Origin of the sequence: Stenotrophomonas panacihumi (assembly GCF_001431645.1) — a bacterium.
Classification (GTDB): Bacteria; Pseudomonadota; Gammaproteobacteria; order Xanthomonadales; family Xanthomonadaceae; genus Stenotrophomonas_A; species Stenotrophomonas_A panacihumi.
In genome coordinates this window covers 1-43,590 of record NZ_LLXU01000100.1, presented here as the reverse complement: position 1 = coordinate 43,590, position 43,590 = coordinate 1, and the positions used below count along the sequence as shown (strand labels likewise).

General features: G+C 69.4%; 36 protein-coding genes and 1 tRNA gene. 18 read left to right on the top strand and 19 right to left on the bottom strand.

Translation table 11 applies throughout. From position 1 onward, the window contains the following. The first annotated feature begins 113 nt into the window (after nucleotides 1-113). Genes ARC20_RS13395 through coaE form a run of 3 tightly spaced genes read left to right on the top strand, consistent with a single transcriptional unit; the run spans nucleotide 114 to nucleotide 2,868 of the window. On the top strand, nucleotides 114-1,370 hold the full coding sequence (locus ARC20_RS13395; RefSeq protein ID WP_057647939.1) for a type II secretion system F family protein: 1,257 nt from the start codon (nucleotides 114-116) through the stop codon (nucleotides 1,368-1,370). A 6-nt stretch (nucleotides 1,371-1,376) separates the two neighbouring features. Continuing rightward, complete coding sequence (locus ARC20_RS13390) at nucleotides 1,377-2,240, top strand: prepilin peptidase (RefSeq protein WP_057647937.1); 864 nt, start codon at nucleotides 1,377-1,379, stop codon at nucleotides 2,238-2,240. Between the two features lie 16 nt (nucleotides 2,241-2,256). Next, nucleotides 2,257-2,868 carry a dephospho-CoA kinase gene (gene coaE, locus ARC20_RS13385; protein WP_057647935.1) on the top strand — a complete coding sequence of 204 codons (612 nt, stop codon included), beginning with the start codon at nucleotides 2,257-2,259 and terminating at the stop codon, nucleotides 2,866-2,868. 4 nt (nucleotides 2,869-2,872) lie between these two features. Here coaE and ARC20_RS13380 read toward each other — a convergent pair whose 3' ends face one another. From ARC20_RS13380 to ARC20_RS13355, 6 genes are all read right to left on the bottom strand, one after another. Then, the gene (locus ARC20_RS13380; protein WP_057647933.1) at nucleotides 2,873-4,261 is read right to left on the bottom strand and encodes a sensor histidine kinase; all 1,389 of its coding nucleotides are present in this window, start codon (nucleotides 4,259-4,261) and stop codon (nucleotides 2,873-2,875) included. Then, nucleotides 4,254-4,931: a response regulator transcription factor gene (locus tag ARC20_RS13375; RefSeq protein WP_057647931.1), complete on the bottom strand. Its 678-nt coding sequence runs from the start codon at nucleotides 4,929-4,931 to the stop codon at nucleotides 4,254-4,256. The genes ARC20_RS13380 and ARC20_RS13375 overlap by 8 nt, the downstream gene beginning before the upstream one ends. A 213-nt stretch (nucleotides 4,932-5,144) precedes the next feature. Further along, on the bottom strand, nucleotides 5,145-5,642 hold the full coding sequence (locus ARC20_RS13370) for a hypothetical protein (RefSeq protein ID WP_057647930.1): 498 nt from the start codon (nucleotides 5,640-5,642) through the stop codon (nucleotides 5,145-5,147). Nucleotides 5,643-5,862: 220 nt separating this feature from the next. Next, complete coding sequence (rimK, locus tag ARC20_RS13365; protein ID WP_057647928.1) at nucleotides 5,863-6,783, bottom strand: 30S ribosomal protein S6--L-glutamate ligase; 921 nt, start codon at nucleotides 6,781-6,783, stop codon at nucleotides 5,863-5,865. An 83-nt stretch (nucleotides 6,784-6,866) separates the two neighbouring features. Continuing rightward, a tRNA-Gly gene (locus tag ARC20_RS13360) sits at nucleotides 6,867-6,940 on the bottom strand. A 113-nt stretch (nucleotides 6,941-7,053) separates the two neighbouring features. Continuing rightward, nucleotides 7,054-8,829 (bottom strand): autotransporter domain-containing esterase, encoded by a 1,776-nt coding sequence (locus tag ARC20_RS13355; RefSeq protein ID WP_057647944.1) that lies wholly within the window; start codon nucleotides 8,827-8,829, stop codon nucleotides 7,054-7,056. A gap of 204 nt (nucleotides 8,830-9,033) precedes the next feature. Between ARC20_RS13355 and thiS the strand changes: the two genes are divergently transcribed. The 4 genes from thiS to ARC20_RS13335 are packed head-to-tail and all read left to right on the top strand — an operon-like array spanning nucleotide 9,034 to nucleotide 12,721. Beyond that, on the top strand, nucleotides 9,034-9,234 hold the full coding sequence (gene thiS / locus ARC20_RS13350) for a sulfur carrier protein ThiS (protein WP_057647925.1): 201 nt from the start codon (nucleotides 9,034-9,036) through the stop codon (nucleotides 9,232-9,234). A gap of 59 nt (nucleotides 9,235-9,293) precedes the next feature. Continuing rightward, nucleotides 9,294-10,088, top strand: coding sequence for a thiazole synthase (locus ARC20_RS13345; protein ID WP_057647923.1), 795 nt, complete (start codon nucleotides 9,294-9,296; stop codon nucleotides 10,086-10,088). After that, nucleotides 10,088-10,822 (top strand): tRNA (guanosine(46)-N7)-methyltransferase TrmB, encoded by a 735-nt coding sequence (trmB, locus tag ARC20_RS13340; RefSeq protein WP_057647920.1) that lies wholly within the window; start codon nucleotides 10,088-10,090, stop codon nucleotides 10,820-10,822. Before ARC20_RS13345 ends, trmB begins: the two co-directional genes overlap by 1 nt. 36 nt (nucleotides 10,823-10,858) lie before the next feature. Further along, on the top strand, nucleotides 10,859-12,721 hold the full coding sequence (locus ARC20_RS13335) for an SLC13 family permease (protein ID WP_057647919.1): 1,863 nt from the start codon (nucleotides 10,859-10,861) through the stop codon (nucleotides 12,719-12,721). A 3-nt stretch (nucleotides 12,722-12,724) separates the two neighbouring features. On the opposite strand, the gene ARC20_RS13330 is transcribed toward ARC20_RS13335, so the two are convergent. Then, on the bottom strand, nucleotides 12,725-13,072 hold the full coding sequence (locus ARC20_RS13330) for a Rieske (2Fe-2S) protein (RefSeq protein WP_057647917.1): 348 nt from the start codon (nucleotides 13,070-13,072) through the stop codon (nucleotides 12,725-12,727). A 185-nt stretch (nucleotides 13,073-13,257) separates the two neighbouring features. Between ARC20_RS13330 and ARC20_RS13325 the strand changes: the two genes are divergently transcribed. The 5 genes from ARC20_RS13325 to ARC20_RS13305 all read left to right on the top strand — a co-directional run bounded on the left by ARC20_RS13325 (nucleotide 13,258) and on the right by ARC20_RS13305 (nucleotide 18,378). Beyond that, on the top strand, nucleotides 13,258-13,533 hold the full coding sequence (locus ARC20_RS13325; protein WP_057647914.1) for a hypothetical protein: 276 nt from the start codon (nucleotides 13,258-13,260) through the stop codon (nucleotides 13,531-13,533). Between the two features lie 89 nt (nucleotides 13,534-13,622). Next, nucleotides 13,623-14,336, top strand: a complete 714-nt coding sequence (locus ARC20_RS13320) for a fumarylacetoacetate hydrolase family protein (RefSeq protein ID WP_057647913.1) — start codon at nucleotides 13,623-13,625, stop codon at nucleotides 14,334-14,336. Nucleotides 14,337-14,400: 64 nt separating this feature from the next. After that, nucleotides 14,401-14,805, top strand: a complete 405-nt coding sequence (mscL, locus tag ARC20_RS13315) for a large-conductance mechanosensitive channel protein MscL (protein WP_057647910.1) — start codon at nucleotides 14,401-14,403, stop codon at nucleotides 14,803-14,805. Between the two features lie 87 nt (nucleotides 14,806-14,892). After that, a complete protein-coding gene (locus ARC20_RS13310; RefSeq protein WP_057647908.1) occupies nucleotides 14,893-16,311 on the top strand; it encodes a M28 family peptidase in 1,419 nt (472 codons plus the stop codon). A gap of 108 nt (nucleotides 16,312-16,419) precedes the next feature. Beyond that, nucleotides 16,420-18,378 (top strand): glycoside hydrolase family 97 protein, encoded by a 1,959-nt coding sequence (locus tag ARC20_RS13305; RefSeq protein WP_338062993.1) that lies wholly within the window; start codon nucleotides 16,420-16,422, stop codon nucleotides 18,376-18,378. A gap of 24 nt (nucleotides 18,379-18,402) precedes the next feature. Here the strand turns inward: ARC20_RS13305 and ARC20_RS13300 are convergent, their stop codons facing one another. The 7 genes from ARC20_RS13300 to cysD form a co-directional block, all read right to left on the bottom strand. Next, complete coding sequence (locus ARC20_RS13300; RefSeq protein ID WP_057647906.1) at nucleotides 18,403-19,266, bottom strand: TrmH family RNA methyltransferase; 864 nt, start codon at nucleotides 19,264-19,266, stop codon at nucleotides 18,403-18,405. A 96-nt stretch (nucleotides 19,267-19,362) separates the two neighbouring features. Next, nucleotides 19,363-20,802 carry an alanine/glycine:cation symporter family protein gene (locus ARC20_RS13295; RefSeq protein ID WP_425478488.1) on the bottom strand — a complete coding sequence of 480 codons (1,440 nt, stop codon included), beginning with the start codon at nucleotides 20,800-20,802 and terminating at the stop codon, nucleotides 19,363-19,365. Between the two features lie 81 nt (nucleotides 20,803-20,883). Beyond that, entirely contained in the window at nucleotides 20,884-21,432 is a 549-nt protein-coding gene (locus ARC20_RS13290; RefSeq protein ID WP_057647902.1) for a GNAT family N-acetyltransferase, read from the bottom strand. A 109-nt stretch (nucleotides 21,433-21,541) separates the two neighbouring features. Continuing rightward, the gene (locus ARC20_RS13285) at nucleotides 21,542-24,667 is read right to left on the bottom strand and encodes an efflux RND transporter permease subunit (RefSeq protein WP_057647899.1); all 3,126 of its coding nucleotides are present in this window, start codon (nucleotides 24,665-24,667) and stop codon (nucleotides 21,542-21,544) included. Beyond that, nucleotides 24,664-25,737, bottom strand: a complete 1,074-nt coding sequence (locus tag ARC20_RS13280) for an efflux RND transporter periplasmic adaptor subunit (protein WP_057647897.1) — start codon at nucleotides 25,735-25,737, stop codon at nucleotides 24,664-24,666. The genes ARC20_RS13285 and ARC20_RS13280 overlap by 4 nt, the downstream gene beginning before the upstream one ends. A gap of 139 nt (nucleotides 25,738-25,876) precedes the next feature. Then, nucleotides 25,877-27,808, bottom strand: coding sequence for a sulfate adenylyltransferase subunit CysN (gene cysN / locus ARC20_RS13275; protein ID WP_057647895.1), 1,932 nt, complete (start codon nucleotides 27,806-27,808; stop codon nucleotides 25,877-25,879). Next, complete coding sequence (cysD, locus tag ARC20_RS13270) at nucleotides 27,808-28,716, bottom strand: sulfate adenylyltransferase subunit CysD (protein WP_057647893.1); 909 nt, start codon at nucleotides 28,714-28,716, stop codon at nucleotides 27,808-27,810. The genes cysN and cysD overlap by 1 nt, the downstream gene beginning before the upstream one ends. 179 nt (nucleotides 28,717-28,895) lie before the next feature. On the opposite strand from cysD, the gene ARC20_RS18355 reads away from it, so the two are divergent. The 3 genes from ARC20_RS18355 to ARC20_RS13255 are packed head-to-tail and all read left to right on the top strand — an operon-like array spanning nucleotide 28,896 to nucleotide 33,217. Next, a complete protein-coding gene (locus ARC20_RS18355; RefSeq protein ID WP_057647891.1) occupies nucleotides 28,896-30,743 on the top strand; it encodes an assimilatory sulfite reductase (NADPH) flavoprotein subunit in 1,848 nt (615 codons plus the stop codon). Nucleotides 30,744-30,794: 51 nt separating this feature from the next. After that, complete coding sequence (cysI, locus tag ARC20_RS18350; RefSeq protein ID WP_057647889.1) at nucleotides 30,795-32,495, top strand: assimilatory sulfite reductase (NADPH) hemoprotein subunit; 1,701 nt, start codon at nucleotides 30,795-30,797, stop codon at nucleotides 32,493-32,495. After that, entirely contained in the window at nucleotides 32,492-33,217 is a 726-nt protein-coding gene (locus tag ARC20_RS13255; RefSeq protein ID WP_057647886.1) for a phosphoadenylyl-sulfate reductase, read from the top strand. The genes cysI and ARC20_RS13255 overlap by 4 nt, the downstream gene beginning before the upstream one ends. A gap of 359 nt (nucleotides 33,218-33,576) precedes the next feature. On the opposite strand, the gene ARC20_RS13250 is transcribed toward ARC20_RS13255, so the two are convergent. From ARC20_RS13250 to ARC20_RS13240, 3 genes are all read right to left on the bottom strand, one after another. After that, nucleotides 33,577-35,643: a TonB-dependent copper receptor gene (locus ARC20_RS13250; RefSeq protein WP_057647884.1), complete on the bottom strand. Its 2,067-nt coding sequence runs from the start codon at nucleotides 35,641-35,643 to the stop codon at nucleotides 33,577-33,579. A gap of 70 nt (nucleotides 35,644-35,713) precedes the next feature. Next, nucleotides 35,714-36,124, bottom strand: coding sequence for a DUF2946 family protein (locus ARC20_RS13245; protein WP_237642590.1), 411 nt, complete (start codon nucleotides 36,122-36,124; stop codon nucleotides 35,714-35,716). 132 nt (nucleotides 36,125-36,256) lie between these two features. Beyond that, nucleotides 36,257-37,240 carry a LysR family transcriptional regulator gene (locus ARC20_RS13240; RefSeq protein ID WP_057647880.1) on the bottom strand — a complete coding sequence of 328 codons (984 nt, stop codon included), beginning with the start codon at nucleotides 37,238-37,240 and terminating at the stop codon, nucleotides 36,257-36,259. A 162-nt stretch (nucleotides 37,241-37,402) separates the two neighbouring features. Here ARC20_RS13240 and cysG point away from each other — a divergent pair, with 162 nt between their 5' ends. The 3 genes from cysG to ARC20_RS13225 all read left to right on the top strand — a co-directional run bounded on the left by cysG (nucleotide 37,403) and on the right by ARC20_RS13225 (nucleotide 40,654). Then, entirely contained in the window at nucleotides 37,403-38,857 is a 1,455-nt protein-coding gene (cysG, locus tag ARC20_RS13235) for a siroheme synthase CysG (RefSeq protein WP_057647879.1), read from the top strand. Nucleotides 38,858-38,880: 23 nt separating this feature from the next. Then, on the top strand, nucleotides 38,881-39,840 hold the full coding sequence (gene cysK / locus ARC20_RS13230; RefSeq protein WP_057647877.1) for a cysteine synthase A: 960 nt from the start codon (nucleotides 38,881-38,883) through the stop codon (nucleotides 39,838-39,840). 274 nt (nucleotides 39,841-40,114) lie between these two features. Further along, the gene (locus ARC20_RS13225) at nucleotides 40,115-40,654 is read left to right on the top strand and encodes an O-acetyl-ADP-ribose deacetylase (RefSeq protein ID WP_057647874.1); all 540 of its coding nucleotides are present in this window, start codon (nucleotides 40,115-40,117) and stop codon (nucleotides 40,652-40,654) included. Between the two features lie 75 nt (nucleotides 40,655-40,729). Here the strand turns inward: ARC20_RS13225 and ARC20_RS13220 are convergent, their stop codons facing one another. Both ARC20_RS13220 and pyk read right to left on the bottom strand, forming a co-directional pair. Further along, the gene (locus tag ARC20_RS13220; RefSeq protein ID WP_057647873.1) at nucleotides 40,730-41,734 is read right to left on the bottom strand and encodes a class I fructose-bisphosphate aldolase; all 1,005 of its coding nucleotides are present in this window, start codon (nucleotides 41,732-41,734) and stop codon (nucleotides 40,730-40,732) included. 171 nt (nucleotides 41,735-41,905) lie between these two features. After that, nucleotides 41,906-43,372: a pyruvate kinase gene (gene pyk, locus ARC20_RS13215; protein WP_057647870.1), complete on the bottom strand. Its 1,467-nt coding sequence runs from the start codon at nucleotides 43,370-43,372 to the stop codon at nucleotides 41,906-41,908. Between the last annotated feature and the right edge of the window lie 218 nt (nucleotides 43,373-43,590).

The following is a 43,590-nucleotide window of genomic DNA, read 5'->3' as shown; positions in this document are numbered from 1 at the left end:
CGCCGATAGCGTGACCCCCGGCACGGTTGCCCGCTCCCCCGTGTCATCGCCCCACGGAACCCGTTACCATGCGGCGATACTCCGGCCTGGGGATGGTCGGTAGGGGAAACGACATGTCCGTAGCGCGTAGCGCCATCAAGAAAGCACCGGTCGACCGAAATACCAGTCAGATGCTGCCGTTCGTCTGGGAGGGAACAGACAAGCGCGGCGTGAAGATGAAGGGGGAGCAGGCGGCAAAGAACGCCAACTTCCTTCGTGCCGAACTCCGCAAGCAGGGGATCACGCCCAGCGTGGTCAAGCCCAAGCCCAAGCCGCTGTTCGGCAGTGCCGGCAAGACCATCAGCGCCAAGGACATCGCCTTCTTCAGCCGTCAGATGGCGACGATGATGAAGTCGGGCGTGCCGATCGTGGGCGCCCTGGAGATCATCGGCAGCGGGCACAAGAACCCGCGCATGAAGAAAATGGTCACCGATATCCGCACGGATATCGAGGGCGGCTCCTCGCTCTACGAGGCAATCAGCAAGCACCCCGTGCAGTTCGACGAGCTCTATCGCAACCTCGTCCGCGCGGGTGAAGGTGCCGGTGTGCTCGAGACGGTGCTCGATACCGTCGCCACTTATAAAGAGAACATCGAAGCGCTCAAGGGCAAGATCAAGAAGGCCCTGTTCTACCCGGCCATGGTCATCGCGGTGGCGATCATCGTCAGCGCAATCCTGCTCATCTTCGTGGTGCCGCAGTTCGAGTCGGTGTTCAAGAACTTCGGCGCCGAGCTGCCTGCCTTCACCCAGATCATCGTGAATCTTTCCAGATTCATGGTGTCCTGGTGGTGGCTGATGCTTCTCATCGTGGTCGGAAGTGGCTTCGGCATCCTGTATGCCTACAAGCGATCTCCCAGCATGCAGCATGGTCTGGACCGATTGATCCTCAAGGTGCCGGTCATCGGCCAGATCATGAACAACAGCTCGATCGCCCGCTTCTCGCGTACCACGGCCGTGACATTCCGCGCGGGCGTGCCACTCGTCGAAGCCCTGGGCATCGTGGCAGGCGCGACCGGCAACTCCGTGTACGAGAAAGCCGTCCTGCGCATGCGCGACGACGTGTCGGTCGGCTACCCGGTCAACATGGCGATGAAGCAGGTCAACCTGTTCCCGCACATGGTGGTCCAGATGACCGCCATCGGCGAAGAAGCCGGTGCACTCGATGCGATGCTGTTCAAGGTTGCGGAGTACTACGAGCAGGAGGTCAACAATGCGGTTGACGCCCTGAGCAGCCTGCTGGAGCCTATGATCATGATCTTCATCGGCACCATCGTGGGCAGCATGGTCATCGGCATGTACCTGCCCATCTTCAAACTGGCGGCAGTGGTCTAACAACACATGGCATTTCTCGACCAGCACCCCGGCCTCGGCTTCCCCGCCGCGGCCGGCCTGGGACTGCTGCTGGGCAGTTTCCTCAACGTAGTGATCCTGCGCCTGCCCAAGCGCATGGAGTGGCAGTGGAAGCGCGATGCGCGCGAGATCCTCGGCGAACCGGACATCTACGAGCCGCCACCGCCGGGCATCGTGGTCGAGCCCTCGCACTGCCCGCACTGCAAGCACAAGCTGTCCTGGTACGAGAACATCCCGGTGTTCAGCTGGCTGGCCCTGCGCGGCAAGTGCCGGCACTGCCATACGCCCATCTCCATCCAGTACCCGCTGGTCGAACTGCTGACCTCGCTGCTGGTCGTGGCCAGCGTGTGGCGCTTCGGCTTCGGCTGGCAGGGCTTCGGCGCGATCGTGCTGAGCTGCTTCCTGGTGGCGCTGTCCGGCATCGACCTGCGCACGCGCCTGCTGCCGGACCAGCTCACCCTGCCCCTCATGTGGCTGGGCCTGATCGGCTCGATGGACAATCTCTACATGCATGCCAAGCCCGCCCTGCTGGGCGCGGCGGTGGGCTATTTCTCGCTCTGGGCGGTGTGGTGGCTGTTCAAGCAGCTCACCGGCAAGGAGGGCATGGGCCATGGCGACTTCAAGCTGCTGGCCGCGCTCGGCGCCTGGTGCGGCCTCAATGGCATCCTGCCGATCATCCTGATCTCCTCGCTGGTCGGGGCGATCATCGGTTCGATCTGGCTGGCCGCCAAGGGCCGCGATCGGGCCACGCCCATTCCGTTCGGCCCCTACCTGGCCATCGCCGGCTGGATCGTGTTCTTCTGGGGCAATTCGATCATCACCGGCTACAAGCAGTACGCCGGCCTCGGCTGAACCGCCGGGCGAGGCCATGAGCGGTTACGTCATCGGGCTGACCGGGGGCATCGCCTCCGGCAAGAGCGCGCTCGGGCGCGAGTTCGAATCCCTGGGCGTCACCGTGGTGGACGCCGATGTCGTTGCCCGCGAAGTGGTCGCGCCCGGCCCGGTGCTGTCGCGCATCGCCGAGCGTTTCGGCCAGCACCTGCTGCAGCCCGACGGCACGCTCGACCGGCGCGCCCTGCGCGAGTTGGTCTTCGCCGACGAGGAACTGCGGCTGGCCCTGGAGGCCATCACCCACCCCGCCATCCGCGAGCGCCTGCGGGCGCAGTGCGATGCGGCCCCCGGCCCCTACGCCATCGCGGCCATCCCGCTGCTCACCGAAGCCGGCGGGCGCCGGGTCTATCCGTGGCTGGACCGCGTCCTGGTGGTCGACGCACCGGTATCCCTGCAGCGCGAACGCCTGATGGCCCGCGACGGCATCGACGCCGCCCTGGCCGACCGCATGATCGCCGCGCAGGCCCGCCGCGAGCAGCGGCTGGCGCTGGCCGACGATGTCGTCGTCAATGATGGCAACCCGGCCCACCTGCAGGCGCGGGCACGCGAACTGGCCGCGCAATACCTGGCATTGAGCCAGGCAGGCTGAGCCTTCAGGAGGCGGCCGGCGGTTCCTCGCGCGGCGGCTCCAGCGCGGGCACGCCCTCCCCGCTGAAATACAGGGTGGCGACCACGCCCCGCGTCTCGCCCGGGCGCACGCCCACCCGCCAGCCGTACAGGTCGCACAGCCGGCTCACGATCGAAAGGCCGATGCCGCCGCCCTGCGAATGGCCCGCATGCGTGCCGCGGTAGCCACGCTGGAACAGCTTGGCGGCGTCTTCCTGGCTGAGGCCCGGGCCAGTATCAGCCACTTCGACCGCGTCCTCGTGGACGATCACCCGCACCTGCCCTTCCTGCGTGTACTTCACCGCATTGCCGATCAGGTTGCCCAGCGCCACCGACAACGCCGACTCCGGCGCGTCGATCACCAGGTCGCTGACCCCTTCCAGCACGAGCTCCAGCGGCTTGCCACCCAGCTGCGCGCGATGCGCCTCGAGCAGCTGCTCGGCGACCTTGGCGACGTTGCTGCTGCCCTGCCCGCGCTCGTTGCGCGAAAGCAGCAACAGCGCGCCGATGAGATCGCTGCACTGCTGCTCGGCACGCTGGATGCGCTGCAGGCGCTGCAGCACCTTGTCATCGAGATTCGGGCGCGTCAGCAGCAATTCGGTCGCGCCGCGGATCACCGCCAGCGGCGTGCGCAGCTCGTGGCTGACGTCCGCATTGAACTCGCGGTCGCGCTGCACCACCTCGGTCAGCCGGTTGGAATAGTCGTCCAGCGCGCCGGCCAGCTGGCCGACCTCGTCGTCGGTGAAGTACGGCGCCAGCGGCTTGGGCTCGCTGGTGCCGCCGCGGTAGGCGCGCAGGCGCGCGGCCAGGTCGGACACCGGCCGCATCACCTTCGAGGCCGACCACCAACCCAGCACCAGCGAGAGCAGGCTGAACACCAGTACCGAGATCAGCAGCGTGCGGTTGAGCTGCACCTCGCCGCGCTGGGCCTGGGTCATGTCATAGGCCAGGAAGAACCAGGCCTCGTCGGTCTTGCGTACGGCCAGGCGGTAGGCGAACGGCCTGCCCTCCTCGTCCACGCCGCTGACGATGCGGTACACGCCCGGCTTGAGGTCCACCCAGTCCGGGTGTTCCTGGTAGAGCCGGTCCAGCCGGTCGCGCGAATACACCCAGCCACGGATCTGGTCGATCGGCACCGGCGGGTTGTGGCTGGGGTCTGCGTAGAAGCGGCGGACATACTCGTCGATGTTCCGCTCCATCACGTCTTCGACGAGCTGGTTCTCCACGCGCGCGCGCGTCCACTTGGTGGCGAACGCGAACAGGCTGGTCAGGCAGAAGCCCAACAGCACGAAGGACAGGATGATTCGACTCCGCAGCCGCCTGCGGTACAGCCCGCGCTTCTGCGCGGGCCGGGCGGCGCTACCGCGCTCAGGCATCGGGTGAGGCGATCCGGTAACCGATGCCATGGCGGGTCTGGATCAGCGGCACGTCGAACGGCTTGTCGACCACCGCGCGCAGGCCATGGATATGCACGCGCAGCGAATCCGAATCAGGCAGCTCCTCGCCCCAGACGCGGGTTTCCAGTTCCTGGCGGGTGACCACCGCCGGGGAAGCCTCCATCAGCGCCTGCAGGATCTTCAGCGCGGTCGGGTTGAGCTGCAGCAGCTTGCCGCGGCGGCGCACTTCGAGGGTGTCCAGGTTGTATTCCAGGTCGCCGGTTTCCAGCACGCGGGTATGCACGCCCTTGCCGCGGCGCGAGAGCGCGTTGAGGCGCACCTCCACTTCCTGCAGCGCGAACGGCTTGATCAGGTAGTCGTCGGCGCCGGAATCGAAACCGGCCAGCTTGTTGTCCAGCGAATCGCGCGCGGTGAGCATCAGCACCGGCGTCTGCTTGCGCGCTTCGTTGCGCAGCTTGCGGCAGACCTCGATGCCGTCCATGCCGGGCAGGTTGAGGTCGAGCACGATGGCGTCGAAGTCGTGGACCACCGCCAGGTGCAGGCCGGTGACGCCATCGGCGGCGAAATCCACGGTGTGGCCACGGTCTTCCAGGTAGTCACCCAGGTTGGCGGCGATGTCGCTGTTGTCTTCGATTACCAGAATTCGCACTTGGTGGTTCCTTTACGGTTCTTGCGGTTGCGTCGCACTGCGTGGCCGCGGAAGGCCCGCCGCGCCGGCGGATGAGACGGCTATCATCCCGGGCACTCGTCAAGATCCTGTTGACGGCACGCCGATCGTCGAGAGGTCAGACCCGACCGGCGACGAAAAGTTGCCTCTGATGCCTCGTGGCCGGCCGCCGTGGCGGACCGGCCTGATGCTTCCTTACCGGCCGCTGCCGCCGTTGCGCGGGTCGTACTGCAGCTGCCGCTGCGACAGGTCGCGCGTGGCGCGCTCACCCTGCTCGCGCAGGCGACGGCGCTCGGCCACGGTCATGCACTTGGAGGTGATGCGGTTGGAGCCCATCTGGCGCTCGCGCTCGCAGACCACGCGGCTGTCTTCCTTGGCGCCGGTCAGCAGCGTGTTGACGATTTCCTGGTCGTTGAAGGCCTGGGTCTCGGCTTCCGGCGTCAGCGGGCGGCCGCCGGAGGCTTCCAGCGCGCCAGTGATCCGGCCCAGCGCCTCGCGCACCTTGCTGCGGTTTTCGACCGAAATTTCCGCATAGGTCTCGCCATCGGCCATCTGCGTGTTGATTTTCTGCAGCTGCTTGGCGACGACGTCGGGGGAGTTGTGCAGGTTCAGCGGCGCCTCGGCCGGCGCGGCGAACGCGCTGGCGGCCAGGGCAAGGGAAGAGACCAACAACACGCTGACGAACCGTTTCATGAGGCAACCATCCATAGTGAGGAAAACCGACTGTAATCCATGGCCCTGACCGGGTAAATCGCGCCCTCCCGGGTAGCCCGCGCGGGCTTCGGGCAACAAAAAGGCCCAGGCGCTGGCCGCGCCTGGGCCGAAACATCCCGATTCACCGTTTCCTGCGAGGGCAGAGCTGCGGTCTGGTAGAGGCTAGCCCCCGACCAATTAAACAGCCGTTAAATTTTTATCAAGAAGTTGCCCGGCGACGCGATCGGGCCGGCTTGGCCCCGCCAGCGGCCACCGCCGCCTCGACCCGGGCCAGCACCGCCCCCGCCACGTCCACCCCGCAGACCGCCTCGACCCCCTCCAGGCCGGGGGTCGAATTGACCTCCAGCACCAGCGGGCCCCGTTTGGAACGGATCAGGTCCACGCCCGCCACTTCCAGCCCCAGCGCGCGGGCCGAACGCACCGCGACGTCGCGCTCCTGCTCGGTGGCCACGGCGGCGGCGGCGCTGCCGCCCAAGTGCAGGTTGGAGCGGAAGTCGCCCTCGGCCGCCTGTCGGCGCATGGCCGCCACGACCTGGTCACCGACCACGAAGCAGCGCAGGTCCGCGCCCTCGGCCTCGCCGATGAACTCCTGGACGAGGAAATTGGCATACAGCCCACGCAACGCCTCGACCACCCCGCGCGACGCGCTCGCCTTCTCGGTGAGGATCACGCCGGTGCCCTGGGCGCCCTCGTTGAGCTTCACCACGTGCGGCGGCGGGCCGAGCATGGAGAGCAGGTCCTGGGTGTCGTCGGGGTTGTCGCCGAACACGGTGATCGGCATGTCGATGCCCTGCGCCGCCAGCAGCTGGTGCGCGCGCAGCTTGTCGCGCCCGCGCAGGATCGCGTCGGAGGGGTTGGGCGTGTAGGTGCCCATCATCTCGAACTGGCGCAGCACGGCCGTGCCGTAACGGGTGACCGAGGCGCCGATGCGCGGGATCACCGCATCGAATCCGGTGATCGCCCGGCCCTTGTAGTGCATGGAAAACTGCCCGGCGGCGATGCGCATGTAGCAGCGCAGCGGGTCGAGGATGCGCACGGTGTGCCCGCGCTCGCGCGCGGCTTCCACCAGGCGTCGGGTGGAGTACAACTTGCTGTTGCGGGAAAGGATGGCGAGCTTCATCGCGGCCGGTCGCGGAGCAGGCCGGACGCATCTTGCCCGGCCCGGTGAAGTGAAGCCTCAGGCGCATCTCGCGGCCTGGAAGATGGAGCGGGCGATGGGAATCGAACCCACGTCAGTAGCTTGGGAAGCTACAGCTCTACCATTGAGCTACGCCCGCGCGGCGTTGGCGCAAGTCTAGGGGCCGCCGCGGGTGAACGCAATGCGCGGCGGGCAAACGAAAGGGGCCGGCAATGCCGGCCCCTCGCGTGTGTCGCACGGTGGTTCGATGGATCAGAACGCGCCGCTGAAGTTGACGAACACCGTCATGTCGCGCGCGCTCTTCTGCGCGGTGGTCGAGGTCACGCCGAAGTTGCTCTGCAGGCCCCACACGCCGGTCCGCGCGCCGAGCACGACGGTGGCGTAGTTGCGGTCGAAGTCGATGCCCGGCACGTAGTACGTGCCCACGTCCGGCATCGACTGCAGCCACGCGCTGGCTTCGGTGTTGTCCTTGAAATCGTGGTCGTAGGTCAGCTGCAGGTACGGCTTGATCGAACCGCCGTCCAGGCGGAACTGCCAGCCCACGCGGCCGACCAGCGACTCGACGTCCTGGTCGTCGTAGCCGAGCGCGGTGGCGCTCTCGTTGCCTTCGACGTAGCCGTCCATCTTCACCTTCTGCCAGGTCAGGCCGACCACCGGGCCGTGCTTGAAGCTGCCCTCGCCCAGCTCGTAGCCGGCGTTGACGGCGGCGGTCAGGTTGCTGCCGTCGGCCGAGCCCTTGTGCTCGCGGGTGGCCGGGCCGAGCTGGACCTTGCGGTTCACGTCATAGCTCAGCCAGCTGTAGCTCACCTGCGCGTTGACCCATACCGGGCCGGTGTACCAGCCGAAGAAGCCGCCGAGGGTGGTGTCGTCCTGGGTGAAGTCGCCACGGCTCTGGCCGAAGTCGGCGTCCATGCGGCCGTAGCCGGCGAAGCCGCCGAACACCAGGTCGCCGCGGTTCCAGTCCACGCCGAACAGGCCGGCCGGGGCCAGGCCGTCATACAGGTCGGCATGGTCGTAGCGCTGGTAGTCACCGCGCACGCTGCCCCACCAGCGGGTGCCGTCCGATTCCGGCTTGCCGTCCAGGTGCCAGGCGACCTGGTCGGCGCGCGCGCGGCCGGTGACCGCGGCCGAGTGCATCAGCACCTGCTGCAGGCGCGGCGCCTCCAGGATCGACAGCGCGTACTGGCCGAGGATCTGGTGGGTGGCGGTGGTCGGGTGCACGCCGTCGGCGAACAGCCAGGTGTTCTGCGCGTTCGGCGCGGCCAGGCTGGTCGGGTTGCAGGTCGGCAGCACCGCGGTGCAGGCCTGGCCGGTGACGTTGGTGAAGCCGTAGGTGCCCGGGTCGGCGACGATTTCCTGCAGGATGTGGAAGGTGTCGACCGGGATCACGCGCAGGCCGGCGGTCTGCAGGCCGGAGAACAGCGCGTTGTTGTAGGCGGTGGCCAGCGCGGTGCCCTGCGCCATGCCGGCCGCGCCCAGCGCGCGCGAGGACGGGGTCAGGCCGATGTCCGGGATGGTCGGGACCATCACGTACTTGGCGCCGGCCGCCTCGAGCTGGCCGACGATGCCGACCTGCGCGGTGACGGCCGCGCCGATGGTGGCCTGCGCCGGGGCGCCGGCGGCCACGGCGAACAGGTCGTTGGCGCCGCCCCACACGGTGTACAGCGCGTTCGGGTTGGCCTTGCCGCCGTTGGCGGTCAGGTAGTTGTTGACCTGGGTGACCAGCGAGGGCGCCGAGCCCAGCGCGCTCACCGAGGTGGCATTCACGCGCGCGCCGCCGGCGGCGTAGTTGTCGCCGGTCTGGCCGTTGCCGTTCGCCGCGGCGTTGGTGCCGTAGTAGTCGGCCACGTATTCGGCCCACACCCAGCCCGGGTTGGTGGTGAACTTGCCGGTCACCGGCTGCACGCTCGCCGGCAGCAGCGGACGGTAGTAGCCGCTGTCGGTAAGGCTGTCGCCGAAGAAGACGGTCTGGTTGTAGGCCGAATCGGCGAACGCCGGCGCGGAGGCCAGCGCGATGGCGACTGCCATCAGGGAACGGATCGGACGGAACGACGAAGACATCGGGGAACTCCCTGTTTTTTTGTTGACCCTGGGGGATCGTGGGTACCGCCTGCCTGCAAGCGTACGCAGGCGCATGGTGCATCTTTCCACCGCACCGGCGACCGCTCACGCTGCACTGCGGCATGAAACGAAAGCGCGCGCCGGTTTGGCGCGCGATGCGACAATGATGACATGGACATCCAGCTCAATGGCGAACCCCGCCACATCGCCCCCGATACCACCCTGGCCGCGCTGCTCGGCAGCGAAGGCCTGGCCGAGCGCCGGGTCGCGGTTGAGATCAACGGCGAGATCGTGCCGCGCGGCCGCCACGCCGAACACCGCCTGGCCGAGGGCGACCGCATCGAGATCGTGCACGCGCTCGGCGGCGGCTGACGCCCGCGCACCGGGCGCGCATGCAGCGGGCCGGGGGTGGGATGGGTGATAATTGCGCGATGAGCAACCCGACCTCCCCCGATTCGCTGGTCATCGCCGGCAAGACCTACCGTTCCCGACTGCTGACCGGCACGGGCAAGTTCAAGGATCTCGAAGAAACCCGCGTGGCCACCGAGGCCGCCGGCGCCGAGATCGTCACCGTGGCGATCCGCCGCGTGAATATCGGCCAGAACGCCAACGAGCCGAACCTGCTCGACGCCCTGCCGCCGGACCGCTACACGATCCTGCCCAACACCGCCGGCTGCTACACCGCCGAGGACGCGGTGCGCACCTGCCGGCTGGCGCGCGAGCTGCTCGACGGCCACAACCTCACCAAGCTGGAAGTGCTGGGCGACCAGAAGACCCTGTACCCGGACGTGGTGCAGACGCTCAAGGCCGCCGAACTGCTCGTGGCCGACGGCTTCGACGTGATGGTCTACACCAGCGACGACCCGATCCTGGCCAAGCGCCTGGAGGAGATCGGCTGCGCGGCGGTGATGCCGCTGGCCGCGCCGATCGGCTCGGGCCTGGGCATCCAGAACAAGTACAACCTGCTGCAGATCATCGAAGACGCCAAGGTGCCGATCATCGTCGACGCCGGCGTCGGCACCGCCTCGGACGCGGCCATCGCGATGGAGCTGGGCTGCGACGGCGTGCTGATGAACACCGCCATCGCCGGCGCGCGCCAGCCGGTGCTGATGGCCAGCGCGATGCGCAAGGCCGTGGAAGCCGGCCGCGAGGCGTTCCTGGCCGGGCGCATCCCGCGCAAGCGCTACGCCAGCGCATCCTCGCCGGTGGACGGACTGGTCGGCTGATGACCGATCCGTTCTCCAGCAGCGGCTCCAAGGCGCCGCCCAAGCCGTTCACGGTTACCGAAGGCCGCCGCGAGGTCCGCAGCTTCGTGCTGCGCCAGGGCCGCTTCACGCCGGCCCAGCAGCGCGCGTTCGACGAGGCCTGGCCGCGCTTCGGCCTGGACTTCACCGGCGCCCCGCGCGACTACGACGCCGTGTTCGGCCGCCCCGCACCCAAGGTGCTGGAGATCGGCTTCGGCAATGGCGCCGCGCTGCGCTTCGCCGCCCGGCAGGACCCGAGCCGCGACTACATCGGCATCGAGGTCCATGCCCCCGGCGTGGGCCGCCTGCTCAACGCGCTGGCCGAGGACGGCAGCGACAACGTGCGCCTCTACCACCACGACGCGGTCGAGGTGCTGGAGAAGGAAATCGCCGACGGCACGCTGGACGAGGTGCGCATCTACTTCCCCGACCCGTGGCACAAGAAGCGCCACAACAAGCGCCGCCTGGTGCAGCCGGCCTTCGCCGCGCTGCTGGTGCGCAAGCTGCGCCCGGGCGGCCGCCTGCATTGCGCCACGGATTGGGAAAACTACGCCGAGCAAATGTGGGACGTGCTCGACGCCACCGAAGGCCTCGCCAACCGCGCCGGCCCGCGTGGCCACGTGCCGCGCCCGGAATGGCGTCCGCAAACCCACTTCGAGACGCGTGGCCAGAAACTGGGCCATGGCGTCTGGGATCTGCTCTACGATCGAGCCTGAGCCCCGGCCCGCTCACCCAAGGAAACCCGCCGCGACATGGAAACCGCGCTGACGCTGACCAACGACATGAAGCTGGTGCTGGCGTTGGTCGGCTTCACGATGGCGATGTTCCTGTTCGAGCGCATCCGCGCCGATGTAGTGGCGCTGATCGTGCTGGTGGTGCTCGGCGTCACCGGCCTGATCGCCCCGGAGGAGATCTTCGGCGGCTTCTCCGGTAACGCGGTGATCAGCATCATCGCCACCACCATCCTCGGCGCCGGGCTCGAACGCACCGGCGCGCTGAACCGCCTCGCCTCCTGGCTGCTGCGCCGCTCGCACGGCAACGAGAAGCGGCTGATGACCATGACCCTGGCCATCTCCGGGCTCAACTCCTCCTTCATGCAGAACCCCTCGGTGATGGCGCTGTACCTGCCGGTCGCCTCGCGGCTGGCCGCGCGCACCGGCCTGACCCTGCAGCGCCTGCTGCTGCCGATCGCCGCGGCCATCGTGATGGGCGGCGCGCTGACCATGGTCGGCAACTCGCCGCTGATCCTGCTCAACGACCTGCTGATCTCCGCCAACAACAACCTGCCCTCCGGCATGGCCACCATCGAGCCGCTGCGCATGTTCGCGCCGCTACCGATCGGCGTGGGCCTGCTGGTCGCCGCGCTGCTGTACTTCCGCTACTACGGCGACCGCAAGCTGGTGGAAGAGGAATCGCTGGCCAACGACGGCGTCACCCCGGCCCGCACCGAAAGCTATTTCGCCAAGACCTACGGCATCGAGGGCGACGTGTTCGAGCTGGTGGTCAGCGCCGAGAGCCCGCTGGTCGGCATGACGCTGGGCGAGGCCGAGGGCCTGCACGACGCGCCGCTGATGCTCGCGCTGAAGACCGGCAACGACACCCGCCTGGCGCCGCCGGCGGACATGCGCATCTGGGTGGGCAGCGTGCTCGGCGTGATGGGCGCGCGCCAGCACGTGGCCGATTTCGCGCAGAACCAGTTCCTGCGCATGTCCTCGCGGCTGCGCCACCTGGGCGACCTGTTCAACCCCAGCCGCGCGGGCATCTCCGAGGCGCTGATCCCGCCGAACTCGCGCTTCATCGGCAAGAGCGCCGGCGAACTGCGCCTGCGCAAGCAGAGCGGCATCAGCCTGCTGGCGATCAACCGCGACAAGCAGGTCATCCGCGACGACGTGCGCCAGGAAAAGCTGCGCGCCGGCGACATGCTGGTGTTCCACAGCATCTGGCAGGACCTGGGCCAGGCGGCGGAAACGCGCGATTTCGTCGTCGTCACCGACTACCCCAAGGGCGAGCAGCGGCCGCACAAGTTCAAGATCGCCATGGCGATCTTCGCGGTGACGATCCTGATCGCGCTGACCTCCAAGCTGCCGGTCTCGCTCACCCTGATGACCGGCGTGGCCGGCATGCTGGTCACCGGCGTGCTGCGCATGGACGAGGCCTATGCCTCGATCAACTGGAAGACGGTGTTCCTGATGGCCGGGCTGATCCCGCTCGGCTGGGCGATGGACAGCAGCGGCACCGCGGCGTGGGTGGCGGGCCATACCATCGAGCGCCTGCCCGAGGGCATCCCGGTGTGGGTGCTGGAGATCGCGCTGGCCCTGCTGACCACCGCGTTCTCGCTGGTGATCAGCCACGTCGGGGCGACCATCGTGATGGTGCCCATCGCGGTGAACCTGGCGCTGGCGGCGGGCGGCAACCCGACCGCGTTCGCGTTGATCGTGGCGCTGTCGGCCTCCAACAACCTGATGACCGCTTCCAACCCGGTGATCTCCATGGTCACCGGCCCGGCCAACTACACCCCGCGCGAGCTGTGGCGGGTGGGCGCGCCGCTCTCGCTGATCTACGTGGCGGTGATGGTCGGGGTCATCCACCTGATGACCTGGTGGGGCGGCCTGTAAGGCTCAGGCCAGGCGGATTTCGCCTTCGGCCACGTTGACGCCGACCGCGCGCAGGCGGTCGCCCCGGCACGGGCCGGACACGCAATCGCCCTGCACCAGCTCGAAGGATGCCCCGTGCGCGGCGCAGACCAGATGGCCCTGCGCGCTCTTGAGGAACTGCCCCGGCGCCCAGTCCAGGCGACGCCCGGCATGCGGGCAGACGTTCAACCACGCCCGCACCTGCGCGCCCTCGCGGTACAGCACCAGCGATTCGGCGTCGCCATCCACGCGCGCCTCCACTTCCAGGAAACCGCCGTCGGGCAGTTGGTCGAGACGGGCGAGGAAGGACGGATCAGCTTCGGCGGCGGACATGACAAGCGTTTTGCGCGGACAGGTCGACATTGTGGCATGCGCCCTCCAGCGGCCCCTGCGACAAATTTTCGGCGCTCGTAACCCGCTGATATGCAAGCACTAAAACGCGCATTAACGGATTTTTCACTCACGCCGCCATCACGCCCCTGATACTGCCGCCTGGCTCGTTACGGCAACCCACCGCCATGCGTACTTCCTATTTCCAGTTCGGCAACGTCCGCACGCTGTTCGCCCCCCGCAAGCCGCGCCACCCGCTGGTGCGCCTGGCCGCGGGCCTGGCTGGCCTGGCGATCCTGGCCGTGCTGATCTTCTTCGGCGTGTTCGTCGGCGCGGCGATGATCCTGGTCGGCGTGACCTGGAAGCTGCTCAGCCGCAAGCGCGCGCCGGCCGCCGCCCGTGCCGATGTCGTCGACGCCGAATACCGCGTCGTCCGCAAGCCTGCCCTGCCGCTCTCGCGCTGAGGCCCCACCGCTGGCGCAGGACGCGCCGCGGCTGCCACCCGTCCAGCCCCGCGCTAGACTCGCACGTTCCCCCACGAAGGACGTGCCGAATGACTTCCGATGTAATCCCCGCCGCTGAAACCCCGCGCATTCCCGTCGTGGGCGGCGGTACGTTCCCGGTGCGCCGCATCTACTGCGTGGGCCGCAACTTCGCCGACCACGCCCGCGAGATGGGCGCCCAGGCCCCGGCCTCGAAGGCCGAGCGCGGCCAGCCGGTGTTCTTCATGAAGCCCGCCGACGCCATCGTCGTCGGCCACGGCGACGAGATTCCCTACCCCTCCGCGACCCACGACCTGCACCACGAGGTCGAGCTGGTCGTCGCGCTGGGGCAAGACGCGCCGGCCGGCGTGCTGCCGGTCGAGCAGGCCGAGGCGCTGGTATACGGCTACGGCGTCGGCCTGGACCTGACCCGTCGCGACCTGCAGGCCAACGCCAAGGCCAAGGGCCTGCCGTGGGACATCGCCAAAGGCTTCGACCATTCGGCCCCGGTGAGCGAGCTGGTGCATGCCGGTGAAGTGGGCGCGCTGGAAGCGCTCAACCTGTCGCTGGAGGTCAACGGCGAAGTGCGCCAGCAATCGCTGCTGGACCAGATGATCTGGAACGTGCCGGAAATCCTGCACGAACTCTCCAAGCTCTACGCGCTCAAGGCGGGCGATCTCGTCTTCATGGGCACGCCGGCCGGGGTAGCGGCGCTGCAGCCGGGCGACCGCTTCAGCGCGCGGCTGGAGAACGTCGCCGAACGCCATGGCGTCATTTCGCGCTGAACCGTGATCGCGCGCTTACGTCGCAGCCGCTAGGATCATCGTGTACCCAACAAGAGGAGACGCCATGGGCATGTTGAAGGAGTTCAAGGATTTCGCCATGCGCGGCAACGTGATCGACCTCGCCGTCGGCGTGGTGATCGGCGCGGCGTTCGGCAAGATCGTCACCGCGCTGGTGGAGAAGATCATCATGCCGCCGATCGGCCTGCTGATCGGCGGGGTCGATTTCTCCAAGATGGCCTGGGTGCTGGCGCCGGCGCGCGTGGGCGCGGACGGCAAGGACATCCCGGCGGTGGTCATCGGCTACGGCGATTTCCTCAACACCCTGGTGCAGTTCATCATCGTGGCCTTCGCCATCTTCCTGGTGGTCAAGGCGATCAACCGCCTGCACAAGCCCAAGGAAGCGGCCCCGGCCGCCCCCAGCGAGGAAGTCGTGCTGCTGCGCGAGATCCGCGATTCGCTGAAGAAGTGATCCATGTTGCGGGAGGGTGACCTCCCGCACAGGGCTCCCCGGCCGCGCGCTGCTAGGCTCGCGGTCTACCCTGCCATGGAGCCCTTCATGCGTCGCCTCGCTGTCGCCATTGCCGCGCTGCTCGCCACTTCCGGCGCCCTCGCCGCCGAACCCACCTCGATTCCCGCCAAGTCCCTGGCCGCCGCCGCGCAGCTGCGCGAGCAGGCCCTGGCCGACGACACCGCGTGGAAGGTCACCGAATCGCTGACCACCGAGGTCGGCCCGCGCATGGCCGGCAGCGAAGCCGATGCCCGCGCCGTCGCCTGGGCGAAGGCCAAGTTCAAGGCGCTGGGCTTCGACAAGGTGTACGTCGAGCCGGTGACCTTCCCGAAGTGGGAGCGTCGCGGCGAGCAGGCGCAGGTGGTCGGCGCCAACGCGCAGCCGCTGCACGTCACCGCGCTGGGCGGCAGCCCGGCCGGCACCGTCGAGGGCGAGATCGTGCGCTTCCCCGACCTGGCCGCGCTGAAGGCCGCGCCGGCAGGCTCGCTGGCCGGCAAGATTGCCTTCGTCGACTACCAGATGGGCAAGAAGCGCGACGGCGCCGATTACGGCATCGGCGGCGCGGTGCGTTCGCGCGCGCCCTCCGAGGCGATCCGCAAGGGCGCCGTCGGCTTCCTGATGCGCTCGGCCGGTACCGATTCGCATCGCGTGCCGCACACCGGCATCACCCGCTTCGATGAAGGCCTCACCCCGGTGCCGTCGGCCGCGCTGTCCTCGCCCGACGCCGACCAGCTCGCCCGCCTCGCCGCACTCGGCCCGGTGCGCGTGCGCGTCGCGCTGGACTGCGGCTGGGACGGCACCGCCACCTCGTACAACGTGATCGGCGAGATCACCGGGCGCGGCAAGCCGAAGGAGGTCGTGGTGATCGGCGGCCACCTCGATTCGTGGGACCTGGGCACCGGCGCGATCGACGATGGCGCGGGCGTGGGCATCACCATGGCGGCCGGCCACCTGATCGGCCAGCTCAAGCAGGCGCCCAAGCGCACCATCCGCGTGGTGGCCTTCGCCAACGAGGAGCAGGGCCTGTACGGCGGCAAGGCGTACGCCGAAGCGCGGGCGAAGGCCGGCGAGCTGCCGGTGCACCAGATCGGCGCGGAGAGCGACTTCGGCGCCGGCCGCATCTACGGCTTCAACACCGGCTCGGGCAATGCGGAAGGCTCGCGCGAGGCGACCCGGCAGATCGCCGAAGTGCTCGCGCCGCTGGGCATCGAATACATGCCGGCCAAGGGGGGCCCGGGCCCGGACATCGGCCCGATCGCGGCCAAGGGCGGCGCGTGGGGCTGGCTGGCCCAGGACGGCACCGACTACTTCGACCTGCACCACACCGCCGACGACACGCTCGACAAGATCGACCCGAAGGCGCTGGCGCAGAACGTGGCCGCCTACGCGGTGTTCGCCTATCTCGCCGCGGAGGCCGATGGCGGCTTCGGCAGCGAGGCGAAGGCGACGGTGCCGCCGAGCGAGTAAGGACCGAGGCGCACGCCGAAGAAGCAGGTAACGTTATCGGACACGTCCGGCGCGCCACGGCCGCCGGCACTTTCCTGGGAGGGAACGTTCGTGTCCGGATCGCATCGCCTGGCTCTCGCGTGGTTGCCTGTCGTGTTCGCCTGCACGTTCGCGTGCCAGGCGAAAACCCTGCGGATTTCCTCGCCCGAACAGCACGCCACGCTGGAGTTCTCGCTCTCGGACGGGGGGCAGGCGAGTTATCGCGTGCTCTACGACGGGCGCGAAATCATCGCGCCCTCCGCGCTCGGATGGCTTGAGCGCGATGCGCCGAAATCGCGCCAATGGGTGCTGCAAGGCAGCAAGGAAAGCGCGCACGACAGCACTTACGTGCTGCCCGCGGGCAAGACGCGTGTCGCGCGGGATCGCTATCGCGAACTGCGCGTCGCGCTCGCCGACCAGAACGGCGCGCGCATGGATCTGGTATTCCGCTCCTACGATGAAGGCATCGCGTTTCGTTATGTCCTGCCGAAAGCGACGCAGGTGCGCATCCGCGACGAACTGACCGGCTTCGCCTTCGCCGGCGACTATCCGTGCTGGTCGCTCAACCTCGGTCACTTCGGCACCAGCCACGAAGGCGAGTTCGATGCGATCCCCGCGTCGCGCCTGCGTTCGCACAACCGCATCGAATTGCCGCTGGTGTGCCAGGCCGACGCGAAGGGCACCACGCTGGCGATTGCCGAAGCCGACCTGCGCGACTACGCCGGGCTGTACCTCGCCGGCCCCGACAGCGGCGCGCTCGGCGTAGTCGCCAAGCTCTCCCCCCGGTTGGACGATCCCTCGCTCGCGGTGTCCCTCGACGCGGGCGGCCGCGATGTCGCCACGCCGTGGCGCGTGGTGATGCTCGGCGCGCAGCCGGGCGCGCTCATTTCCTCCACGCTGATCGAGAACCTCAATCCGCCCGGCACGATCGCGGATACGTCATGGATCCGCCCGGGCAAATCCGCCTGGGACTGGTGGTCCGGCTGGCGCGCGCCCGACGCGATCGCCGCCGGCGCCACCACCAGCACCGCCTCGCTCAAGCGCTACATCGACCATGCGCAGTCGATGGGCCTGGAATACATGCTGGTCGATGACGGCTGGTACCACGGCAGCACCGGCGACGGGCAATACCACGCCGATGCCAACATCCTGCAGCCGGTCGCCGGCCTGGACCTGCCGGCGATGGTGCAGTACGCACGCGAGCGCGATGTCGGGCTATGGTTGTGGACGCACTGGCGCGCGCTCGACGCGCACATGGACGAAGCCCTGGCGTGGTACGAGCAGCTCGGCATCAAGGGCATCAAGGTCGACTTCATGGACCGCGACGACCAGCAGATGGTGGACTTCTACCATCGCCTGCTCGCGCGCGCCGCCGCGCACCACCTGCTGGTGGACCTGCACGGCGCCTACCACCCCACCGGGCTGTCGCGCACGTATCCGAACCTGCTCACGCAGGAGGGCGTGCTCGGCGCCGAATACAACAAGTGGAGCACGCGCGCGACCGCCGGCCACAACCTCACCCTGCCCTTCACCCGCATGCTGCTCGGGCCGATGGACTACACGCCGGGTGGCTTCCGCAACGTCACGCCCGCGCAGTTCAAACCGCGCAACGACCTGCCGCTGGTGATGACCACGCGCGCGCAGCAGCTGGCGATGTACGTGGTGTACGAGAGCCCGTTCGCGGTGGTGGCCGACAGCCCCGATGCCTACGCCGGCGCGGAAGGCGTGCAGTTCCTGCGCGACGTGCCCGCCCGCTGGGACGAGACGCGCGTGCCCGGCGGCGCGATCGGCGAGCACATCCTCGTCGCGCGGCGACATGGCCGCGACTGGTACGTGGGCGCCATGACCAACGAACAGTCGCGCACGCTGCAGCTGCCGCTGGATTTCCTCGGCCCGGGGCGCTGGCGCGCGACGCTCTACCTGGACGGCGCGGCGCCGGACCGCGTGGACGTGCAGACACGCGAGGTGGATGCGCGCTCGGCGCCACTGGCGCTCACGCTGGCGGGCAGCGGGGGCGCGGCGGTGCGCTTCGAACCGCTGCGCCCGTGAGCGCCGCCCACCTTCAAGGGTGACTCAGCCCGCCTGCACCCGCGCCCGCCAGCTGGCGAGCAGCACCGCGGTGGCACTGGCGACGTTGAGGCTTTCCACCGCGCCGCTACCGGGAATGGACAGCCGCAGGTCGCAGGCTTCGGCCAGCCCGCGGTCCATGCCCTCGCCCTCCGCCCCCAGCACGTAGACCAGCCGCGAAGGCAGGCGCGTGGTGAACAGGTCCTGCCCGCCGTCCACCAGCGTGGCGGCGAGCACGAAGCCGGCGTCGTGCAGCAGTTCGTCGGCCTGCGCGGCCTTGGGCAGGCGCACCAGCGCCACGGCTTCCGCGCCGCCCTCGGCCACGCGGGCGGCGGCGCCGGAGAGCGCCAGCGGCGAATGTTCGGGCAGCAGGATCGCCGACACACCGAAGTGCGCGGCCGAACGCAGGATCGCGCCGAAGTTGTGCGGGTTGCCCACGCCATCCAGCCACAGCAGCAGCTTCGGGCCGGGCCGCAGGATCGTCAGCCAGTCGGCCAGCGCGGGAATCGGCTCGCGCTGCACGTCGGCCACGACGCCTTCGTGGTGCTGGCTGGCGGCGAGCTTGTCCAGGTCGCCCGGTTCCACCACGCGGTAGCCGACGCGATGGGCCACGCACCACTTCAGCAGCGGCTGCAGCTTGGGGATCATGGCCTCGGACAGGTAGAGCTTGCGCAGCGCCGCCGGGCGCCGCTTGAACACCGCCAGCACGGCGTTGCGGCCGTACAGCCGCAGTTCCTCGCCCCGCGGCGGCGCACCGCCACCCTCGGCGGGATCACGCGGCGGGCGCGGCGGACGCGGGCCGGCGGGGCGCGAGCCGCCGCGCGGTTCGGCGGGGCGCGGCGAGCGGTGGGATTTCCAGGGATCGTTCACTGCAAGGTTCCGGTAGAGGAAGGCCGCGCGCGGATGCGCGGCCTTCGGCGGGGGCATGATGCCGCCCCGCGCCGCCCCCGTCACCCTCGGCGGGTTTCAGCCTTCACGCCGCTTCCAGAAATCGGCGTTGCGGATGCCTACCGCGTCGGGGTCGAACACCGGGTCCAGCCCCAGCTTCTTCTGCCGCTCGTAGTCGCGCAGCGCGATCAGCGCCGGCTTGCGCACGATGAAGATAGCGATGATGTTCAGCCACGCCATCAGCCCCACGCCGATGTCGCCCAACGCCCACGCCACGCTGGCGTTGTGGAAGGCGCCGAAGATCACCATGCCGATGATGCCCAGCCGCAGCACCAGCACGGTGAGCGGGCGGTGGCGGTTGTGGTTGAGGTAGCTGAGGTTGGTTTCGGCCATGTAGTAATAGGCCATGATGGTGGTGAAGGCGAAGAAGAACAGCGCCACCGCCACGAAGCCCGCGCCCCAGCCCGGCAGCACCGATTCCACCGCCGCCTGCGCGAAGCCCGGGCCTTCCTGCACCCCCGCCAGGCCGGCGAACAACGGCGCGCCGCCGTCCGGCGAATACACGTTGTAGGTGCCGGTGGCCAGGATCAGGAACGCGGTGGACGTGCACACCATCATGGTGTCGAAGTAGATCGCGAACGCCTGCACGTAGCCCTGCTTGGCCGGGTGCGAGACCTCCGCGGCGGCGGCGGCGTGCGGGCCGGTGCCCTGGCCGGCTTCGTTGGCGTAGATGCCGCGCTTCACGCCCCACTCCACCGCCAGGCCCAGCAGCGCGCCGAACGCGGCATGGCTGCCGAAGGCGCTGTCGAAGATCAGCGCGAACATGCCCGGCACCTGCTCGGCGTTGAGCACCATCACGGTGACCGCCATCAGGATGAAACCACCGGCCATGAACGGCACCACGACCTCGGCGAAGTTGGCGATGCGCTTCACGCCGCCGAAGATGATCACCGCCAGCATCAGCGCCACGCCGATGCCCAGCACCAGCTTGAACGCATCGCGCGCGGGCATGCCCAGCCACTGGCCCTCGAAACCGTTGCACCAGCCGGTGCCGGCGCAGGCGTTGGCCGCGCTGTCGGCGATGGCATTGGCCTGCACGCCGGGCATCAGGAAGCCGGCGGCGACGATGGTGGCCAGCGCGAACAGCATCGCGTACCACTTCAGCCCCATGGCTTTTTCGATGTAGTACGCCGGGCCACCGCGGTAGCGGCCGTCGGCGTCCTTCACCTTGTAGATCTGCGCCAACGTGGATTCCACGTACGAGGTGGAGGCGCCGAGGAAGCCCATCACCCACATCCAGAAGATCGCCCCCGGCCCGCCGAACGCAATGGCGGTGGCCACGCCGGCGATGTTGCCGATGCCGATGCGCCCGGCCATGGACATCGCCAGCGCCTGGAACGAGGACACGCCCGCCTCCGACTTCTCGCCGCGCACGGTGAGCCGCAGCATCTCCACGAAGCCGCGCACCTGCATGAAGCGGGTGGCGAAGCTGAAGTACAAGCCGGCACCCAGGCACATGACGATGAGCGCCTTGCTCCAGATGATGCCGTTGATCCCCTCGATGATCGATTCCACGCGGTGTAGTCCCCTTGAGTTGGTTCAGTCCATCAACGTATCGCGGATGCGCGCAAAAAGCCGCAGGTCCTGCGGCCGGCCATCCTTGACCACGGCATGGCGCATGCGCCCTTCCTCGGCAAACCCGTTGCGCAGCAGCACCGTGGCCGAGCCGAGATTCTCCGGCATCACATGCGCGGCGAGGCGGTGCAGCCCGTGCACCTGCATCACCCAGGGCGCGAATGCGGCGACCACGCGGGTCATCACCCCGCGGCCCCAGTGCGCCGGCGCCAGCCAATACCCCAGCAGCGCGCTGTGCGCCGCTTCCGCGCGGCCGGCCTGCTCGGCATGCACGCCGATGCCGCCGGCGATGGCGCCGTCGAGGACGATGGCGAAGACCGGGTCGGAGAGGTCCACCACCTGTCCGGCGAGAAAGCGCTCGGCATCAGCCAGGCCATAGGGATGCGGGAAGCGCCCGCTCAACCAGCGCGCGATGCCGGGGTGGTTGGCCGCGGTGGCGAGGGCCGGCGCATCGTCGGCGTGCCAACGGCGCAACACGAAACCTTCGCCGCGCAGGGTGGGCGCGGTGTCCATGGCGAAATCCGAAGGGGACGACCCCATGCTCGCCGAGTGGCGGCGCGAGGGCAAGCGGCCGACCGCCAGGAAGGCGCCGCGGCCAGGCAACGCCCGGCCGCGGCAGGCCTCACGCGTGCCCGCCCACCGAAGGCGTCTCGCGCTCCAGCACTTCCAGCTCGCGCGCCAGCGCTTCCGGCGAACGGGTGAACGGCGCGATCAGCGAATAGAACGCCGGCACCACGTACAGCGACAGCAGCGTGGACAGCGACACACCGAAGATCACCACCACGCCGATCGTCGCGCGGCTGGCCGAACCGGGGCCACCGGCCAGCACCAGCGGGATGGCGCCCACCACCGTGGCGATGGAGGTCATCAGGATCGGCCGCAGGCGCACCGAGGCCGATTCGACGATCGCCTCGTGCACGCTGCGCCCTTCATCGCGCAGCTGGTTGGCGAACTCCACGATCAGGATGCCGTTCTTCGCCGCCAAACCCACCAGCATCACGATGCCGATCTGGCTGAACAGGTTGAGCGTGCCGTTCGTCGCCCACAGGCCGACCAGCGCGCCGAGCACCGCCAGCGGCACGGTGAGCATGATCACCAGCGGGTGGGCGAAGCTCTCGAACTGCGCGGCCAGCACCAGGTACACCACCAGCAGCGCCATCGCGAAGGTCAGCAGCACGGCGCTGCCGGACTTCTGGTATTCGCGCGATTCGCCCTTCCAGTCGACCTGCGCGTACTCGGGCAGTTCTTCCTGCGCCACGTTCTCGGTCCAGGCGATGGCATCGCCCAGGCTGTAGCCCGGCGCCAGGCTCGCGCTCAACGTCACCGAGCGCAGGCGGTTGAAGCGATTCAGCGTACCGGCCTCGGCCACTTCGCTCAGGCTCACCAGGTTGGAGAGCGGGATGAGTTCGCCGGTGGTCGAACGCACGCGGATCGCCGCCAGGTCTTCCGGCGACATGCGGCCCTCGCGGCCGGACTGCAGCATCACGTCGTACTCCTCGCCGTTGTCGACGAAGGTGGTGACGCGGCGCGAGCCCATCAGCGTTTCCAGCGCGCCGCCGATCTCGGTGACCGACACGCCCAGGTCGGCCGCGCGCAGGCGGTCGATGTTCACCCGCATCTGCGGCCGGGTTTCCTTGTAGTCCGAGTCCACGCCGACCAGGCCGGGGTTCTCTTCCATGCGCTGCATCATGCGGTCGCGCCACTGCGCCAGCTCGGCGTAGTCCGGGCCGCCGAGCACCATCTGGAACGGCTGGCCGCGGCTGCGCACCAGGCCACCACTGACCTGCGTGCGCGCCCGCACGCCGGTCAGCACGGAGAGCTTCTTCTGGATTTCGTCAGCCAGCGCCACGGTGGGCTGCTCGCGCTTGTGCCAGTCCTGCAGGAACACGCTGACGCGGCCGGTATGCATTTCCTCGCTGCTGCCGAAGCCGCCGGGCACGCGCGGGTTGGCGCGCACGATCGGCTTGTCCGGCCCCACGTACGGCCCCAGGATCGCCTCGACCTGGTGCATCTGCTCCACGGTGTAATCAAAGCCGGCGCCTTCCGGCCCGTCGATCAGCACCTGGAAATTGCCACGGTCTTCGGCCGGCGCCAGTTCGGAAGGAATGCGCGTGGCCAGCCAGCCACTGAACAGGAACGCGGCCAGCATCACCGCGCCGAACAGCCAGCTGCGGTCCACGCTGCGCTCCAGCGAGCGCTTGTAGCTCTGGCTCAACCGCTCCATGCGGGTGTTGAACCAGTGGTGGAAGCGGTTGGGCTTTTCCTTGTCGTGCGGCTTGAGCAGCTTGGAGGACATCATCGGCGTCAGCGTCAGCGCGACGAAGGCCGAGATCGCCACCGCCGCGGCGAGCGCCACCGCCAGCTCGCGGAACAACCGCCCGGTATTGCCTTCCAGAAAGCCCACCGGCAGGAACACCGCCACCAGCACCGCCGTGGTCGCGATCACCGCGAACGCCACCTGCGCGGTACCGCGCCGCGCGGCGACCATCGGCGGCTCGCCGAGGTCGATGCGGCGCTGGATGTTCTCCACCACCACGATGGCGTCGTCCACCACCAAGCCGATACACAGCACCAGCGCCAGCAGCGTGAGCAGGTTGATCGAGAAATCGAATGCGTACAGCGCGATGAACGCGGCAATCAAGCACACCGGCACCGTCACTGCCGGGATCAGCGCCGCGCGGGCGCTGCCCAGGAACAGCCAGATCACCACCAGCACCAGCACCACCGCCTCGACCAGCGTGTGGTACACGCGCTCGACCGACGCATCGATGAAAGTGGTGGTATCGAAGGCGACGAAGATGTTGGTGCCCGCCGGCAGCGATTTCTGGATGCGCTCGGCTTCCGCGCGTGCCTCGCGCGCCACGTCCAGCGCGTTGGCGGTGGAGTTGCGCACGATGCCCAGGCCGACGTTGGGCACGCCGTTGCTCTGGAAATAGGCGCGGCGCTCGGCCGACGTCAGCTCGACCTTGCCCACGTCGCCCAGCCGCACCACGTAGCCGTCGGCGCCCTTGCCCAGCGGCAGGCGGGCGAAATCCTCGGGCTTGAGGTAGCTGCGCTCCACGCGCAGGGTGAAGTCGCGCTGCGCCGATTCGATGCTGCCCGCCGGCAGCTCGACGTTCTCCTTCTCCAGCGCCGCTTCCACGTCGCTCACCGTCATGCCGCGCGCGGCGAGCTGGTCGCGGTCCAGCCACACGCGCATTGCATAGCGCTGGCGGCCGCCGATGCGCACCTGCGCCACGCCGTCCAGGCTGGAGAAGCGGTCGACGATGTAGCGCTCGGCGTAGTCGGACAGCTGCAGCGTGTCCATCGCGCTGGAGCTCATGTTGAGCCACAGGATCGGGTCGGCGTCGGCCTCGACCTTGGAAATCTCCGGCGGCCGCGCCTGGTCGGGCATGCGGTCGGTGACGCGGCTGACCGCGTCGCGCACGTCGTTGGCCGCCGCTTCCACGTCGCGCGTGGGCACGAACTCGATGCTGATGTCCGAGCTGCCGTTGCGGCTGCGCGCCTCGATGGTCTCGATGCCCTCGATGCCGGCCAGCGCATCCTCCAGCACCTGGGTGATGCGGCTTTCCACCACCGCCGCCGAGGCGCCGGTGTACTCCACGTCCACCGAGACGATGGGCGGGTCGATGGCCGGCAGCTCGCGCAGGGTCAGGCGGGTGAAGGACATCACGCCCAGCACGACGAGCAGCAGGCTCATCACCACCGCCAGCACCGGGCGGGTGATGGAGATATCGGAGAGTTTCATTGCGCGGCCCGCGGGCGCGGCGCCGGGGCAGCGCCGCCGTCGGCTTCACCGCGCACCTTCAGGCCCGGGCGCAGCTTGCCGGTGCCGTCCACCACGATGCGCTCGCCGGCCTTTATGCCGTCGAGGATCTCGACCTTGCCATCGCGGCGCTCGCCGGTGCGCACGTCCACGCGCTCGACGCTGTCGTCGGCCTTCACCCGGTACACGAACGATTCGCGGCCGACCTGCACCACGGCGATCTCCGGGATCACCAGGGCCTGGCGTTCGGGCTGGTACAGGCGCACGTCCAGCAGCATGCCCGGGCGCAGGCGACGCGCGGGGTTGGCGAAGTCGGCGCGCACGGTCACCGCGCGGGTGTTCTCGTCCACGCGCGAATCGATCGCCGAGACTTCGCCGCGGAAGCGCTCGCCCGGGAAGGCGGCGGCCACGCCGCTGACCTCGTTGCCCAGCTTCACCAGGCCCAGCTGGGCCTCGGGCACCTGGAAATCGACGTGCATGCGTTCGATGTCGTCCAGCGTGGCGATCACCGTGCTGGCGGTCACCAGCGAGCCGGGGCTGATCTGGCGGATGCCGAGCACGCCGGCGAACGGCGCGCGCACTTCGCGGTCGCCGATGTCCGAGCGCATCTGCGCCACGCGCGCCATCGCCGCATCGCGCAGCGCGCGCTGGGTATCGACGGTGGACTTGGCCACCAGCTGCTGGCCGATCAGCTCCTGCTGGCGGCGGTACAGCTGGTCGGCTTCCTCGTAGGTGGCCTGCGCGGCGTTGAGCGCGGCCTGCTGCGAGTTGCCGCGCAGCGTCACCAGCAACTGGCCGGCCTTCACGTCGTCGCCGCTTTCGAAGTAGACCTTGTCCACGACATCGCTCACCGCGGCGGTGAGCGCCACCGACTCGCGCGCACGCACCGTGGCGATGGACTGCACGGTGGTGTTCCAGGATTGCGTGGCCACCGTCTGCACGGTCACCGGGATCGGGGCGGCGTTGGCGGCCGGGTGGGCGGCGCGATCACAGCCGGCCAGGGCGATGGCCAGGCCAGCGGCGGCCACGCCCGCGCGGTATCGGGAAAGCATCAATCGGGGGTCCTGCCTAGGGATGTCCCGAGTTTAACGACAGCCGATGACACCCGTTGACATGAGGGCCCGATCGGCCCCATGACCAAAGACCCTTGCCGGTCCGGAAATCATGCCCCGGCATGCCGCCGGGGCGGGTTCAGCGCTCCACGCCCAGGTGCGCCAGCACCTGCCGGGCCAGCGCCTGCGCGTTGTCGCCATCGGCCTGCAGGTGCAGTTCGGGCGATTCGGGGGCCTCGTAGGGCGAGTCGATGCCGGTGAAGTTCGGGATCTGCCCGGCGCGCGCCTTGGCATATAAACCCTTCACGTCGCGTGCCTCGGCCACCGCCAGCGGCACGTCGACGAACACCTCGACGAACTCGCCCTCGGCGAAGCGCTCGCGCGCCATCCGGCGTTCGGCGCGGAACGGGGAGATGAAGCTGACCAGCACGATCAGCCCGGCGTCGGCCATCAGGCGCGCCACCTCGGCCACGCGGCGGATGTTCTCCACGCGGTCCTCGTCGGTGAAGCCGAGGTCGCGGTTGAGGCCATGGCGCACGTTGTCGCCGTCCAGGATGAAGGTGTGGTAGCCCAACGCATGCAGGCGCCGGTCGACCAGGTTGGCCACCGTGGACTTGCCGGCGCCGGACAGGCCGGTGAACCACAGCACCTTCGGCGCCTGGCCCTTGATGCGGGCGCGCGCGGCGTTGTCCACGTCCAGGTGCTGCCAGTGCACGTTGCCGGCGCGGCGCAGCGCGAAATCCAGCGTGCCGGCGCCGACGGTGGCGTTGGTCTGGCGGTCGATCAGGATGAACGCGCCCAGCGCCGGCTCGCGCGTGTACGGCGCGAAGGCGATCGGCTCGTCGAGCGCGAGGTTGCAGTAGCCGACCTCGTTGAGCGCCAGCCGCTTGGCGGCCAGGTGCTCCTGGGTGTTCACGTCGATGCGGTGCTTGATCTCGCTGACGCTGGCGGCCACGGTGCGCGCGCCGATCTTCAGCCAGTACGGGCGGCCGGGCAGCAGCGCGGCATCGTCCAGCCACAACAGGTGCGCGGCGAACTGGTCGGCCACTTCGGGCGGGTCGCCGGCGGCGGCGATGACATCGCCGCGGCTCACGTCGATTTCGTCTTCCAGCGTCAGCGTCACCGCCTGGCCGGCGCGCGCGTGCTGCACGTCGCCGTCGGGGCCGATCACCCGCGCGATGCGCGAGCGCCGCCCGGACGGCAGCACCACCACCGCATCGCCCGGGCGCGCATGGCCGGCGCTGAGCGTGCCGGCGAAACCGCGGAAGCCCTGGTGCGGGCGGTTGACCCACTGCACCGGCAGGCGCAGGCCGATGGCGTCATCGCCCTCGGGCAGGCGCACGGTTTCCAGGTGTTCGAGCAGGCTCGGGCCGGCATACCAGGGCATGCGCGCCGAATGCGTGGAGAGGTTGTCGCCTTCCAGCGCCGACATCGGGATCGCCTGCACCGAGGCCAGCCCCAGCTGCGCGGCCAGCGCGCGGTAGTCGGCCTGGATGGCGTCGAACACGGCCTGGTCGTAATCGACCAGGTCCATCTTGTTCACCGCCAGCACGATGCGGCCGATACCCAGCAGCGAAGCGATGAAGCTGTGGCGGCGCGTCTGCGGCAGCAGCCCCTTGCGTGCGTCCACCAGCACGACCGCCAGGTCGGCGGTGGACGCGCCGGTGGCCATGTTGCGGGTGTACTGCTCGTGGCCGGGGCAATCGGCGACGATGAACTTGCGCTTGTCGGTATCGAAGTAGCGGTAGGCCACGTCGATGGTGATGCCCTGCTCGCGCTCGGCGGCCAGGCCGTCGAGCAGCAGCGCGTAGTCGATGTGCGCGCCCTGCGTGCCGTGGCGGCGGCTGTCGCGCTCCAGCGCGGCGAGCTGGTCGTCGAACAGGCGCTTGCTGTCGTACAGCAGGCGGCCGATCAGCGTGCTCTTGCCGTCGTCCACGCTGCCGCAGGTGATGAAGCGCAGCAGCGGCTTGGTTTCGTGGCGCTGCAGGTAGGCGGCGATCTGTTCGCCGGCCGGCAGCGCGTCGGCCTGCGCGGCGGGAGTGGCTTCGGCGGTGGCCGGGTCGCGTGCCATCAGAAGTACCCCTCCAGCTTCTTCTTTTCCATCGACTCGCTCGGGTCCTGGTCGATCACCCGGCCCTGGCGTTCGGAACTGGTGGCCACCAGCATCTCGGCGATGATCGCCTCCAGGCTGTCGGCGGTGGAGTCGATCGCGCCGGTGAGCGGGTAGCAGCCCAGCGTGCGGAAACGCACCGAGCGCTGCTGCGGCACTTCGCCTTCGCGCAGGGGCAGGCGCTCGTCGTCGACCAGGATCAGCGCGCCGTCGCGTTCGACCACCGGCCGCGGCGCGGCGAAATACAGCGGCACCACCGGGATCGCCTCGCGGTAGATGTAGAGCCAGATGTCCAGCTCGGTCCAGTTCGAGAGCGGGAACACGCGCACGCTTTCACCGGCATGCACGCGGGTGTTGTAGAGATTCCAGAGCTCCGGGCGCTGGTTCTTCGGATCCCAGCGATGGCGCTCGTTGCGGAAGGAGAACACGCGCTCCTTGGCGCGCGACTTCTCCTCGTCGCGGCGCGCTCCGCCGATGGCGGCGTCGAACTTCCACTTCTCCAGCGCCTGCTTCAAGCCCTGGGTCTTCATGATGTCGGTATGCACGGCGGCGCCGTGGCTGAACGGGCCCACGTCCTGGGCGATGCCGTCCGGGTTGATGTGCACGCGCAGCTCCACGCCGGTCTCGGCGGCGCGGCGGTCGCGGAAGGCGATCATCTCGCGGAACTTCCAGCGCGTATCCACGTGCAGCAGCGGGATCGGCGGCGGCGCCGGGGCGAAGGCCTTGAGCAGCAGGTGCAGCAGCACCGAGCTGTCCTTGCCCACCGAGTACAGCAGCACCGGGTTGGCGAAGCCGGCCGCGACCTCGCGCAGGATGTGGATGCTTTCGGCCTCGAGCCGGTCGAGGTGGGACAGGGGTGGAAGACTCATTGCCGCCAGGTATCGGAGTGGCCGGTCAAGCCTAGCACCGACCGGGAAGGCCGCAGTCTGGCCCGGCGCGGCGGGCCCGCAGAAATAAGCGGCGGGCATAAGGCGATAACCGCTGCTCCTTTCTGTCGCTGCAAGCCCTTGCCTAGCATCGGATTCCCACCCTAGCCGCCGGACCGGGAATGACCGCCGCCAGCCCCGCCTTGCCCCCCAGCCCCTTGCCGGAAGATCGCAGGGCGCTGCTGTCGCGGCTGGTCGAAGGGCTGGATGCGCCCTCGCTGTGGTGGCTGTCGGGCTATACCGCCGGCCTGGCCCACGGCCATGCCGCGCCGCCTTCGCTGGCGCTGGTGCCGGGTGGCGCGGCCCCCGAGCGCGGCGAGGAACGCCGCCTCACCGTGCTGTACGGCAGCCAGACCGGCAACGCGCGCCGCGCCGCCGAGCGCGTGGCCGCCGATGCGGAAGCGGCCGGCCTGCGCGTGCGCCTGCAGCGCGCCGACACCTACCCCACCCGCGAACTGGCCAGCGAGCGCCTGCTCTACGTGGTCATCAGCACCCAGGGCGAAGGCGACCCGCCGGACGACGCCATCGGCCTGGTCGAATTCATCCAGGGCCGCCGCGCGCCGAAGCTGCCGGAGCTGAAGTACGCCGTGCTCGGCCTGGGCGATTCGAGCTACGCCGATTTCTGCGGCATCGCCCGCCGCCTCGACGCCCGCCTGGCCGAGCTGGGCGCGCAGCGCGTGCGCCCGCTGGCCGAAGCCGACCTCGATATCGACACCATCGCCGAGCCGTGGCGCGAAGAGGTGCTGCGCGAGGCGCGCGAGCTGCTGGCCAGCGTGCCGGCGGCCGGCGCGAAGATCACCCCGCTGCGCGGCCCCGCGGCGAACCTCGCCGACCACGCGCATCCGTTCGCGGCCGAAGTGCTGGCCAACCAGGTCATCAGCGGCCGCGAGTTCAAGGGCCCGGCCTATCGCCAGTACGGCGGCGCGTCCAAGCGCGTGCGCCACCTGGAGCTCTCGCTGGCCGGCAGCGGCCTGCACTACGAACCCGGCGATGCGCTGGGCTTCCGCCATCGCAATGCGCAGGCGCTGGTCGCCCCGGTGCTCGACGTGCTGCAACTGGATGGTCATGCCGACGTCACCGTGGCCGACCAGACTCTGCCGCTGTCGGAGTGGCTCACTGCCCACCGCGAACTGACCAAGCTGTCGCGGCCGTTCCTGGCCGCGCACGCCGAACGGTCCGGCGCGGTGGAATTGCAGGAACTGCTCGCCCCTACCCAGACTGCCGGCCTGGCGACGCTACTCGCCGATCACCAGGTGATCGACGTGTTGCGTCGCTGGCCGGCGGATTGGGACCAGCAGGGCCTGCTCGCCGCGCTGCGTCCGCTGGCGCCGCGCTTGTATTCCATTGCGTCCAGCCGCCGCCGCGTCGGCGACGAGGTCCATCTGACGGTGGACGAGCTGGAATACCAGGCGCACGGCCATGCCCATGTCGGCTCGGCGAGTGCGTTCCTCGCCGCGCTGGCCGAAGGCGATACCGCGCAGGTGTACGTCGAGGCCAACGAGCGCTTCCGCGTCCCGGCGGACGATGCGCGCGACATCCTGATGATCGGCCCCGGCACCGGCGTGGCGCCGTTCCGCGGCTTCGTGCAGGAACGCGCCGAGCGCGGCGCGCGCGGCCGCAACTGGCTGTTCTTCGGCGCGCGCCATTTCAACCGCGATTTCCTCTACCAGGCCGAGTGGCAGCAGGCACTCGCGCGCGGCGAGCTGCATGAGCTGGACCTGGCGTTCTCGCGCGACCAGGCAGAGAAGATCTACGTGCAGCACCGGCTGCGCCAGCGTGGCCGCGAGGTGTATGCGTGGCTGCGCGAAGGCGCGCACGTATACGTGTGCGGCGCGATCTCGATGGGCAAGGACGTGCACGCCGCGCTGGTGGACATCGTCGCCGAGCATGGCGGGCTGGATGCCGAGGCGGCCGCCGAATTCGTCACCTCGTTGCAGAAGGAGGGGCGCTACAGCCGGGACGTGTACTGACGGCCGAAAGCCGTTCGTCGCCTGCCTCCTTCCGCTGCCAGCCAGATCGCCATGAGCACGCATTCCGTCGAAGACATCAAATCCGCCAGCCGCCGCCTGCGCGGCTCGCTGCTGGAAAGCCTGGCCGACCCGGTCACCGGCGCCCTGCGCGAGGACGACCAGACCCTCATCAAATACCACGGCAGCTACCAGCAGGACGACCGCGACCTGCGCGACGAGCGCCGCCGGCAGAAGCTGGAGCCGGCCTACCAGTTCATGATCCGCACGCGCACGCCCGGCGGCGTGGTCACCCCGCAGCAGTGGCTGCAGCTGGATACCATCGCCACGCGCTACGGCAACCATTCGCTGCGCGTCACCACGCGGCAGGCGTTCCAGTTCCATGGCGTGATCAAGCGCGAACTGAAGGCGACGATGCAGGCGATCAACGCCGCGCTCATCGACACGCTGGCCGCCTGCGGCGACGTCAACCGCAACGTGCTGGTGGCGGCCAACCCGCTGCTGTCGCCGGTGCACGCGCAGCTGTATGCCGATGCGGCGCGCACCTCCGAGCACCTGCTGCCCAACACCCGCGCCTATTACGAGATCTGGCTGGACGAGGAGCGCGTGTCCGGCAGCGGCGAGGAAGACGAGCCGATCTACGGCGACCGCTACCTGCCGCGCAAGTTCAAGATCGGCTTCGCGCTGCCGCCGATCAACGACGTGGACGTGTTCGCCAACGACCTGGGCTTCGTCGGCACGGTCGCCGAAGGCGTGCTGACCGGCTACCACCTGGTCATCGGCGGCGGCATGGGCGCCACACATGGCGATGCGGAGACCTGGCCGCGCGTGGGCAACGTGGTCGGCTGGTTCCCGCGCGAGCGGCTGCTGGAGGTGGCCACCGCGGTGGTGACCACGCAGCGCGATTTCGGCAACCGCGAGGTGCGCAAGCGCGCGCGCTTCAAGTACACCATCGACGACAAGGGGCTGGATTTCATCCTCGGGGAGATCCAGCGCCGTGCCGGGCTGGTGCTCGAACCGGCGCGCGGTTTCTCGTTCGACCACAACGGCGACCGCTACGGTTGGGTCGAGGGCGAGGATGGCCGCTGGCACCTGACGCTCTCGCTGCCGGCCGGGCGCATCGCCGATGGCGATGGCCGCACCGCGTTGAGCGGCCTGCGCGAGATCGCGCGCTTCCACGAGGGCGAGTTCCGGCTGACGCCGAACCAGAACCTGGTCATCGCCGGCGTGCCGGCGGCGCAGCGCGCGCGCATCGACGCGCTGGTCGCCACGCATGGGCTGGACGCGGGCAACCTGTTGCCGAGCGCGCTGGCGCGTGGCGCGATGGCCTGCGTGGCGTTGCCGACCTGCGGGCTGGCGATGGCCGAGGCCGAGCGTTACCTGCCGGATTTCAACGCGAAGCTGCAGCCGCTGCTGGAAGCCCATGGGCTGGTCGATACGCCGATCGTGTTGCGTCTGTCCGGCTGCCCGAACGGCTGCTCGCGGCCGTACCTGGCCGAGATCGCGCTCGTGGGCAAGGCGCCCGGGCGCTACAACCTGATGCTCGGCGGCGACCACCGCGGGCAGCGGTTGAACACGCTGTACCGCGAAAACATCACCGAGCCGGAGATCCTGGCCGCGCTCGATCCGCTGTTCGCCCGCTACGCCGCCGAGCGTGGCGACGATGAGGGCTTCGGCGATTTCCTGCATCGCGCGGGCGTCGTCGCACTGCCGCCGTACCCCACCCACCGCCAAGTCCAACTGGAACTCGTATGACCGCCCTGCCCGTCTCTTCGGCCAAGCCCGACGCGCTGCACGACCTCGACGCCCTCAATGCGCGTCTGGAGCGATGCAGCGCGGAAGAGCGCGTCGCCTGGGCGCTGGCGAACGGACCGGCGGAAGCGGCGTTGTCGTCGAGTTTCGGGGCACAGTCGGCGGTGGCGTTGCACATGCTGAGCCGGCAGAGGCCGGACATCCCGGTGATCCTGGTGGATACGGGGTATCTGTTCCCCGAGACGTATCGCTTCGCCGATGAGTTGACCGAACGCTTGCAGCTGAACTTGAAGGTGTTCCGGCCGCTGGTGAGCCGGGCCTGGATGGAGGCGCGCCACGGGCGGTTGTGGGAACAGGGCGTGGTCGGCATCGAGCAGTACAACAGCCTGCGCAAGGTGGAGCCGATGCGGCGGGCGCTGGACGAGCTGCATGTCGGGACGTGGTTCACCGGGCTGCGCCGGCAGCAATCAGCCAGCCGCGCGCAGACGCCGATCGTGCAGCGGCGCGGTGAGCGGTTCAAGGTGAGCCCGATCGCGGACTGGAGCGATCGCGATGTGTGGCGCTATCTGAAGGCTCATGACTTGCCGTATCACCCGCTGTGGGAGCAGGGCTATGTGTCCATCGGCGATTTCCATACGACGCGGCGATGGGAGCCTGGGATGCGCGAGGAAGATACGCGGTTCTTTGGGCTGAAGCGGGAGTGTGGGATTCACGAGGATATTTGAGGGGGCTGTTCTATCCCCGCGCCTGTCGGCGCGCCCCCTTGCGGCACAAGGGGGCTGTTCCTCCAGCCCGGTCTATCGGCGCTGCTTTCCTTGTCGGCTCGCATTGATTCATGCACGGCGCGCGGGGGCTTGGCCCTTTCGGGACACGCCGTGAATCCATCCATGGAGGCTCGTCGGCGCCATCCATGGCGCCAACGGTCCCGAAAGGGCCAAGCCCCCACGCACCCCACGGATCCCCTCGACCGGCAACGAAAGCTTTCGCTTCACTGATCGAAGTGGGGAAAGGATGCGCCTTGCCCCGTCCCCGCCGGGGTCGGGGCCCGCGCCGCGAGTCGCGCATCCATCCGCATTGCAAACCGTCAGTAGTGGAAGTTGAGCTTCACCCACACACTGCGCCCCGGCTCATTGATCCGCACCGGATCCGCCGGATAGCCGAAGTCCGCGCTGCCCGCCAGGTTGAGATGCTCGGCATAAGCGCGATCAAAGAGGTTGTCCACGCCCGCAGTCAGCGCCAACGCATCGCTGAAGCGATACCCGCCGTTGAGCGAGAACACCGCAAAGCCCGCGCTTTCGCCCAGGTCGCGACCCACCACATTGCCTTCGTCCACCGCCACGCGGCCCTGCCTCGCGACCGCGCGCAGCAGCGCCCCAGCCGACCACCGCGCACCTTCGTAACCCGCGCTCAGGCGCGCTTCCAGCGGCGGCATCTGCGGCAATGCGCCACCGTCACTGCGGTTCTCGCCCCATGCATAGGCCAGCGTGCCGCCGAGCTTGAAGCCGTCGTGCAGATGCCATTCCACGCCGGCTTCGCCGCCGGCAATGCGCGCATCCACGTTCCTGGCGACCGTGGTGCTGCCCATCATGCCGCCATCGCGGTACTCGAACAGGATGTAATCGTCGATCTTGCCCGCGTAAGCCGAGACCCACGCCTGCAGGTGCTCGCCGCGGAACTGCAGGCCGACATCCAGCTGCGTCGTGCGCTCCGGCGCAATGGCACTGAAGGCATTCACCGTACCCGCCGCGCCCGCGTCGGCAGAGAACAGCTCCCAGTAGTCCGGCATGCGCGCGACATGGCCCACGCCGGCATACCAGGTCGTGTTCGCCGTGAGGTCCTGCTCGCGACGCAGGAAGCCGCTGCCCAGCCACTCGCGGCGCTCCTGCCCTGCGGTGGGATTGGGCATGGCCATCATGCCGGTGGTGGCGCGCTCGTCGGTGGCTTGCGCGCGGTCCATGCGCAGGCCGCCCACCCAGCGCTTCGGCTGGCCCGCGCCAACGGTGATCTCCGAGAACACGCCGAGGTTGGAGAAGCGCGCGTCCACGTTCCAGGGCAACGTCGCATACACGCCGCGACCGCTGGCGCTGCGGTCGCGGTGGCGGCTGTCCTGCGCGTCGACGCCCGCGGCCAGCGCGATGTCGTCCCAGCGCCAGTCCACCGCCAGGCGGCCGCCGGTGGTGCGGCGATCCACGTTCGACGCCATCGGCATCGGCATCGACGACATCGGGTTCGGCGTGCGCAGGCTGTAGTTGTCCATCACGTGGTCGGCGTCGTTGTAGTAGACGTTCGCTTCCACTCGGTCCCAGGCGCCGGGCAGGTTTTCATGCACGTAACGCGCCGCATAACTGTGGCGGCGGAACGCGGCGCCATCCATGCCGCGGCCGGCGTAGCGCGCGAGCGCATCGCCGGTGCCGGCGGAAACTTCCAGCACGCTGTCGGCATCCGGCGTCCAGCCGATCGCCGCGTCCGTGTTCCACTTGCGCCAGCGCGAAGGCACGACGTCGCCGTTGCCGTCTTCGTAGTCGTCCGATTCGGAGCGGTTGCCGTTGACGCGCACGTAGCCCAGCGCGTTGCCGGCGGTAGCGTCGAGTACCTGGTCGTTGCGGTCGAACGAGCCGCCCAGGGCGCTGGCGTCCACGCGCACGCCCGGCGCGTCGAAGTGCGGGGTGTCACGCTCGAAGCGCACGGTGCCGGCCGAGGCGCCGGGGCCCCAGCGCACGGTCTGCGGGCCCTTGATGAGCACGAGGCGGTCGTAGGTTTCCGGGGCGATGTAGGACAGCGGGTTGTCCATGCGCGCCGGGCAGGCGCCGATCAGGCTGCCGTCATTGCTGAGCACGTTGAGGCGCGAGCCGAACATGCCGCGCAGCACCGGGTCGCCATTGGTGCCGCCGTTGCGGATGGCGGCAAAGCCGGGAACGGTCTTCAGGTAATCGGCGCCATCGCTGGCCGGCACCGGCTGGCGCGGCAGGCGCGGGTCGGTGACCCAGGTGAGCGGGCTGTCGGGCGCGGCGGCGGTGACGACGATGGCGTCGAGGGTGCGGGCATCGCCCGCGTCGGTGTCGGCGGCATGCGCGAGGACGGGCGCAAGCACGGCGGCGAGCGCGCACGCCAGGCGCGCCGGCATGGCCGGCGATTCGGAACGGAAGGACATGGTGACTCCGGGAACACGGCGGGCACGCGCTGTCGAACAGCGCGCGCGGGTCGGATGGATGGCGGGCGGGTCAGGCCGCCAGCGGAGGTCCCCGGGCCGGATGGGCCGGCCATGCAGCCAGCGCGCGCGGCCAGGCCATGGCCAGCGCGCGGGGGCCGGCGGTGCGCGGCAGGCGCAGCCAGCAGAACAGGATCGCCAGCACCGGCAGCAGCCGGATCGCCAGCAGGCAGTAGTCGCAGGCGGCTTCGCCGCCATGCATCGCGTGCGGGTCACCGCCGCCTTGCGAGGCGGCGTGGCCGGCGTGCGATGCGCCGTGATCCATCGCCGTAGGCATCGCCATCGGCGCATCCAGCGCGACCTGCTTCAGCCCCTGCGCGGTGCACAGCTCGGCGAAGCGCGTGCCCATCGGCGACTGCAGCGCGCGGCTGAGCAACGGCGCGCACAGCATCAGCACGACCGCCAGGCAGGCGAGTCGGGCCATCATGGTGTGCAGGGGCCGGGCGCGGATCACGGCCGGCATTCTAGCGGCCGGCTGCGTGCCGGCGGGGCGTGAAGATCCAGCGCGCGACGCATTGTCGCAGTGCGCGCCGGGCAGCGCGCCCAGTTGGAGCGCTCAGCTCGTGATCGTCTGCGTCAGCGATTCCCACGTCGGCGGCTCGGGCCAGTTCGGCGCCTGGTTGCCGTCGAGGACGCGGCGCAGGTCGCGCTTGTCGATCTGCGGGGCGAGGACGTTGACCAGTTCCAGCGCGTAGTCGCGCAGCACGCGGTCGCGCGGCAGCACCGCCCAGGCGATGCATTCGGCGATCGGCGCCGGGGCGGCCCAGGCGCGCAGGTCGGTGTCATCGCCGCCGATGGCCATCTCGGCCACCAGGCCCACGCCCAGCCCGGTGCGCACGTAGGTCTTGATGAGGTCGGCATCCAGCGCGGTCAGCGCGATGCGTGGCTCCAGGCCGACTTCGGCGAAGGCACGCTGCAGGGAGGAGCCGGTGCGGGTGGAGGATTCGTAGCTGATCAGCGGCTGGGCGGCCAGCGCCTGCATGTCCGGCGCGCGGCCGCCGCGGTCCAGCTCGTGGCCGCGCGGCACGATCACCAGCCGGCGCCAGCGGTACAGCGGCACGGCGATGCCCGCATTCGGCTCGCTGCCAGCGGTGCTGACCACGGCGATGTCGGCATCGCCCTGGCTGAGCAGGTCCAGCGCGGCGCTTTCGGCGGCCTGCTGCAGGTGCACGCTCACCTGCGGGTAGGCGTGCTTGATCTGCGCCACCGCCGGCGGCAGCACGAAGCGCGCCTGGGTGTGCGTGGTGGTCAAGGTGAGCTGGCCCTGCGCCTCGCGCCGCTGGTTGGCGGCGTAGGTGCGGATGTTGTTGGCTTCGGCCAGCACGGCGCGGGCGCGATGGATCACCTCGGTGCCGGCCGGGGTCACCGATTCCAGGCTGCGCCCCTTGCGCACGAACAACAGGAAGCCGAGCTCGTCCTCCAGCTGCTTGAGCTGCTTGGACAGCCCCGGCTGGGTGGCATGCACGCGCGCCGCCGCCAGGGTGATGTTGAGCTCGGCATCGGCAATGGCGACCAGGTAGCGGAGTTGCGTCAGCGTCATCGGGAGATCGCGGCGGGCGTGGGAGGCGGCTGAACGAATGTACGGGAATCCGTCGGCCGAGCTTATAACCGAAGGCTATTTGAAGGATGCATGAAGTCATTTCCGACGGCTATAAGCGGGGTTTACGGTCAGCCCTCCCTCCCCGCCTGCCCGCATCCGCCCGTGAGCCCTGCCCTGTTTCCCCTGTTCGCCGACCTGCGTGGCCGACCGGTGCTGGTGGTCGGCGGTGGCGCGGTGGCCGAGCGCAAGGTGCAGGCGCTGCGCCATGCCGGCGCCAGGGTGCGGGTCGGGGCACCCGAGCTGACCCCTGCCCTGCGCCAGGCGGCGGAAGACGGCGCCATCGAATGGTGGGCCGGCGAATTCGAGCCGGGCTGGCTGCAACCGCGCACCTGGCTGGTGATCGCCGCCACCGACGACCTCGCGGTCAACCAGGCGGTGGCGGCCAGCGCCGAGGCCCAGGGCATCTTCGCCAACGTGGTGGACGATGCCGCGCTCTCCAGCTTCCAGGTGCCGGCGGTGGTGGAACGCGGCGCGCTGCAGGTCGCCATCTCCAGTGGCGGCGGTGCGCCGATGGTGGCCCGCCACCTGCGCCGCTGGCTGGAAAGCCTGCTCGACGACAGCTGGGGCGGCCTGGTGGAGCTGTTCACCCGCCAGCGCGCGCGCATCCGCACCCGCTTCCCCGACACCGGCGCGCGCCGCCGCTTCTTCGAAGCGCAGCTGGCCGGCCCGCTGCCGCGCCTGCTGCGCCAGCGCCGCGACGACGACGCGGCCCGCTATCTCGATACCCAACTCGCGCAGGCCACGCCGCCGGCGCGCGGCGCGGTGGTGCTGGTCGGCGCCGGCGCCGGCGACCCCGGCCTGCTCACGCTCGCCGCGCTGCGCGCGCTCAACGAAGCCGACGTGATCCTCTACGACCGCCTGGTCAGCGGCCCGGTGCTGGCACTGGCGCGGCGCGATGCCGAACGCATCGAAGTGGGCAAGTCCGCGCGCGGCCAGAGCACTTCGCAGGACCACATCCATGCGCTGATGCTGGAACACGCGCGTGCCGGCCGCCGCGTGGTGCGGCTCAAGGGCGGCGATTCGTTCGTGTTCGGCCGCGGCGGCGAAGAGCTGCAGTTCCTGCGCGCGCACGACGTTCCCTTCGAAGTGGTGCCGGGCATCACCGCCGCGCTGGCCTGCGCCGCCTATGCCGGCGTGCCGCTCACCCATCGCGACCATGCGCAGTCGGTGCGCTTCGTCACCGCGCACTGCCGCGATTCGCTCGACACGCTGGACTGGGACGCGCTGGCGCGCGAACGCCAGACGCTGGCCTTCTACATGGGCGTGGCCGGGCTGGAGACGATCCAGGCGCGCCTGCTCGCCGGTGGCCGCGACGGCGCCACGCCGTTCGCGCTGGTCGAGAACGGCTCGCGCCCCGAACAGCGCGTGGTCACTGGCCGGCTCGACGCGCTCGCCGCGTTGGCCCGTCAGCATGCGGTGGGTTCGCCCGCGCTGCTGATCCTCGGCGAGGTGGCCGCGCTGGCGCACGAACTGCACTGGTTCGGCCAGGCGCCGCTTGGCCCGCCGCCCTCACTTTCCGCAAAGCCCGACGGCGCCACACTGGCGCACGCCGCCTGACCGCCTCCACGGAGATTCCCCGCATGGCCCTGTACGACAGCATCCTCGACACCGTCGGCCGCACGCCGATCGTCAAGCTCCACCGGATCGCGCCCGAGCACGTCACCGTCTACGCGAAGGTCGAATCCTTCAACCCGGGCGGTTCGGTGAAGGATCGCCTCGCCCTGGCCATCATCCTGGACGCCGAGCAGCGCGGCCTGCTCAAGCCCGGCGACACCATCGTGGAAGCCACCTCCGGCAACACCGGCGTGGCGCTGGCGATGGTCGCCGCCGCGCGCGGCTACAAGTTCGTCGCCACGATGGTGGAGACGTTCTCCATCGAGCGCCGCAAGCTGATGCGCGCCTATGGCGCCAAGGTCATCCTCACCCCGGCCGCCGAGCGCGGCAGCGGCATGGTGCGCAAGGCGAAGGAACTGGCCGAGCAGCACGGCTGGTTCCTGGCGAGCCAGTTCGCGAACCCGGCCAACCCGGCGTACCACCGCAACACCACGGCCGCCGAGATCCTGCGCGACTTCGCCGGCCAGCGCCTGGACTACTTCGTCAGCGGCTGGGGCACCGGCGGCACGCTCACCGGCGTGGGCGAGGTGCTGAAGGTCGCGCGCCCGGAGACGAAGATCATCGCCACCGAGCCGGCCGGCGCGGCGCTGCTCAAGGGCGACGAGTGGAAGCCGCACAAGATCCAGGGCTGGACGCCGGACTTCGTGCCCGAAGTGCTCAACCGCGAGGTGTACGACGAGCTGTATTCGATCGGCGATGACCGCGCGATCGAAGTCGCGCGGCGCCTGGCCGCGGAGGAAGGCATCTTCGTCGGCATCTCTTCCGGCGCCACCGTGGCCACCGCGCTCGACGTGGCCGCCAAGGCCGAACCGGGCTCGGTGGTGCTGGCGGTGCTGCCGGACACCGGCGAGCGCTACTTCAGCACGCCGCTGTTCGCCGACATCAACGAAGGCTCCGACGACGACTGGCTGGCCGGGCTGCCGTAAGCCGGGCCGATGTTTGCGCTGACAAAGGGCCGCATTCGCGGCCCTTTTGCTTTTTCCGCGGACACTTTTTCATCGCGATCACGACCACGTCGCCGTGTGCCGCGACGGCCACGCAATGCCTTGCCAATCACCCGCTTGGACGCACAACTGACAGCGCTTGCGCAGGTGCCGCGTCGCAGGATCGGAGACGCCCGTCGCCTATCGTCGCCGTCCACCCGGCGACACGCACGCCGCCCTCACATCGCCCTCATCGGGGCCACCTGAAGATCGCCGCATGAGCATTGAAGTCTGGCAAGGGGACATCACCACACTCGACGTCGACGCCATCGTCAACGCCGCCAACGAGACGTTGCTCGGCGGCGGCGGGGTGGACGGCGCGATTCATCGCGCAGCCGGCCCGCGCCTGCTCGACGCATGCATGCAGGTGCCGGAAGTGCGCGCGGGCGTGCGCTGCCCCACCGGCGAAGTGCGCGCCACGCCCGGCTTCGACCTGCCCGCGCGCCACGTCATCCACACGGTGGGCCCGGTGTGGCGCGACGGCGCGCACCACGAGCCGGAACTGCTGGCGAACTGCTACTGGCAGTCGCTGCGCCTGGCCGAACAGATGGACCTGCATTCGATCGCCTTCCCGGCGATCAGCTGCGGCGTCTATGGCTACCCGCTGCAGCTGGCCGCGCGCGTGGCGGTGAGCGAGACGCTGGCGTGGGAGAAGTCGCACAAGGTGCCGCGGCGCATCGTGCTGGTCGCCTACAACGACGCCACGTTCAAGGCCTACCAGCAGTTGCTGGCGCAGGCGCTGCCGCAAGTCGCCTGACGCCCGCTGCCAGGGCGGAAAGAAAAACGCCGGCTTGCGCCGGCGTTTTTCGTATGGCGGAGTGCGTGGCGGCGATCAGCCCTTCCACTGCCCCAGCGCGGCCAGGCCGTTCTCGCGGGCGCGCTCGTAGACCACCTGCTGGGCCTTGGCGAAGTTGCCCTTCATGTCCTTGGACCACAGCTTCAGCGCGGCCTGCTGCATGGCGCGGCCGTAGGAGAAGCTCAGCGGCCACGGCAGGTTGCCGAGCTTGTTCATCGCGTTGAGGTGCGCGGTGGACTGCTCGTCGGTCTGGCCGCCGGACAGGAACACGATGCCCGGCAGGATCGCCGGCACGGTGCTCTTCAGGCACATCACGGTGGACTCGGCCACTTCGTCGATGCCGGCCTGCTCTTCGCTGCCCTTGCCGGCGATGACCATCGAGGCCTTCAGGATGGTGCCTTCCAGCACGACGTTCTGCTCGTACAGGGCGCCGAACAGCGAACGCAGGGTCGCCTCGGTCACTTCGTAGCAGGTCTCGATGTCGTGGTCGCCGTCCATGATCACTTCCGGCTCGACCATCGGCACCAGGCCCTGCTCCTGGCACAGCGCCGCATAACGCGCCAGCGCATGCGCGTTGGCCTCGATGCAGGTGCCCGACGGGATGTCCTCGCCGATGTTGATGACCGCGCGCCACTTGGCGAAGCGGGCGCCGAGCTTGTAGTACTCCTCCAGGCGCGCGCGCAGGCCGTCCAGGCCTTCGGTGACCAGCTCGCCCGGCATGCCGGCCAGCGGCTGGGCGCCCTTGTCCACCTTGATGCCCGGGATGATGCCGTGCTCGCTCATGTACTTGGCGAACGGCACGCCGTCCTTGGTGGACTGGCGGATCGTTTCGTCGAACAGGATGGCGCCGGAGATGTAGTCGCCCAGCTTCGGCGTGGTGAGCAGCAGCTCGCGGTACGCGCGACGGTTCTCTTCGGTGTTCTCGATCCCCACGCCGGCGAATCGCTTGGCGATCGTGCTGGTGGACTCGTCGATGGCGATGATGCCCTTGCCCGGGGCGACCATGGCCTGGGCGATTTCGGCAAGCTGTTCGATGCTCATGTGTTTCCTGTGGCAGCAGCGGGGGAGAACCGAATTATACCCATGAACGCGTACAGCCATTCCTTCACGGAATGGCTGCAAACGTTTACAGATTTATCGGCTATGGCTGTCGATGGCTGTCGATGACCGTCCCGTCGTCGCGACGGGACAGTCATCGGCCAACGCGCGAACTTACAGTTCGCCCAGGCCCGAGGCGCGGCCGTCCGGGCCCACTTCCAGCAGGCGCAGCGTGTTGGTCGCGCCGTGGGTTTCCATGTGCTCGCCGCTGGTGAACACCACGCGGTCGCCGCCGGTGAGCAGGTTCGCCTCGACCAGCACGCGGATGCTGCCGCGCGCGGCTTCGCGCGGGGTCAGGCCACGGCTGTCGAAGTTGATCGGGAAGACGTCGCGCATCATCGCCATCTGGCGGCGGGCGCCGTCGTGGCGGGTCACCGCGTAGATCGGGGCCTTGGCGCGGAAGCGCGAGAGGTAGCGCGCGGTGCCGCCGGATTCGGTCATCGCGACGATGGCGCGCACGCCGACATGCTCGGACAGGAACATGGTGGCCATGGCGATGGCCTGGTCGGCGCGCTCGAGGTTGCGGGCGGCCTTGCTGAAGTCGGCATCGGTCTCGAACTGGCGTTCGGCGCCGAGGCAGATGCGCGCCATCGCTTCGACCGCCCGCACCGGGTAGGCGCCGGCGGCGGTTTCGGCCGAGAGCATCACCGCGTCGGTGCCGTCGATGACGGCGTTGGCGACGTCCAGCACTTCGGCGCGGGTCGGGATCGGGCTTTCGACCATCGACTGCAGCATCTGGGTGGCGGTGATGACGACTTTGTTCTGCGCCAGCGACTCGCGGATGATCTTCTTCTGCAGGCCCGGCAGTTCGGCGTCGCCGATTTCCACGCCGAGGTCGCCGCGGGCGACCATGACGACGTCGGAAGCTTCGACGATCTCGGTGAGGTTCTCGATGGCTTCGGTACGCTCGACCTTGGAGACGAGGGCGGCATCGCAGCCATGCGACTGGGCGATGCGACGCGCTTCGTTCATGTCCTCGGCGTTGCGGCAGAACGAGACGGCGATGAAGTCCACGCCGATCTTGGCGACGATGCCGATCAGTTCCTTGTCACGCTCGGTGAGGGCGCCCAGCGAGAGGCCGCCGCCCTGCTTGTTCAGGCCCTTGCGGTCGGACAGGACGCCATCATTGAGCACGGTGCACACGATGCGCGGGCCCTGCACTTCGACCACGCTCAGCTGCATGAGGCCGTCGTCGAGCAGCAGGACGTCACCCGGGCCGACGTCCTGCGGCAGGCCCAGGTAGCTGACGCCGACCTGGTTCTGGTCGCCCATCGGGGCGTTCGGGTCGGCGACGAGGTCGAAGCGCTCGCCGGTCTTCAGCGTGATCTTGCCGGTGGTAAAGCGCTCGATGCGGATCTTGGGGCCCGGCAGGTCGGCCAGGATGCCGACTTCGGCGCCCACGCGGGCCGCGGCGGCACGCACGTCGGCGGCGCGCTTGGCCTGGCCGGAGGGGTCGCCATGGCTGAAGTTCAGGCGCACGACGTTGACGCCTGCGCGGAACAGATCCTCGAGCACGCCCGGCGGATCGGTGGCCGGTCCGAGGGTGGCGAGAATCTTCGTGCGGCGCTGGCGTTCGGTCATGACGTTGGGCTCCCCCGGAAAAGTCCGGGAAATTAGCACATGCAGGCGGGGGGCTGGATGGCTTTGCGATATAGCGTGGCCGTAATTGTGGAATGGGTGCTGCAACATGCGGATGCGCATGGAGCGAACCATTGTTCATTGCTTGGCGTTTGCGCGGTGTCGGCTTGCGTTGTTCGGCGCGCGGCCGGCGGGGCCATGCCCTTTCCGGGACACGCCGT

Excerpts from the sequence above, each read along its gene's own strand:
- ARC20_RS13395 (WP_057647939.1), top strand. The coding sequence starts at position 114 with ATGTCCGTAGCGCGTAGCGCCATCAAGAAAGCACCGGTCGACCGAAAT.
- ARC20_RS13390 (WP_057647937.1), top strand. The coding sequence starts at position 1,377 with ATGGCATTTCTCGACCAGCACCCCGGCCTCGGCTTCCCCGCCGCGGCC.
- coaE (WP_057647935.1), top strand. The coding sequence starts at position 2,257 with ATGAGCGGTTACGTCATCGGGCTGACCGGGGGCATCGCCTCCGGCAAG.
- ARC20_RS13380 (WP_057647933.1), bottom strand. The coding sequence starts at position 4,261 with ATGCCTGAGCGCGGTAGCGCCGCCCGGCCCGCGCAGAAGCGCGGGCTG.
- ARC20_RS13370 (WP_057647930.1), bottom strand. The coding sequence starts at position 5,642 with ATGAAACGGTTCGTCAGCGTGTTGTTGGTCTCTTCCCTTGCCCTGGCC.
- rimK (WP_057647928.1), bottom strand. The coding sequence starts at position 6,783 with ATGAAGCTCGCCATCCTTTCCCGCAACAGCAAGTTGTACTCCACCCGA.
- ARC20_RS13355 (WP_057647944.1), bottom strand. The coding sequence starts at position 8,829 with ATGGCAGTCGCCATCGCGCTGGCCTCCGCGCCGGCGTTCGCCGATTCG.
- thiS (WP_057647925.1), top strand. The coding sequence starts at position 9,034 with ATGGACATCCAGCTCAATGGCGAACCCCGCCACATCGCCCCCGATACC.
- ARC20_RS13345 (WP_057647923.1), top strand. The coding sequence starts at position 9,294 with ATGAGCAACCCGACCTCCCCCGATTCGCTGGTCATCGCCGGCAAGACC.
- trmB (WP_057647920.1), top strand. The coding sequence starts at position 10,088 with ATGACCGATCCGTTCTCCAGCAGCGGCTCCAAGGCGCCGCCCAAGCCG.
- ARC20_RS13335 (WP_057647919.1), top strand. The coding sequence starts at position 10,859 with ATGGAAACCGCGCTGACGCTGACCAACGACATGAAGCTGGTGCTGGCG.
- ARC20_RS13330 (WP_057647917.1), bottom strand. The coding sequence starts at position 13,072 with ATGTCCGCCGCCGAAGCTGATCCGTCCTTCCTCGCCCGTCTCGACCAA.
- ARC20_RS13325 (WP_057647914.1), top strand. The coding sequence starts at position 13,258 with ATGCGTACTTCCTATTTCCAGTTCGGCAACGTCCGCACGCTGTTCGCC.
- ARC20_RS13320 (WP_057647913.1), top strand. The coding sequence starts at position 13,623 with ATGACTTCCGATGTAATCCCCGCCGCTGAAACCCCGCGCATTCCCGTC.
- mscL (WP_057647910.1), top strand. The coding sequence starts at position 14,401 with ATGGGCATGTTGAAGGAGTTCAAGGATTTCGCCATGCGCGGCAACGTG.
- ARC20_RS13310 (WP_057647908.1), top strand. The coding sequence starts at position 14,893 with ATGCGTCGCCTCGCTGTCGCCATTGCCGCGCTGCTCGCCACTTCCGGC.
- ARC20_RS13295 (WP_425478488.1), bottom strand. The coding sequence starts at position 20,802 with ATGTGCCTGGGTGCCGGCTTGTACTTCAGCTTCGCCACCCGCTTCATG.
- ARC20_RS13290 (WP_057647902.1), bottom strand. The coding sequence starts at position 21,432 with ATGGACACCGCGCCCACCCTGCGCGGCGAAGGTTTCGTGTTGCGCCGT.
- ARC20_RS13285 (WP_057647899.1), bottom strand. The coding sequence starts at position 24,667 with ATGAAACTCTCCGATATCTCCATCACCCGCCCGGTGCTGGCGGTGGTG.
- ARC20_RS13280 (WP_057647897.1), bottom strand. The coding sequence starts at position 25,737 with ATGCTTTCCCGATACCGCGCGGGCGTGGCCGCCGCTGGCCTGGCCATC.
- cysN (WP_057647895.1), bottom strand. The coding sequence starts at position 27,808 with ATGGCACGCGACCCGGCCACCGCCGAAGCCACTCCCGCCGCGCAGGCC.
- cysD (WP_057647893.1), bottom strand. The coding sequence starts at position 28,716 with ATGAGTCTTCCACCCCTGTCCCACCTCGACCGGCTCGAGGCCGAAAGC.
- ARC20_RS18355 (WP_057647891.1), top strand. The coding sequence starts at position 28,896 with ATGACCGCCGCCAGCCCCGCCTTGCCCCCCAGCCCCTTGCCGGAAGAT.
- cysI (WP_057647889.1), top strand. The coding sequence starts at position 30,795 with ATGAGCACGCATTCCGTCGAAGACATCAAATCCGCCAGCCGCCGCCTG.
- ARC20_RS13255 (WP_057647886.1), top strand. The coding sequence starts at position 32,492 with ATGACCGCCCTGCCCGTCTCTTCGGCCAAGCCCGACGCGCTGCACGAC.
- ARC20_RS13250 (WP_057647884.1), bottom strand. The coding sequence starts at position 35,643 with ATGTCCTTCCGTTCCGAATCGCCGGCCATGCCGGCGCGCCTGGCGTGC.
- ARC20_RS13245 (WP_237642590.1), bottom strand. The coding sequence starts at position 36,124 with ATGGCCCGACTCGCCTGCCTGGCGGTCGTGCTGATGCTGTGCGCGCCG.
- ARC20_RS13240 (WP_057647880.1), bottom strand. The coding sequence starts at position 37,240 with ATGACGCTGACGCAACTCCGCTACCTGGTCGCCATTGCCGATGCCGAG.
- cysK (WP_057647877.1), top strand. The coding sequence starts at position 38,881 with ATGGCCCTGTACGACAGCATCCTCGACACCGTCGGCCGCACGCCGATC.
- ARC20_RS13225 (WP_057647874.1), top strand. The coding sequence starts at position 40,115 with ATGAGCATTGAAGTCTGGCAAGGGGACATCACCACACTCGACGTCGAC.
- ARC20_RS13220 (WP_057647873.1), bottom strand. The coding sequence starts at position 41,734 with ATGAGCATCGAACAGCTTGCCGAAATCGCCCAGGCCATGGTCGCCCCG.
- pyk (WP_057647870.1), bottom strand. The coding sequence starts at position 43,372 with ATGACCGAACGCCAGCGCCGCACGAAGATTCTCGCCACCCTCGGACCG.